The sequence below is a fragment of the Lentibacillus kimchii genome (assembly GCF_055381965.1).
Genome location: NZ_AP043934.1, coordinates 2,652,325 through 2,709,651, shown reverse-complemented (window position 1 = coordinate 2,709,651; position 57,327 = coordinate 2,652,325). Strand labels below are relative to the sequence as shown.

General features: G+C 44.0%; 61 protein-coding genes and 1 pseudogene (1 of these 62 only partly in view). 40 read left to right on the top strand and 22 right to left on the bottom strand.

Going from position 1 to position 57,327, the window contains the following annotated elements; translation table 11 throughout:
* Positions 1-354 precede the first annotated feature (354 nt).
* Both ACZ444_RS14115 and ACZ444_RS14110 read right to left on the bottom strand, forming a co-directional pair.
* A complete protein-coding gene (locus ACZ444_RS14115) occupies positions 355-822 on the bottom strand; it encodes a Z-ring associated ZapG family protein (protein WP_382358438.1) in 468 nt (155 codons plus the stop codon).
* Positions 823-835: 13 nt separating this feature from the next.
* A complete protein-coding gene (locus ACZ444_RS14110) occupies positions 836-1,642 on the bottom strand; it encodes a hypothetical protein (RefSeq protein WP_382358439.1) in 807 nt (268 codons plus the stop codon).
* A 129-nt stretch (positions 1,643-1,771) separates the two neighbouring features.
* On the opposite strand from ACZ444_RS14110, the gene ACZ444_RS14105 reads away from it, so the two are divergent.
* The 3 genes from ACZ444_RS14105 (at position 1,772) to nhaC (ending at position 4,562) form a co-directional block, all read left to right on the top strand.
* Positions 1,772-2,152 (top strand): VOC family protein, encoded by a 381-nt coding sequence (locus ACZ444_RS14105; protein ID WP_382358440.1) that lies wholly within the window; start codon positions 1,772-1,774, stop codon positions 2,150-2,152.
* Positions 2,153-2,212: 60 nt separating this feature from the next.
* Positions 2,213-2,839: a fumarylacetoacetate hydrolase family protein gene (locus ACZ444_RS14100; protein ID WP_382358441.1), complete on the top strand. Its 627-nt coding sequence runs from the start codon at positions 2,213-2,215 to the stop codon at positions 2,837-2,839.
* A gap of 289 nt (positions 2,840-3,128) precedes the next feature.
* Complete coding sequence (gene nhaC, locus ACZ444_RS14095; RefSeq protein ID WP_382358442.1) at positions 3,129-4,562, top strand: Na+/H+ antiporter NhaC; 1,434 nt, start codon at positions 3,129-3,131, stop codon at positions 4,560-4,562.
* A gap of 87 nt (positions 4,563-4,649) precedes the next feature.
* Here the strand turns inward: nhaC and sda are convergent, their stop codons facing one another.
* Positions 4,650-4,820 (bottom strand): sporulation histidine kinase inhibitor Sda, encoded by a 171-nt coding sequence (sda, locus tag ACZ444_RS14090; RefSeq protein WP_382358443.1) that lies wholly within the window; start codon positions 4,818-4,820, stop codon positions 4,650-4,652.
* A 242-nt stretch (positions 4,821-5,062) separates the two neighbouring features.
* On the opposite strand from sda, the gene ACZ444_RS14085 reads away from it, so the two are divergent.
* Together ACZ444_RS14085 and ACZ444_RS14080 are read left to right on the top strand one after the other, a co-directional pair.
* Positions 5,063-6,124 (top strand): AbrB family transcriptional regulator, encoded by a 1,062-nt coding sequence (locus ACZ444_RS14085; protein ID WP_382358444.1) that lies wholly within the window; start codon positions 5,063-5,065, stop codon positions 6,122-6,124.
* A 128-nt stretch (positions 6,125-6,252) separates the two neighbouring features.
* Positions 6,253-6,738 carry a PaaI family thioesterase gene (locus ACZ444_RS14080; RefSeq protein WP_382358445.1) on the top strand — a complete coding sequence of 162 codons (486 nt, stop codon included), beginning with the start codon at positions 6,253-6,255 and terminating at the stop codon, positions 6,736-6,738.
* 161 nt (positions 6,739-6,899) lie between these two features.
* On the opposite strand, the gene ACZ444_RS14075 is transcribed toward ACZ444_RS14080, so the two are convergent.
* From ACZ444_RS14075 to ACZ444_RS14065, 3 genes are all read right to left on the bottom strand, one after another.
* On the bottom strand, positions 6,900-7,961 hold the full coding sequence (locus ACZ444_RS14075) for an NAD(P)/FAD-dependent oxidoreductase (protein WP_382358446.1): 1,062 nt from the start codon (positions 7,959-7,961) through the stop codon (positions 6,900-6,902).
* Between the two features lie 187 nt (positions 7,962-8,148).
* Positions 8,149-8,805, bottom strand: coding sequence for a DUF421 domain-containing protein (locus tag ACZ444_RS14070; protein WP_464433457.1), 657 nt, complete (start codon positions 8,803-8,805; stop codon positions 8,149-8,151).
* A 50-nt stretch (positions 8,806-8,855) separates the two neighbouring features.
* Positions 8,856-9,227, bottom strand: coding sequence for a DUF4363 family protein (locus tag ACZ444_RS14065; protein ID WP_382358448.1), 372 nt, complete (start codon positions 9,225-9,227; stop codon positions 8,856-8,858).
* Between the two features lie 229 nt (positions 9,228-9,456).
* Here ACZ444_RS14065 and ACZ444_RS14060 point away from each other — a divergent pair, with 229 nt between their 5' ends.
* From ACZ444_RS14060 to ACZ444_RS14050, 3 genes are all read left to right on the top strand, one after another.
* Positions 9,457-9,846, top strand: a complete 390-nt coding sequence (locus ACZ444_RS14060) for a hypothetical protein (RefSeq protein ID WP_382358449.1) — start codon at positions 9,457-9,459, stop codon at positions 9,844-9,846.
* 54 nt (positions 9,847-9,900) lie between these two features.
* The gene (locus ACZ444_RS14055; protein ID WP_382358450.1) at positions 9,901-10,164 is read left to right on the top strand and encodes a DUF4190 domain-containing protein; all 264 of its coding nucleotides are present in this window, start codon (positions 9,901-9,903) and stop codon (positions 10,162-10,164) included.
* Between the two features lie 88 nt (positions 10,165-10,252).
* Positions 10,253-10,567 (top strand): hypothetical protein, encoded by a 315-nt coding sequence (locus ACZ444_RS14050; RefSeq protein WP_464433453.1) that lies wholly within the window; start codon positions 10,253-10,255, stop codon positions 10,565-10,567.
* A 229-nt stretch (positions 10,568-10,796) separates the two neighbouring features.
* On the opposite strand, the gene ACZ444_RS14045 is transcribed toward ACZ444_RS14050, so the two are convergent.
* The gene (locus ACZ444_RS14045; protein WP_382358453.1) at positions 10,797-11,252 is read right to left on the bottom strand and encodes a DinB family protein; all 456 of its coding nucleotides are present in this window, start codon (positions 11,250-11,252) and stop codon (positions 10,797-10,799) included.
* Positions 11,253-11,358: 106 nt separating this feature from the next.
* Positions 11,359-12,360, bottom strand: coding sequence for an LLM class flavin-dependent oxidoreductase (locus ACZ444_RS14040; protein WP_382358454.1), 1,002 nt, complete (start codon positions 12,358-12,360; stop codon positions 11,359-11,361).
* A gap of 190 nt (positions 12,361-12,550) precedes the next feature.
* Here ACZ444_RS14040 and rlmN point away from each other — a divergent pair, with 190 nt between their 5' ends.
* Together rlmN and ACZ444_RS14030 are read left to right on the top strand one after the other, a co-directional pair.
* Positions 12,551-13,636 carry a dual-specificity RNA methyltransferase RlmN gene (gene rlmN / locus ACZ444_RS14035; RefSeq protein ID WP_382358455.1) on the top strand — a complete coding sequence of 362 codons (1,086 nt, stop codon included), beginning with the start codon at positions 12,551-12,553 and terminating at the stop codon, positions 13,634-13,636.
* A gap of 123 nt (positions 13,637-13,759) precedes the next feature.
* Positions 13,760-14,413 (top strand): DUF421 domain-containing protein, encoded by a 654-nt coding sequence (locus tag ACZ444_RS14030; RefSeq protein ID WP_382358456.1) that lies wholly within the window; start codon positions 13,760-13,762, stop codon positions 14,411-14,413.
* A gap of 56 nt (positions 14,414-14,469) precedes the next feature.
* Here ACZ444_RS14030 and ACZ444_RS14025 read toward each other — a convergent pair whose 3' ends face one another.
* The gene (locus ACZ444_RS14025) at positions 14,470-16,113 is read right to left on the bottom strand and encodes a BCCT family transporter (protein ID WP_382358457.1); all 1,644 of its coding nucleotides are present in this window, start codon (positions 16,111-16,113) and stop codon (positions 14,470-14,472) included.
* Between the two features lie 175 nt (positions 16,114-16,288).
* On the opposite strand from ACZ444_RS14025, the gene ACZ444_RS14020 reads away from it, so the two are divergent.
* The 5 genes from ACZ444_RS14020 (at position 16,289) to ACZ444_RS14000 (ending at position 18,301) form a co-directional block, all read left to right on the top strand.
* Positions 16,289-16,744, top strand: coding sequence for a nucleoside deaminase (locus ACZ444_RS14020; protein ID WP_382358458.1), 456 nt, complete (start codon positions 16,289-16,291; stop codon positions 16,742-16,744).
* A 170-nt stretch (positions 16,745-16,914) separates the two neighbouring features.
* Positions 16,915-17,103, top strand: coding sequence for a helix-turn-helix transcriptional regulator (locus ACZ444_RS14015; protein ID WP_382358459.1), 189 nt, complete (start codon positions 16,915-16,917; stop codon positions 17,101-17,103).
* A 2-nt stretch (positions 17,104-17,105) separates the two neighbouring features.
* The gene (locus ACZ444_RS14010; RefSeq protein ID WP_382358460.1) at positions 17,106-17,603 is read left to right on the top strand and encodes a DUF3278 domain-containing protein; all 498 of its coding nucleotides are present in this window, start codon (positions 17,106-17,108) and stop codon (positions 17,601-17,603) included.
* A 90-nt stretch (positions 17,604-17,693) separates the two neighbouring features.
* Entirely contained in the window at positions 17,694-18,029 is a 336-nt protein-coding gene (locus ACZ444_RS14005) for a hypothetical protein (protein ID WP_382358461.1), read from the top strand.
* Positions 18,030-18,100: 71 nt separating this feature from the next.
* The gene (locus ACZ444_RS14000; protein ID WP_382358462.1) at positions 18,101-18,301 is read left to right on the top strand and encodes a hypothetical protein; all 201 of its coding nucleotides are present in this window, start codon (positions 18,101-18,103) and stop codon (positions 18,299-18,301) included.
* A gap of 905 nt (positions 18,302-19,206) precedes the next feature.
* On the opposite strand, the gene ACZ444_RS13995 is transcribed toward ACZ444_RS14000, so the two are convergent.
* Both ACZ444_RS13995 and ACZ444_RS13990 read right to left on the bottom strand, forming a co-directional pair.
* A complete protein-coding gene (locus ACZ444_RS13995; protein ID WP_382358463.1) occupies positions 19,207-19,626 on the bottom strand; it encodes a universal stress protein in 420 nt (139 codons plus the stop codon).
* Positions 19,627-19,667: 41 nt separating this feature from the next.
* Positions 19,668-21,107 (bottom strand): SulP family inorganic anion transporter, encoded by a 1,440-nt coding sequence (locus ACZ444_RS13990; protein ID WP_382358464.1) that lies wholly within the window; start codon positions 21,105-21,107, stop codon positions 19,668-19,670.
* 152 nt (positions 21,108-21,259) lie between these two features.
* Here ACZ444_RS13990 and ACZ444_RS13985 point away from each other — a divergent pair, with 152 nt between their 5' ends.
* The 5 genes from ACZ444_RS13985 to ACZ444_RS13965 all read left to right on the top strand — a co-directional run bounded on the left by ACZ444_RS13985 (position 21,260) and on the right by ACZ444_RS13965 (position 26,312).
* A complete protein-coding gene (locus ACZ444_RS13985) occupies positions 21,260-21,802 on the top strand; it encodes a recombinase family protein (protein WP_382358475.1) in 543 nt (180 codons plus the stop codon).
* A 69-nt stretch (positions 21,803-21,871) separates the two neighbouring features.
* The gene (locus tag ACZ444_RS13980) at positions 21,872-22,186 is read left to right on the top strand and encodes a TIGR04104 family putative zinc finger protein (RefSeq protein ID WP_382358465.1); all 315 of its coding nucleotides are present in this window, start codon (positions 21,872-21,874) and stop codon (positions 22,184-22,186) included.
* Between the two features lie 460 nt (positions 22,187-22,646).
* Positions 22,647-24,857: a ribonucleoside-diphosphate reductase subunit alpha gene (locus ACZ444_RS13975; RefSeq protein ID WP_382358467.1), complete on the top strand. Its 2,211-nt coding sequence runs from the start codon at positions 22,647-22,649 to the stop codon at positions 24,855-24,857.
* On the top strand, positions 24,854-25,288 hold the full coding sequence (locus ACZ444_RS13970) for a flavodoxin (protein WP_382358468.1): 435 nt from the start codon (positions 24,854-24,856) through the stop codon (positions 25,286-25,288). The genes ACZ444_RS13975 and ACZ444_RS13970 overlap by 4 nt, the downstream gene beginning before the upstream one ends.
* A complete protein-coding gene (locus tag ACZ444_RS13965; RefSeq protein WP_382358469.1) occupies positions 25,269-26,312 on the top strand; it encodes a ribonucleotide-diphosphate reductase subunit beta in 1,044 nt (347 codons plus the stop codon). Before ACZ444_RS13970 ends, ACZ444_RS13965 begins: the two co-directional genes overlap by 20 nt.
* Positions 26,313-26,571: 259 nt before the next feature.
* On the opposite strand, the gene ACZ444_RS13960 is transcribed toward ACZ444_RS13965, so the two are convergent.
* Positions 26,572-27,846 (bottom strand): hypothetical protein, encoded by a 1,275-nt coding sequence (locus tag ACZ444_RS13960; RefSeq protein ID WP_464433445.1) that lies wholly within the window; start codon positions 27,844-27,846, stop codon positions 26,572-26,574.
* A gap of 693 nt (positions 27,847-28,539) precedes the next feature.
* The gene (locus ACZ444_RS13955; protein ID WP_464433219.1) at positions 28,540-29,733 is read right to left on the bottom strand and encodes an IS256 family transposase; all 1,194 of its coding nucleotides are present in this window, start codon (positions 29,731-29,733) and stop codon (positions 28,540-28,542) included.
* 517 nt (positions 29,734-30,250) lie between these two features.
* Between ACZ444_RS13955 and ACZ444_RS13950 the strand changes: the two are divergent.
* The 4 genes and pseudogenes from ACZ444_RS13950 to ACZ444_RS13935 form a co-directional block, all read left to right on the top strand.
* Positions 30,251-30,352: pseudogene (locus ACZ444_RS13950) on the top strand (integrase); the annotation flags it as partial.
* Between the two features lie 143 nt (positions 30,353-30,495).
* Positions 30,496-30,666: a hypothetical protein gene (locus ACZ444_RS13945; protein WP_382360565.1), complete on the top strand. Its 171-nt coding sequence runs from the start codon at positions 30,496-30,498 to the stop codon at positions 30,664-30,666.
* The gene (locus ACZ444_RS13940) at positions 30,656-30,814 is read left to right on the top strand and encodes a type II toxin-antitoxin system PemK/MazF family toxin (protein ID WP_382360562.1); all 159 of its coding nucleotides are present in this window, start codon (positions 30,656-30,658) and stop codon (positions 30,812-30,814) included. Before ACZ444_RS13945 ends, ACZ444_RS13940 begins: the two co-directional genes overlap by 11 nt.
* A gap of 177 nt (positions 30,815-30,991) precedes the next feature.
* Positions 30,992-31,309: a hypothetical protein gene (locus ACZ444_RS13935; protein ID WP_382360583.1), complete on the top strand. Its 318-nt coding sequence runs from the start codon at positions 30,992-30,994 to the stop codon at positions 31,307-31,309.
* A 213-nt stretch (positions 31,310-31,522) separates the two neighbouring features.
* Here the strand turns inward: ACZ444_RS13935 and ACZ444_RS13930 are convergent, their stop codons facing one another.
* Positions 31,523-32,431 (bottom strand): N-acetylmuramoyl-L-alanine amidase, encoded by a 909-nt coding sequence (locus ACZ444_RS13930; protein ID WP_382360559.1) that lies wholly within the window; start codon positions 32,429-32,431, stop codon positions 31,523-31,525.
* A gap of 130 nt (positions 32,432-32,561) precedes the next feature.
* Positions 32,562-32,960: a DUF3889 domain-containing protein gene (locus ACZ444_RS13925; protein ID WP_464433443.1), complete on the bottom strand. Its 399-nt coding sequence runs from the start codon at positions 32,958-32,960 to the stop codon at positions 32,562-32,564.
* A gap of 166 nt (positions 32,961-33,126) precedes the next feature.
* Here ACZ444_RS13925 and ACZ444_RS13920 point away from each other — a divergent pair, with 166 nt between their 5' ends.
* Positions 33,127-33,288, top strand: coding sequence for a hypothetical protein (locus ACZ444_RS13920; protein ID WP_382360553.1), 162 nt, complete (start codon positions 33,127-33,129; stop codon positions 33,286-33,288).
* Between the two features lie 148 nt (positions 33,289-33,436).
* On the opposite strand, the gene ACZ444_RS13915 is transcribed toward ACZ444_RS13920, so the two are convergent.
* Both ACZ444_RS13915 and ACZ444_RS13910 read right to left on the bottom strand, forming a co-directional pair.
* Positions 33,437-34,672, bottom strand: a complete 1,236-nt coding sequence (locus tag ACZ444_RS13915; protein WP_382360550.1) for an ABC transporter permease — start codon at positions 34,670-34,672, stop codon at positions 33,437-33,439.
* The gene (locus tag ACZ444_RS13910) at positions 34,665-35,591 is read right to left on the bottom strand and encodes an ABC transporter ATP-binding protein (RefSeq protein WP_382360547.1); all 927 of its coding nucleotides are present in this window, start codon (positions 35,589-35,591) and stop codon (positions 34,665-34,667) included. The genes ACZ444_RS13915 and ACZ444_RS13910 overlap by 8 nt, the downstream gene beginning before the upstream one ends.
* Before the next feature lie 286 nt (positions 35,592-35,877).
* Between ACZ444_RS13910 and ACZ444_RS13905 the strand changes: the two genes are divergently transcribed.
* The gene (locus ACZ444_RS13905; protein WP_382360545.1) at positions 35,878-36,096 is read left to right on the top strand and encodes a hypothetical protein; all 219 of its coding nucleotides are present in this window, start codon (positions 35,878-35,880) and stop codon (positions 36,094-36,096) included.
* Between the two features lie 127 nt (positions 36,097-36,223).
* Here ACZ444_RS13905 and ACZ444_RS13900 read toward each other — a convergent pair whose 3' ends face one another.
* Complete coding sequence (locus tag ACZ444_RS13900) at positions 36,224-36,826, bottom strand: YusW family protein (RefSeq protein WP_382360542.1); 603 nt, start codon at positions 36,824-36,826, stop codon at positions 36,224-36,226.
* A gap of 143 nt (positions 36,827-36,969) precedes the next feature.
* On the opposite strand from ACZ444_RS13900, the gene ACZ444_RS13895 reads away from it, so the two are divergent.
* The 9 genes from ACZ444_RS13895 to ACZ444_RS13855 all read left to right on the top strand — a co-directional run bounded on the left by ACZ444_RS13895 (position 36,970) and on the right by ACZ444_RS13855 (position 47,929).
* Complete coding sequence (locus tag ACZ444_RS13895) at positions 36,970-37,197, top strand: DUF1659 domain-containing protein (protein ID WP_382360539.1); 228 nt, start codon at positions 36,970-36,972, stop codon at positions 37,195-37,197.
* A gap of 67 nt (positions 37,198-37,264) precedes the next feature.
* On the top strand, positions 37,265-37,399 hold the full coding sequence (locus tag ACZ444_RS13890; RefSeq protein WP_382360536.1) for a YvrJ family protein: 135 nt from the start codon (positions 37,265-37,267) through the stop codon (positions 37,397-37,399).
* Positions 37,400-37,590: 191 nt separating this feature from the next.
* Positions 37,591-40,749 carry a DEAD/DEAH box helicase gene (locus ACZ444_RS13885; RefSeq protein WP_382360533.1) on the top strand — a complete coding sequence of 1,053 codons (3,159 nt, stop codon included), beginning with the start codon at positions 37,591-37,593 and terminating at the stop codon, positions 40,747-40,749.
* A gap of 302 nt (positions 40,750-41,051) precedes the next feature.
* A complete protein-coding gene (locus ACZ444_RS13880; protein ID WP_382360530.1) occupies positions 41,052-42,164 on the top strand; it encodes a hypothetical protein in 1,113 nt (370 codons plus the stop codon).
* A gap of 181 nt (positions 42,165-42,345) precedes the next feature.
* Positions 42,346-42,795 carry a DUF2269 family protein gene (locus ACZ444_RS13875; protein ID WP_382360527.1) on the top strand — a complete coding sequence of 150 codons (450 nt, stop codon included), beginning with the start codon at positions 42,346-42,348 and terminating at the stop codon, positions 42,793-42,795.
* A gap of 250 nt (positions 42,796-43,045) precedes the next feature.
* Positions 43,046-44,080, top strand: a complete 1,035-nt coding sequence (locus ACZ444_RS13870; RefSeq protein ID WP_382360524.1) for a TAXI family TRAP transporter solute-binding subunit — start codon at positions 43,046-43,048, stop codon at positions 44,078-44,080.
* Complete coding sequence (locus ACZ444_RS13865) at positions 44,080-44,643, top strand: DUF1850 domain-containing protein (protein WP_382360521.1); 564 nt, start codon at positions 44,080-44,082, stop codon at positions 44,641-44,643. The genes ACZ444_RS13870 and ACZ444_RS13865 overlap by 1 nt, the downstream gene beginning before the upstream one ends.
* Positions 44,636-46,822, top strand: a complete 2,187-nt coding sequence (locus tag ACZ444_RS13860; protein WP_382360518.1) for a TRAP transporter permease — start codon at positions 44,636-44,638, stop codon at positions 46,820-46,822. The genes ACZ444_RS13865 and ACZ444_RS13860 overlap by 8 nt, the downstream gene beginning before the upstream one ends.
* A 72-nt stretch (positions 46,823-46,894) precedes the next feature.
* Entirely contained in the window at positions 46,895-47,929 is a 1,035-nt protein-coding gene (locus ACZ444_RS13855) for an NAD(P)H-dependent flavin oxidoreductase (RefSeq protein WP_382360515.1), read from the top strand.
* 291 nt (positions 47,930-48,220) lie between these two features.
* Here ACZ444_RS13855 and ACZ444_RS13850 read toward each other — a convergent pair whose 3' ends face one another.
* Positions 48,221-49,834, bottom strand: a complete 1,614-nt coding sequence (locus ACZ444_RS13850) for a long-chain fatty acid--CoA ligase (RefSeq protein ID WP_382360512.1) — start codon at positions 49,832-49,834, stop codon at positions 48,221-48,223.
* 189 nt (positions 49,835-50,023) lie between these two features.
* Between ACZ444_RS13850 and ACZ444_RS13845 the strand changes: the two genes are divergently transcribed.
* Together ACZ444_RS13845 and ACZ444_RS13840 are read left to right on the top strand one after the other, a co-directional pair.
* Positions 50,024-50,641: a lysozyme family protein gene (locus ACZ444_RS13845; protein ID WP_382360509.1), complete on the top strand. Its 618-nt coding sequence runs from the start codon at positions 50,024-50,026 to the stop codon at positions 50,639-50,641.
* A 55-nt stretch (positions 50,642-50,696) separates the two neighbouring features.
* Positions 50,697-51,077, top strand: coding sequence for a RidA family protein (locus ACZ444_RS13840; protein WP_382360506.1), 381 nt, complete (start codon positions 50,697-50,699; stop codon positions 51,075-51,077).
* 24 nt (positions 51,078-51,101) lie between these two features.
* Here ACZ444_RS13840 and ACZ444_RS13835 read toward each other — a convergent pair whose 3' ends face one another.
* Positions 51,102-51,347, bottom strand: coding sequence for a YuzB family protein (locus ACZ444_RS13835; RefSeq protein ID WP_382360503.1), 246 nt, complete (start codon positions 51,345-51,347; stop codon positions 51,102-51,104).
* A 121-nt stretch (positions 51,348-51,468) separates the two neighbouring features.
* Complete coding sequence (locus tag ACZ444_RS13830; protein WP_382360500.1) at positions 51,469-52,674, bottom strand: MFS transporter; 1,206 nt, start codon at positions 52,672-52,674, stop codon at positions 51,469-51,471.
* A 284-nt stretch (positions 52,675-52,958) separates the two neighbouring features.
* On the opposite strand from ACZ444_RS13830, the gene ACZ444_RS13825 reads away from it, so the two are divergent.
* Complete coding sequence (locus ACZ444_RS13825; RefSeq protein ID WP_382360497.1) at positions 52,959-53,858, top strand: DUF1002 domain-containing protein; 900 nt, start codon at positions 52,959-52,961, stop codon at positions 53,856-53,858.
* A gap of 180 nt (positions 53,859-54,038) precedes the next feature.
* On the opposite strand, the gene ACZ444_RS13820 is transcribed toward ACZ444_RS13825, so the two are convergent.
* A complete protein-coding gene (locus tag ACZ444_RS13820) occupies positions 54,039-54,404 on the bottom strand; it encodes a DUF3899 domain-containing protein (RefSeq protein ID WP_382360494.1) in 366 nt (121 codons plus the stop codon).
* Positions 54,405-54,629: 225 nt separating this feature from the next.
* Between ACZ444_RS13820 and ACZ444_RS13815 the strand changes: the two genes are divergently transcribed.
* Together ACZ444_RS13815 and opp3b are read left to right on the top strand one after the other, a co-directional pair.
* On the top strand, positions 54,630-56,306 hold the full coding sequence (locus tag ACZ444_RS13815) for a peptide ABC transporter substrate-binding protein (RefSeq protein WP_382360491.1): 1,677 nt from the start codon (positions 54,630-54,632) through the stop codon (positions 56,304-56,306).
* A gap of 138 nt (positions 56,307-56,444) precedes the next feature.
* On the top strand, positions 56,445-57,327 hold the 5' portion of the coding sequence (opp3b, locus tag ACZ444_RS13810; RefSeq protein WP_382360489.1) for an oligopeptide ABC transporter permease. The gene runs 47 nt beyond the window's last position; the window shows 883 of its 930 coding nt (coding positions 1-883); the start codon lies at positions 56,445-56,447; its stop codon lies beyond the right edge, outside the window.

Here is a 57,327-nt window from a genome sequence, read left to right as displayed (position 1 = left end):
TTGTTTTAGAGGCGGCATCTACGTAGTCTAAAGGGTAAAGGCCCCGAAATGCAAAGGAAGAGAGCATTTAGTTGTTTGCCGGCCTGAAGCAAATTAATTTTCTTTTTAAGTGACATCATCATCTTACGCTATACAGCCTGTTGAGAGTGTCATTCCAGGGTCACTTATATTAGCATTTATTCTCTCGATTATGGCTCCTTTTAAAGATAGATTGTTGTCAGAGCAGCTAGTCCTTTTAAATTAACCCCTTTGCCAAAGTAACCGTACAAGTCCAGCCAGAGATTAAGGATGTTATCAGCTATAAGACCAAACGCAAGGGCCAAGCAGGATGTGACATACAGCATAACGGCCAGTTTAAGACCTGTGGCTGATATCGTCCATTTTGGCAATACCCAGCGCAAAATTATCCCAGAGAATGTCTTCAATTATGTCAACCTGCTCGCTTTTACAATAGACAATAAGAATGAGCTCAGATGCCTTCCCGCTCAGCTTTAACGTGTGCTTTTGTTTCTTCCTGTTCATAAACAGCTTGATCAAAAATCCTGCCGCAGCGCCAACCACAGCTCCTATTAGACCCCAAATGATTGGTCCCCACGTCAGTTGAAAGCCAGCACTTGCACCGATGACGGAAAATGCAGTGGCGAGGGCAGCTGCAATATCAAACATACTAAAGCCGTCTGAACGATAGATTGTATCAAACAGTTTTCTTTCCTCTGTACGATTGTCTAAGGGAACAGCCAGGATGTCTTCGTTGGGGACACCCTTCATTTCAATAGCTGACAGCGCTAATTCCACGTATAATGACTGATCAAAGGTAGCCATCACATACATGCTCTCACTCGTTTCGTTTTTTAAGATTAAGGGGTAATACAAAATTCGGGTTCTGATATCTGCGTCTTAAAAAGTTTTTTTGTTCCGTTTCAAATAATTTGTTGTTTTCCACAGTATTGATATAGGCATCATAAATGGCAAAGAAATAGAGGGAGGGGAGAAACAACAGCCATTCGCCATCAAGGATTGCTGTCGCTTGCGTCAAGTCACCTGAAACAAGCAAGTGAATACCTTCAAGAAAACGGGAAAAATAAACGACAGTAATCAGCCAGATGATAATAAAAAAAGCCGTTGCGATCCGATGAATGTAAAGCTGTCCGGCTCCGGGCATGAAAACTGACCACATCACAGATATCCAGGGTTTTCGTTTATCTAAGTAATTGATTTCCAGCCCTGTAATCTGGAAATTTATAAACTCAGCGTTTTCCCGGTCAGCCAGAATAAATAACTTGTTCAGATCGACTGATGTGCGGTAGCTGTCCCATATGGCATAAATGTAAATCGGGATGTAGAGCAGCATCCACCGCGGTTCCAAAGCCATTTTTGCGAGTTCGAATTGACCGGTAAACGAATAGATCATCGCTTCATTGATGTGGGCATTAATGTTGATGAAAAATTCCCACAGCACTAATAAATAGCCCCGAATGTATTTGGAAAGAAGCAAGTGTCCGAAGCCCGGGAAGGCAGCAGACCACCATGCGATAATGAATGGATTCCGCAAATGAATCTGTGTGGTGCCTAATATACTTACATAAGCTCTGAATCGTCTCGCTCTATCTGAATTGTGCAACGTTATCCCTCGGTTCGCCATATGTATTGCGCTTAAGCTATAGTATTAGACAATGGTTGTCTGGATATGCATAAGGACGTCAACATGAAATCATTGTGTGTTAAAATTTAAACGAGATCCTTGATTAAGGGGCGCAGGGGGTGATTCATTATGGCGATTAAGCTCGATCATGCCGTGATATATGCTGAAGACCATGATCAGGCAGCGCGTGAATTTGCCTGGGTGATGGATTTGCCGCTGGGAAGAGTAGCAGGGGAAGGCTATGAATTTTCGGCGGTACGTATTCATTCGGAGCTGGCGATTTATTTTATGAACAGAGATGAAGGCAGCTTAGAGCAGCATATGGCATTCCATGTTGACGGACGTACCTTTGATAAAATGGTCAAGCGGCTTAAAAAAGATGGAATGGCTTTTGGCAACAGTCCTTTTGATACAGCGAATCAGCGAACAGATCACGATTTCATGCCCCGCGGTTTGTTCTGGACGAACCGGGATGGCTGTCTCTTTGAAATCATAACGGATGCGTTATAATCGTGTGCCGCGTTTTAGCAACTAGTACTTTAAAATACATTCGAAAGACGGTGATGATATATGGCTATTCGTAATATCTTTTGTGTTGGACGGAATTACGCTGATCATGCGACGGAACTCGGTGATACCGTGCCAGGTGAGCCAATGATTTTTTCCAAGCCGACGAACGCACTTGTTCATGCGGATGACAGGACGGTTCGTTACCCAGAGAATCAGGGTGCAGTTCATCATGAGCTGGAAGTCGTTTTGTATGTCGGGAAGGATGTTCTCAGTGATGATTTTGCGGTAGATGATGTCGTGTCGAAAATGGCACTTGGGGTCGATATGACGCTGCGTGATGTGCAGGAAGAGTTAAAGCAGGAGGGGAAGCCATGGCTTTTAGCGAAAGGGTTTAAGAACGCAGCTGTTGTGACGGAATTTTGGGATTTCCCGGGAGAGGCGGCCTGCCGGGAAGCGTATTTTAAGTTAACGCGTGATGGTGAGGTTGTCCAAACGGGAAACATTAACGATATGATTTTCTCATTTCATGACATTATGACCTATATTCAGGCTCATTTTGGATTGCGGGAAGGGGATATCATTTATACGGGCACCCCTGAAGGTGTTGGTCCGGTCTCTGACGGTGAAACATATGAATTATGGTGGGGCGACACGCTGCAAGGGCAATTTGGCGTGTCTATGGCATAACAGGTGGCAGCAATTGAAGGAATAAAATGACAATGATTTGAAGGATAAGCTCTCATGTGGCTTCATTTGTAAGAATAAGCGTCTTTTTGACCGCTTCAGTCTGCATATCGCGGTCTCATCGGGTAAAATGGTCTGTTAGCTCGTTTCCTAATTAATTGATAATTTGCTAAAATATAAATTGTTATATGCATATCAGACGATTCAAATTAGGGAAAATTGTTCGAACAATTAATGGAGCGCTCCTTAACAGTCCCTTATTTTAAAGGGCAATTTTTGAAGGAGTGTTTAGATGGCTGACGAAACAAAGAAACCGACGTTCTTATATGCGCTGACCATTTTATTAGTCGTGGTGGCGATTATTGCAACAGGGATGATTGTTTTTGGCGCTGCCATCCAGATTATGATGTTCACGGCTTTACTGGCTGTGATTCCGTTTATCATGAGGCTTGGCTACTCATTTAAAGAGGTGGAACAGAATATTTATGAGTCCATGCTGAAGGCGCTTCAGCCGGGCATGATCATCCTGACAGTCGGTATTCTGATCGGAGCCTGGATGGCTTCCGGTACGGTACCGTCGATTATTTACTACGGTATTGAAGCCATTTCGCCTCAGTTCTTCCTGGTGACGGCCCTTATATTATGTTCGGTTGTTTCGATGGCGACAGGGGCATCCTGGGCAACACTTGGAACAGCGGGTGTAGCCATGATGGGTGTCGGTCACAGTCTTGGCATGCCTGTGGGAATGACGGCTGGTGCGGTTGTCAGCGGAGCGTTTTTTGGTGATAAAATGTCCCCGTTATCAGATAGCACGAATTTATCCGCAGCTATTGTTGGAGCCGACGTCCTTGACCATATTAAACATATGCTTTTGACCACGGGGCCCGCCTATATCATCAGTGCGATTATTTTCACCATTCTCGGCTGGGTCTATGGCGGTTCAGCCATTAATTCGACGGATGTCGATACGCTTACCGGTTATTTGGCTGAGAATTTTCATCTGGGACTGATTCCGTTGATTCCGCCTGCCATTGTGATTGTGCTTTTGGTGATGAAAAAGCCTCCCGTCACGTCCATTTTTATTGGTGCTCTGGCTGGTGCCGCTGTAGCCGTCTTAGATCAAGGGGCGACCATGAGTCAGGTCACCCATATATTTTATGAAGGCTATACGGACAGTTCCGGGATTGATATTGTGGATAGTCTGCTGCAGCAGGGTGGTCTGACAAGTATGCTGCCACTGATAGGTCTGTACTTGTTTGCACTCGGCTTAGGCGGTGCTTTGTATAACTTTGGTGTGCTTGAAGCGATGCTGCAGGCAGTAGCAGCCCATATCAAAGGCAGAGGTGTTCTCGTTGGTCTGTCGATGGCCACAGGTTATGCAATGCTTGGAATTGGCGGTTCTTTCTCGTTTTCCGGAGTCATGACGGGTACATTGCTGCGGCCTTTATTTGAAAGGTTCAAGCTTAGTCCGCTTAACCTATCCAGAATTATTGAAGACACCGCTACGCAAACGGCACCATTACTGCCGTGGACGGCAGGCGGCTTATTCACGATAGGAGCCCTTGGCATATCACCGCTTGTCTATATTCCATTCTGCTTTCTGGCGCTGATCACGCCGGTATTTACGCTTTTATATGGCATCACAGGTATTGGTATGAAAGAGACGAAGGATGTACGGTCAAAACCTTCTATAAAAAGAAAATCAGTGTCCGCAGATCTTAGGTGATGGTTCGGAAACAGCAGCTTAGGGCTCGCTTTTTGGGTACCTGGGCTGTTTTCTTAAAGGAGATAATGGAGGGTCTGGTGAAGGATCTTAGCGACGCGGTTTGTCTGATTTAGCAGTATCTTTAGTTGAGGATCGGGTGACGAGAATCGATCGTTGTTTTAGTGTTTCTTCAATCATGTCGATGAAGTCACTGTCCAACTGCATAGCTCTGGCCTGACAATAAACTTCAATAAGCAATTGATTAGATAGCTTGTCCATGAAAATTTAAAACATTCCTTCCTATAAAAATATTCGAAAACCAATTCCTTAGTATAGTAATCAATTAACGAATTAGCAAGACTAAAGTGTGTATGGCAGCATGCAGCAAAATTCCCTGAGATGTGCCTCCTAAGCGGTATGCCTTTCGCAAATGCCTTCTTTCCTCTATAATGAGCGTGGGCCATCATCGCGATGGTTCCTTTTTTTGCAATATTAGATAGCTGCAGAGGAGATGACAACTGTTGCCTAAGGTTTTTGCTTTCCTGGAGACACTGGCAGTTGCGCTTGCCGGTGTTGCCTTGTTCTCAATGATACATATTCCGCTGCCGTGGCTGATTGGCTCACTTGTCGCGGTGGCTGCCTGGCGTATCCTGCTGCAGCGGGAACTATTCTGGCTCTCGTCATTTCAGAAAATCGCGATGGTTTTGCTCGGTTATTTGACCGGGACCTCCTTTACGAAAGAGACGCTTGTACAAATGGGGGATCATATCCCGTCTATGATAGCTGTGACACTTCTGACGATTGGTTTCAGCCTGCTGCTTGGGTGGTTTTTTTCCAAATTGACTGGGCTGGATTTGGCCAGTTGTATGATTGGTGCGATACCAGGCGGCTTGTCACAGATTATGGTCCTGCTGGATGAGATAAAAGGGTTGAATCCCACGATTATTATGTTTTTGCAGAGTATGCGCGTGATGATGATTGTGATTGTTGTGCCGATTACGGCGGTGTATCTGTTCGGCGGGGGTGCTGGAACCGCTCCCGGGGCAGAGGCAGACACGATTAGCTGGCTGGCGATGCCATGGTATACGTATCTGCTGTATCCCCTTTTGCTGGTCGCTGCTGCGTGGCTGTTTTCCCGGTTGCGGGTGCCCGCTCCTATGCTGCTCGGGCCGATGGTGCTGACGATTGCACTGACGTTTACCAGTCTCCCGGTACCTGACCTTCCAACTGGCCTTGTCGGGCTCGCACAGCTTTTTATCGGTGTTCATATTGGTCTGCAGATGCAGCCCAGAGATCTGCCGGGCTGGAAACGCATTATGGCCTATACCATCATAATGATCATTGTCATTGTGCTGTTTGGCTTTGTTCTTGGCACGGGGCTCGCGCTTATATATGATGTTCCTTATACCACAGCGCTGTTAAGCACGACTCCGGGCGGCATGGTTGAAATGGGGCTGACAGCAGCAGGAATCGGTGCTGATATATCAGTGGTCACCAGCTACCAGCTGTTTCGTCTCTTGCTGATTATGGTGTTTGTCCCGTTCTTCTTCAGGTGGCTTGGAAAACGACGGGCCGGTCAATAAGGCAGTCATGTTGTCCGGTCCTGACGTTTTTGCAGAATATTTCTGTGGAAAATTCTGATTAATCGTCTATTTTCCCTCTTCAGAGAAACCGCTTTCGTGATATACTGATCTAAAAGGGGGAGTTAGATATGACTGAGGAAATGACCTATGCAATTCAGGATGATTATCCGAATGATTTAGCCTATTGTTACGGATGCGGCCGGCTGAATAAAGAGGGCCATCTGTTCCGGACTGGCTGGGACGGGGATCAAACGGTGACCTGGCATACGCCGGACGACGTTTATACAGCTATCCCCGGCTTTGTATATGGCGGTTTAATCGCCTCTATGGTCGACTGTCACGGAACAGGGTCAGCTTCTTTGGCGCTGCACCGGAAAAATGGGTATGAGCCTGGGGAAGGTAAGGAAGCATCGCGTTTTGTAACGGCCTCATTAAATGTGGACTACATCAAGCCAACACCACAGAACACGCCATTAAAAGCGATTGGCAAACCGGAGGAAGTGCACCCGAAAAAATTCAAGGTGCATACCGAAGTTTACGCCGGTGATGAGTTATGTGCGAAGGCTGTGGTAACGGCCGCCGTTATGCCGGATACATTTACACAGCCGACATAATTCACAGACAAGCTTGCTGCGTACAAGGAACTGGGACATAACTGATGCAGCTGCAATCTGCGAGGAGCGTGAGAAGGTTCACCAGCTGCCCGCGTTTTGTTAATAAAAATTACTTTTGTCCCGGCTCCTTAAAATACCAGTCAGCCATTCGTAAGCTATTATTAATGCCGCTTGTTCAGCCAGAGCACACCTGATTTAGCCAGACGTGGAATGAAACCGGTCATAGGCTGTGTCATCATTTCGCCGAAGCCGTCTGCGCTGCCGAGTGCACCGAGTGTGCCTTTCAGCTTGATCGGGCCGGGTTTCTTAGGTTCCTTTCCTTTAAGAACGGCCGCGAGCACTTCGGCAATCTGCTCGCCTTGCTGCCGGGCCAGCTGCGCACTTGGTGAATGCTCAGACACGGCACAGTCACCAACGGCATATATATGCGGCTGTTCTGGTACTTGATAGAAATCATTGATTATGATTTTTTCCTGTTCATTCAGTTCTAATGGCAGTTCACGGACGAGGTAACTTGGGCGCACGCCAGCTGTCCAGATGGTAACGTCGTTAACATAGCAAATGCCATTGTTGCAGACACCATCCTTTTCCACGTATTCGACGTTGGCATTATGAATGACGTCCACATCATTTTTCATAAACCAGTCTTCTACATAATTTTGAATTTTGGTATCAAAGGCTTTCAAAACAGTCTCGCCGCGGTCCAGCAGACGAATGTTTAAATCTGGACGGCTCTCACGGATTTCGGCAGCTACTTCAATGCCACTCAGGCCCGCACCGACAATGGTAGCTTTGCCATAGGCAGGCAGATTACCGATCGCAACACCCGCGCGACGTGCTTTATAGAATGTTTGAATGCTCTCGGAAAACGCAGCTGCTCCGTCGACCCCGTGGTAATTATCTTCACAGCCGAGCGCAAGCACCAGATAATCATAAGCAACTGAATCGCTGCGGTTCTGCAGCTGAATTTGCTGGTTCGCTGTATCGATTTGACTGATTTCCGCGTAGACATAATTGACTTTGGGATGCTCTGGGAAGTCCATGCGTACGTCTTTATCAGCAGATGTACCGGCAGCAATTGTGTAAAATTCTGTTTTAACCGAATGGTACGGATTGCGGTCGATAAGCGTTATATAGACATCTTCAGGCAGGTTGCGCTCAATCAGATTTTGCATAATATTGATACCGCCATAGCCACCCCCGACGATCACTAAATGTGTCATGTTAAAACCCCTTGTTCATGAAAAAGTCTTTCTTATTAAGATTATCAAATGTTGTATCGGAAAACTAGGGGTAGCCACGGAAATGTCAGCTTTAAGAAAGGGTATAGAGAGGATTCATAAAACTGTGCATATTCAGTTGCAGCTCAGGCGGAAGGTAATAACCATAAACGTCATGATCACCGCCTGATCAAAAGATATTTGGGGTTTGCAGATCTTTACTTTTGTTGATCACATATAACTGACCCTGGCTGTCTATCTGGGCCAGGAGTACATCGTTTATATCGTTGATGGAAAATGTCATTAACCGCTGCATCAGCCATTCTTCGTCTTTTTGAAAGAAGGAGAGATTTTCATCATTAATCTGACCATCAATGACCAGCGGGAAGCTTAAGAAAACAGGAAATGGCTGTATGGCTATGTCACTTGGCTGAACCGGCCTCGCTTCAGGCGCTGGAACAACGGAAAGCTTGCCATTGGGCTCAATAATGGCATACTTGACGTCTGCTATATTTTGATACCCCTTCAGTCTCAGTTCGGATAACAATAACGGGATGTTCATGTTGCCCTTTCTTAATTCTTTTTCTTGAACATGGCCGCCGGAAATAACAATCGTCGGTTTCGAGTCCATATTATAGAAGCGTGTTCTCAGCGATAAAGTTCCGAGTAACACAATGATAATGACAATAACAGCTGCCCCAACGGAAGCTTTGGAGGGAACTTTATAAACTAATGGCTCAGCTGTCACCGTTGTAAGCAGCATAATACCCGCAAAGTCATAACTGGTCATGTTGGAAATGGATTTCTTTCCGATTAATCTGATCGCCGTCCACGTAACCAACAGCATTATGATACAGCGAATGATATAAGCAATAGCATCCATCGTTATCCCCCCCCTTATGGACCAGGAACAATTTTATTTAAGTTTTTCCAGAATCGTTTTGCATTTTCGGCATTGGCAAGAACAGTCGGTAAGTCTTTTACATCGCTTCCTGCTACTAAGGCATTTAACGCTTCATCGAATAGCGAGTGTTCTGATTCGGCGTAGTTTATATTGATGATCAGTTTGTACCTTTCCCAGTCTTTTTGAACTTCTTTCGCGAGGGAATATGCTTTTTGCCAATCATCTTGTTTCGCATAGGTTTCTACTTGGGCAATGGATTCAGTGAGATTTATATGTGTCCGGACAATTTCTTTTATACCAAAATAAGCTGTAAACAATACAAGAACGATTATTGCCAGCGTATAAGTGATGGTTTTATTTTTCATCCCGCCACCTCTGAAAAAGCATATTTTGCCTAGTATGGTTTTTAGAATGGCTGGCTATTCGCTGATTAGAAAAGCCAGTGGAGTAATTCTTCAGACCTTCTGATGTTAAAATTATCATTATTTTGTGTTACTTTGGTTTAAGAAAAGAATTTATATCAGGAAGGCATAGGAAGCGTTGAGGTTAGCTGGAAGGATGATCGTAAAGTGTCTGTCATTAGGGGGATTTCTATTGAAAAAGGCATCCATATTGTGCGCTTTACTGATGTTTGTTTTATTAACTAGCTGTTCCAATGCTGCAAAAGATGAATCGAAACCTCCGAAGCATTTATATTCTGATGAAGAAGATTATTATGCCTTACTGATCATAACATCTCAAGATGCTGATGAAACAGACTGGTTTAAATGGGCGGATAACAATAATATTCGAAATGTCAATAAAATGACGATGACTCAGGAATCCTCTTCAAATAAAGCTAAAAAACAATACGACTATTTAGAGTTGGAGGAACTTCCAAGTTTTGTTGTTTTTGACAGGAAAGGTGTGGCCCTTCAGACCAACAATGAGGAAAAAATGATTACGTTTTTGAAGAGCCAAGTACCAGAGTCATGGAACCATTAATTCACAGTTAAATTGGGAATTTAAAGATGGTTCCTTAAATCGAGGTGGATTTAAATGGCAAATACGGAAGTAGCGACACCACGATTCAATTATGCTGGCATATCTTTGGCATTAGGGATTGTAGGTATTTTTATCCCCGTTTTAGGTTTGGTATTTGGTGTTGCCGGTACAGTAACATCCAATAAAACAATAAAAGCCTTAAAAAATGCCAATGAAAAAGGGTATAAGACAGCAGTTGCCGGACTTGTTTGCAGTATCGCTGCAATTGTGATTCAGATATTTGCAATCATCGGTCTTTGGACTTTTTACCAAATTTAGATCTTATGGGGTTAATGAAATTAAATACAGGATAAATAGATAATGCCAGGTAATAGTTTTAAATTTTTATTCAATTTAAGTGAGAGTGATGGAAATGAGAATTTTTGGTTACATTTTGCTTGTTTCAGGAACAATTTTATTTGGCATCATGCATCTCGCAATTGCTTTATATTTACCTGATTTGGGAGGTTGGGGTGATCCGCCTGGTCTGATTGCGACTGTTTTGTCTGACATTGCTGGATGGATTCCCTATATTTTAAGCATTGTTTTTATGGTTACAGGTATCATTCTTATTGCTTATGATTTTATTTCAAACTCTAAGTGGGGGCAAAAACAGAAGGACGAAATGAAAGCCAGGAATAGGGAATTCAACACATCCAGGGAGGAAAATAGGAAAAGATAGTTGCATAAAATAGCGAGGCACTTGCAGGATGTAACCATATAAACGAATAATTGACAGGGATGATCATGACGGTCAAATTAAAAGGTGACCAGTTTTACAATAACGTCGTTGATAAAGAAGGTCTAAACAAAATAGATAGCGGCCTATAAGGTCTTAAGGTAATGAATAAAAAGAAACAGCCCGGGTCGCGACACCTGAGCTGTTTTCATTAGAGTGGTTTCATGCTGTCTTATTTTTTCAGAACTTTTTTCATGGCGTTGACCCGGCCGGCATGGTTGCCTTCATGGAAGGCGGCGACGGTTATCAATTCGCCATATGTCTGGGCGCCTAGAACAGCTTGTGGCAGTTTTTCCGATAGTTTTTCTTCCGGAATTTGCTTAATCCGTTCCAGCTGATCGGCGAGCTGCTCTTTAAGCTCGTCAACACTTGGGACGTCCTCAGGCCAGTCCGCTGGTTTGGTCCCATTGCTGAATAGGTCATGATAGTGTTTCGGAAGATGGTCGGTATTATCAGGGAAACTGAACAGAAGTGATTCACTGATGGTGAGCACATGGCCGATATGCCAGTGGATCGTGTTGTTGAATCCTTCAGGCTGTGTGTCCAGCGTAGCCTCGTCCAAGTCTTTAATTTCACCCATGAAGCCGTTGTGAGTTGTTTCGAATTGTGAATAAATAAGCTCCGTCATAAGTAACCCTCACTTTCATGATACTAATTCCATTATATCAAGTTTAAAAGGCATCTCAAAACCGCAGCCCGTTATCAGGCACTGCGGTTTTTGCCTGGCCATTCCATTAGTCCATCAGTTCGCTGACAATTTCATAAGAATGGATGCGGGCGTCGATGTCATAGATTGATGAATTGATAATCATCTCGTCGGCACCGGTTGACTCAAGCAGTTCCTCGAGCTTTTTACGTACAGTTTCTTTAGTGCCGATAACTGTATACGGCGAATTGGACGACTGCTCAATAATGGCTTTATCCATTTGTGAGAAGGCTTCGTCAGGATTTTCAATTGGCGGCTGCAGTTTACCCGGCTGTCCGCGGTGCATATTGAGCACTTGCTGCTGCTGGGTCGTGTTCAAGTAGCGTGCTTCCTCTTCTGTATCAGCAGCGATGACGTTGACACCGATCATGGCATGCGGTTCAGCCAACGCCTCAGATGGTGTGAAGTAAGTACGGTACAAGTCCAGTGCAGCTACTGTGTTATCCGGTGCGAAATGGCTCGCAAATGAGTAAGGCAATCCTTTTTGTGCTGCCATTTTAGCGCTGAAACCGCTGGATCCGAGCAGCCAGATCGGAACATTGAGGCCTTCTCCGGGAACACTTTGCACTGCTGCAGTCCCGGCAAAGTAGTCCTCGAGTTCTTCAACTTGCCGCGGATAGTCCTCGGGATGCTGATCCAGCTTGCCTCTTATGGCAAAAACTGTCTGCTGATCTGTTCCTGGTGCCCGGCCGAGACCAAGATCAATACGATCCGGATACATGCTTTCGAGTGTTCCAAATTGTTCGGCGACGATAAGTGACGAATGGTTTGGCAGCATCACACCGCCTGACCCGACGCGCATCGTATTCGTAGCACCGGCAATATGACCGATCAGCACTGGTGTTGCGGAGCTGGCAATACCTGGAATATTATGGTGCTCAGCCATCCAGTAACGGTTGAAGCCTAATTTTTCCACGTTTTGCGCTAATTTAACACTGTTTTGAAATGATTCTTTCGGTGTGCTGCCTTCCAGAACCGGTGCGAGGTCCAGAACCGACAGCGGGATATTGTTAAACGTTTTAGAACTCATAAATCTCACTCCTTTAGATAAAGGATACGATCTTCTGTTCAGGACTTCCAATATCCTGCTCAATGTGCCATTGGTCCATACCCCTGGAGCTTAATGTCTCGAATGTAGCCTGTTCTATTTGCCATATAAGATCTGATGTGATAGTATATTGCGATAGACATTTGGAACGTTTGTGAAATGAGGGATACGTATGAGCGAACAATCAATTTACGCTTTGACATATGAACAGCTGGAAAACTTTCTCACAGAAAATGGCCAGCGCCGCTTCCGCACGGATCAGGTCTGGAACTGGCTGTATGTCAAACGTGTTAGTGCGTTTAATGAAATGAAAAATATCAATAAGGAAACCATCGAGCTGCTTGAAGAAAACTTTGTTCTTCATACAATGGAAGAAGGGCTCAGGCAGGAATCCGAAGACGGCACGGTTAAATATTTGTTCCGGCTGTCAGATGGCAATCTGATTGAAACGGTTTTGATGCGTTTTAATTATGGCCTGTCGGTTTGTGTTACGACCCAGGTGGGCTGCAGAGTCGGCTGTTCCTTCTGTGCAAGCGGACTGCTGCGGAAAAACCGTGATCTCGACGCCGGTGAAATTGTTGAACAGATTATGAATGTCCAGAAAGATGTCGATAAGAAAGACGAGGATGAACGCGTCAGCCATATTGTCGTCATGGGCATCGGCGAACCATTTGATAATTTCAATAACCTGATGGACTTTATTAATGTCGTGAACCATGATGCCGGCCTTAATATTGGCGCACGTCACATTACGGTTTCGACGAGCGGTCTTGCTCATAAAATTTACAAATGGGCAGATACCGGCACGCAAGTAAATCTGGCTATTTCTCTGCATGCGCCAAATAATGAGCTGAGATCATCGATCATGCAGATTAACAAGGCTTTCCCGATTGAAAAACTGATGGATGCTGTTGACTATTATCTGGAGCGTGTCAATCGCCGTGTCACGTATGAATACATCATGCTCAAGGATGTCAATGATCATAAAGAAGATGCTGAAGAGCTGGTGGAACTGCTTGCTAATAAACGTCATCTGACTTATGTGAATTTGATTCCATACAACACGGTAAGCGAGCTTGATCAGTATGAACGCAGTGATTCACCAACGATTAAGGCCTTTTTTGAGACGCTGCAGGAAAATGGCATCAACTGCGGTGTCCGCTGGGAAAACGGTGCCGATATTGACGCGGCATGCGGCCAGTTGCGAAGCAGGCAAGTGAATAAAGAGAATGCAGCGAGAAAAGAAATACCATCATAAGCTTCAGCCCCCGGATCAGTTAAACTATCTGATTCCGGGGGTTTTGTCTATTTAAGACGCGCTCATTTTCTGCATAAGATGCCGGTTTTTCATTAAACTAAAAGCAGAAAGGAGTCTGATATCGTGACGTTTGATTGGATATGGAAGGCGATCCTGATCATCATTGCCGGGACGTTTCTGCTGCGGATAGCCGGACGGAAATCCATCTCGCAGATGACACTCCCGCAAACGGTGATCATGATTGGAATTGGTACGCTGCTGATTCAGCCTGTTACCGGTAAGAATATCTGGTTAACATTAGCTGTGGGATTGCTCTTAGTTGGCGCATTATGCCTTATTGAATATGCACAGATTAAGTGGAATATCTTTGAAAAGATTTTCACTGGCAAATCAAAGCTTTTAATTGAAAATGGAAAGCTGCAGGAAGGCACCATTAAAAAAATGCGCATGACGGTTGATCAATTGGAAATGAACCTTCGCATCAAAAACGTTCAGCATATTGATGATGTGGAATGGGCTACATTGGAGCCGAACGGTCAGATTGGCTTTCGTTTAAAGACAGATGCTCAGACGGTTACGAAGAAGGAATTTAACCAGCTGTCATCGGATGTGCAGCAAATTCTAAGCCAGATGTCGGCCGATTCGCAGATGAATCAGCTTCAGAAACAATTGAATGATTTGAATAACCAGATCGCGCAAATGCAATCACAGCGTCATCTATTTAAAGAAACATCTGACCAGGAACAACAAAACCCCTCGCCGGACCACTTGCAGTAAGGCGGGGGTCTTTTTTTGCTTTTTGGTTTGCTTGTTTGTGATGCAAATTAATACCTTCAGCGGTCAGAATCATCGGTGTCTTGATCTGCTGATTCCATAGCAGAACGACGCTTTTCCCGGTTTTTCACATGCTGCATAATTTCACGCCGGTTAATATGAATGGTTGGCGGTTCGTACTCTTTGGATGCGCGGAGATCCTCACTGGACGCTTTCATGAATGACCAGGCGAGCAGTACCATGATGAACAGCACCGGGAACCCGGCTACGATACTTGCGGTCTGCAATGTCTGCAGATCTCCGATAAACATGAGCACCAGCGGCATCAGACATAAGGTGAACGCCCAGAACAGTCTGTTCCATCTTAATGGCTCGGACTGGACTTCTTTTTGCACGACTGATGACAAAATAAAGGATGAGGAATCAAAGGTGGTTGCGAGAAAAATAATCGCCAGGACGGTAAACACCACAACCATGAATCCGGCTAGCGGAAGCTGATTAATAATCGCGATAATCGCAGCTGGTGCGCCGTTTTCGTTCATGAAACCAACCACATCAAAACTGCCGGTCAGCTGCAGATGCAGTCCGAAGTTGCCCATGATTCCAAAGAACAGGATACTGCCCAGCGTACCGTACACGATGGTGCCAAAAGCCATCTCCTGAATGGTCCGTCCGCGTGATATGCGAGCGACGAACAATCCAACAAACGGCGCATACACCACCCACCAGGCCCAGTAAAACACCGTCCAGGCTTCAGGAAATCTTGTGCTGCGAAAGCCTTCAATGCCAGCGAACGGTTCCAGCCACGTCGCCATTTTAAAGAAATTATTTAAAATACGGCCGAGACTCGTAAACGTCGTTTCACTAATAAATAATGTCGGCCCGAGCACAAACGTAAAGGCTAACAAAAAGACTGCCAGCCATAGATTAACATCACTCAGCATCTTAATCCCGCGGCGCAGCCCCGAATAAGCACTGATTGCAAAAATGACGGTGCACAACAGCATAATAACTGCTTTCATCGTCATGGTCACCGGCAAGCCTGTAATATCGTGCACGCCTTGAGCAATCATCGGCGTTCCCAGTGCCAGTGTCGTTCCAGCACCACCCATAAGCCCGAACATAAACAGAATGTCCACAATATTCCCAAGTGGTGAATCAACCAATTTGCCAAGCACTGGCCTGACCGCCTCACTGATCTTTAAAACAGGTTTTTTGCGGACATAATAGAAATAGGCGATAGGGAGTGCCGGTAATGTATAAATGGCCCATGCTATTGGACCCCAATGGAAAATGCCATAAGAAGCTGCCCATTGAATGGCCGCATTTGATTCGCCTTGAAGGTCAAATGGCGGTCCTTGATAATAACTGGCCCATTCGATCATGGCCCAGTACAGGATACTTGAACCAATTCCAGCAGAAAACAGCATGGCTGCCCAGGAAAATGTGCCAAATTCTCTTTCTTCATTTTTGTCACCAAGTTTAATGTGACCATTTTTACTAAAGCCGACATAGATCAGAAAGGCGAAAGCAGCCAGTCCGAAGATAAGATATAAAACACCAAAATTGCCAGTCATAAAGTCATTAGCCACATTAACCACTGCCTTGCCTGCTTCCGGAAAAACCGCAAGAGGAACCGAAACGGCAAGCAGAAGAACTAAAGCCCCGATAAATGTGGGCCAATCGATTAAATTCTTGTTCATCGTCATCACCCTTTCTGTGTCTAGCGTTTAGTGTTAGGTGATATTAGCGATTTATACACGCTAGAGGCGTGTTTGCACGTGGCAGCAGCGGCAGATTGGAATATACGGCGTTCAGTGAGATATACTATAGCAGTACTGTACAGAACAGCCTTATTCAGTAAGATGGAGGGTTCATATGAATCAATTTATGGAACGAGCTGTTAAACTGGCCGAGGAAAATGTTCGAGAGGGGCAAATACCGTTTGGAGCAGTGCTTGTTAAAGACGGCGAGATCGTGACAGAGGCTGCGGCAGGTGAGCAGGAGAATCCTGATGTCACAGGTCATGCAGAAATCAATGCCATCCGGAAGGCTCAAAAACAATTACAGACAAGTGATCTGTCCGATTATACAATCTATACAAGCGGCGAGCCTTGCTCAATGTGCATGACCGCTATCTATGCAGCAGACATTGAAACTGTTTACTTTTATAATGGCCTTGAGCAAATGACTGAGGTCGGAATGGGCGAAGGGGAGAAGATTTATGAGGAACTGTCGAAGCCTAATGAAGAACGGTCGATTACGATTAAGCACTTCTCCGATCAGACTGATCAAACAGATCCCATGCAGCTCTGGTATGATAAACAGTCGTAACGTTCAGCGGCATAGTTGTCAGCAGATGATTTTGCGGTGGAGCGAGCATGTTTTTGGGAGTATTTCTAAAAACATGCTCTTTTTTGTTGTTGCGGTGTGTCATATATAATTGACATAGCCTTATAATGTCACATATAATGTACACACGGTTGCAGAAAGGGATGTCTGATGTGAACAGAGTCAAAGAGCACAGAGTGTTTATGCAATTGACGCAAATTGACCTAGCGAGAAAAGTGGGGGCCGCAAGACAAACGATTAATCTGATCGAGAATAATAAATATAATCCCTCTTTGTCTTTGTGTATTGCTTTGGCCAAGGAACTGGACACAGATCTTAATACGTTGTTTTGGGAGGAGTAGCCGTGAGAGATAAATTGCTTAATCGTTTTATAGGCACTATGGATGACCGGGATGAATATCAGAGGCACGAAATACATAAAATGTTAGCTTCTTCAGGTGCTCTGCTGTGGATTGTAACCATGCTGTTAATGCTCTTCTCACTTATTATGGATACCATTCATAATAAGATGTCATTTATAACACCAGCGCTTTTTATTATCAATATGGCATATGCGTTCAATATCACTGTGCGATTGCGCAAAAATCGTTTGGATGATACAGACTGTGCTTCTCCGGAAGAATACAGGGTTAAGAAAAGACAGCTTATCAAATCGTCAGCGTTATCAGGTCTGCTTTGGGGGTTTTTAATGTTATTCATGATGGAATACCTGTTTCCATATTTAGAAACTGGTGACCTAGCGATGAGCTGGTCCAATACGTTGATATGGGTTGTCGCCGGAATCATATTCGGCTTAATCATGTACCTGTTTGGGAAGTCGAAATTAAACAAGCCATTTTAAGATTGTCCTGGCAGTGTTTAGTTAATTTTATCACACCGATGACACCATTAACTGAATTGTGTTACATTTAAATAAACAGGGAGTGAGTTAATGGCTGAACAATGTGACTACCCGGTAGCCGATAATGCTGAAGAACTGCTGGCTGCGTTAAAGAGAAAAAACGACTATATTTTAGTCAAAGGCGGTTTCAAGAAGGAACTTGAAGAAAACACGCAGTTCCCGCTTACAGAGAAAGAACAAATGGGATTCAATATTGGCTTTCGCGGGTTTGCGGGCATCTTCGGGGAAGTATTTTATCAAATTGGTAACTTATTCAGTGATAAAAGTAAGCAGCAAAAGACGATAGAGAGCAAACTTCGCAAATACAAACTAACGTATTTAAATGACAATGAATTGCTGCTGCACCTCAGACAATTGGATTATTAAATAGCGATGAGGGTCGTGTAGCAATCAGATGGATAACCAGGAGAATAACCATTAATTAAGGATGAGACACCATGACAAAGAAAATCCGTATTTATCATATTTTATTAACGAACGGTGAATGGCTTAAAAATATCCGGATTAAAGACCGCCCGCTCGAATTGAAGTTTAATGGTATCGGACAAAATTTTATTTCTGTGGAAGATGGTGATGGTAAGACGGTTGTGCTTAGTAAATACCAGATTGTTAAAGCAGAACTGGTTAGCATTGAATAAAAGAATCATGCATGGTCAGGGAGTGTCGAGGATTGAACGAAAAAGGCTAATAACAGCATTAATAATACACTAATCAGCATATCTTCCAGCACGATATTTATTGTGTTATGCAACAAACGCGTCCGTTTGCATGATTTTTCACGTTTTCTTGTATTTGTTTTTTATTGAGTCGAATAGCTTATTAAGCAATAGAATAGAAATAGTTAGAATCCCGATAAAAATATACAGTTTCTTGGATAAATCGAAAATAAAAACAGGGGTAGCAAAAATAATAAAAAATAAAATCGCTGTTATATACTCTCTTTTACTTGTCACGTCTCTATTTTTGAATGGAAAAAATATCTCCATAAAAATGAAAAAAAGAGCAAACACAATGGTATCCACAGGATCCGGTTTAGGCAAATTAAGAATAAATAATAAGAGAATTGCGATTAAAATTATTATACCTGATTTAAGATATTCGAGTGCTTTTGCAGACATATTATTCCTCACTTATTAAATAAAATGGCCCTATTCCTGAATATTTTGTACATCGAGCCCCTCCCTAGTCCTCCTTATGCGTAATAACACGATATTATCATACTATTCTGCAAAAATCTGGCCCATTTGCTTTATAATACTTACTATTTATTCTAACATAAATGTTTCAGCAGCTTCGAAAACACCATAATACATGTCGCTAAATTTATGTACTTCTGCTAAACACGATGCTAATTTCCGACGTAAAGTAATATAAGCACCGTCATAATTGCAAAAAAAGATGCTTAATCATATGTGATTTGCACCTCTAATTTGTATATTGCTTCTTGTTATCTCGCCTGAAACTGACCCCCGTTAAAATTAACCCTGTACTTTTTGTGTGTTATTTATGAGGTTGATCTATCACAATTAGGCGAGTATTTTCGTTACTTAACTATAAGTACAGGACAATCGACTCTTTTTACGACTTTATGACTGACACTGCCCAGCACCATTTCCTGCAATGTATTCAATCCACGGCTGCCGATGATTGCTAAATCATAGTCTCCCTCATTTGCATGCTGGATAATGGCTGGACCGGGTTCGCCATGAAGTACATTTACGTCATAGGAAAGATTGTTGCTTTCCAATTTGTCTTCCACGTGAAATAGTTTCTTTTTGCGTGAAATTTTCAGCTCTTCCTTCCCCTGAGAATGAAGGACCTCATTTTTAGCTTTAGAAAAATCGGCAACTAAAATAACATCAATAAAACTTTTCTTTGTTAGAGTGGCTATTTTCACGGCTTCGTCTGTTGCTCTAAGGGAATGTTCCGAACCATCGACGGCTATGAGTATCCGATTATACATGTAAACACTCCTTGATATATCGTCCTTAACTAGTGTATTCATTATAGGTCATGGACCGCTAATTTACCAATCATCTTTTGGCTGGCGGGATTTAAGCCGGTCAGTGCTACTTGGTTATTATGTTCCTGGTATTTCAATACGACTTTGTCGATTGCCCCAACCGCGGATTCATCCCATATTTGTGCATTGGAAAAATCGATCGAGATGTCTGTATCCCAGGTATTGAAATCAAAAGCGTTAATAAAGCTTTCTGTAGAGGCGAAAAACAATTGCCCTTGCACATGGACATTTAATTTTTCGTTTTCCTGTTGTTTAGTAACATTTATTTTCGATATCTTGGCAACAAAGAAGACCGCACTTAGTATGACGCCAGCGATGACGCCTTTGGACAAGTCGTTTGTTGCGACGACAATAATGACAGTGATAAGCATGACTGCAGCGTCGCTTTTCGGTGCTTTTATGATATAACGGAATGAGGACCAGTCAAATGTCCCGATCGAAACCATGATCATAATTCCTACGAGAGCAGGCATTGGAATCTGCACGACTAAATCACCAAGCACAATAATTAAAAAGATAAGGAATGAACCTGCTACGAATGCAGATAGCCTGCCTCGCCCTCCTGATTTGACGTTGATAACAGATTGGCCGATCATGGCACACCCAGCCATACCACCAAAAAATCCGGTAATCGTATTGGCAATTCCCTGGCCTCTGGCTTCTTTATTTTTCTTGCTTTCTGTCCCGGTCATATCATCAACGATCGTAGAAGTCAGTAAGGATTCCAGTAATCCGACAATTGCTAGCGCAAAGGAATACGGGAAAATAATAGCCAATGTTTCAAAGGTGAACGGAACATCGGGTATGAAGAATGATGGCAAGGAGCTTGTAATAGAGCCTAAATCACCAACAGTTCGCACATCTGCACTTGTATAAATGGAAACAATTGTTAATAATATGATTGCGATCAAGGGTGCAGGAATAATTTTTACAAATCGCGGTACAACATAAACAATAACAAGTGTAATTGCTACAAATAAGTAAGTCATATTGGAGATACCTAAAAAATGCGGCACTTGTGCCATGAATATTAAAATGGCCAGAGCATTAACAAAACCAATCATGACGGCGTTTGGGATAAACTTCATTAATTTAGCTACTTTAAATACACCGAATAAAATTTGAATGATACCGGCTAGTATTGTTGCTGCAAGTAAATAATCCAGTCCATGGTCACGTATTAATGGCCCCATTAACAGTGCCATGGACCCTGTTGCGGCAGAAATCATAGCAGGACGCCCGCCGACAAATGAGATAACGACAGCGATCACAAAGGATGCGTACAGCCCAACCATGGGATCAACGCCAGCTATAATAGAAAAGGCTATGGCTTCAGGGATTAAAGCAAGTGCAACGACAATACCGGCAAGGATATCACCTCTAATATTAGAAAACCATTCGTTTTTTATTTTACTTCCCATGACACTCGTACTCCTTTATCCTATATAATATAACTAACTATCATTTATTCTGTAATGCAATAAAGTAGTTTAACATCATTCGTTTCAAAAAGGAACCCTATTAGGACTTTAGTGAAATGAAATATAGCTTTTCTCAAGCAAGGAGCGTTTTCATGCTTATAGGATACATGCGACCAGATCAGGAAGATCCAAACTGTGAGTGGCAGCTTCAAATGTTAAGCGATAAAAATTGTAATGAGATTATCACGGAGACACATTCATTCGCCAAAAGAAGAGATCGATTAGAAAATTTATTTCATAATATCGGAAGAGGCGATAAGGTCATTGTTACCAAACTCTATGCAATTGCAGATTCCACACGTCATCTTGTTGAGTTACTTGATAAACTTGCAGAGAAAGAAGCCCATTTGCAATCATTGAGAGAAGATATTGATACGAGTAAGACAGGCGGTTATTCATTTACAGTTATTGTGAAGCATCTTGCGGCATTTCAAAGTGACGTCATAAGCAACCAGACGAAAAAAGGAATGACAAACGCGAAGCAAAAAGGGGTGGCTGCTGGCAGACCGAGGAAGCCTGATAAGAATGTAAAGCGTGCTATCACTATGTATGAAAGCAAAAAATACAGCTTGGCTGACATTAAATCTGAAACAGGTATAAGTAAATCAACATTATACAGGTATATGGAAAGCTAATTACAGATTAATCATTCACTAGATACTTTCCTTTTGCTAGAATAGAAATATAGGATTTTGATCTAAAGGGTGATATCATTGCCGACTTGTGCAAACTGCCATCACAGATGGAGCTGGGGGCAGACAATTAAAAAAACAAACGCAATAGATCCTGCTATGACATGCCCTTACTGCGGAGAAAAACAATACGAAACCCAAAAATCGCGCAAGAAAAACAGTGTTTTAAATCTGGTGATTCTGCTGCCGCTTCTTATACAAGCGTTTTTTGATATTCCAGCAGTTGTCTTAATCGCTTTCATCATTATTATATTTGTTGCCGTTATATTGCTTCATCCGCTTTGGATGGAGATAAGCAGCCGGGAAGAGCCGCCACTGGACCTCTAGATTATGAAACCTCTAAATATAAGTATAGCGAATCGAACATTTGTTTGTCAAATGCTGTTTGGCTAATTTAAATTAGTTGACAAAGGAAAATATGATAGATAGATTATAAAAAGTTCCTTAGCCGGGAACTTTCTTTTTGCGGTAGAATAGGGCTTGTAGAGACTTCCTTTAAAAGTCTATTGAACCCTTTGCTATTCTATGCTAAGCTATTTATACAAAATATACTACATAGTAATTACAAAGCACACTACATGTAGTATACGACAGCTATGATAATATATTTATTTTAAAAGAAAACATGGGGATAAACCGGACTTGTTCCTGCAAATGTAAACTGTGTACGACTGGATTAATCACTGTATATTGATCATGGCATGAGACATTAGAAAAAATACATCGATAGGAGATAAAGCATCGGTGAATTCGTACGGTGCTTTTTAATATTCAAGGAGGCGTATATATGACAACGTTCGTAGAAAATGACCTGACGCGTTTAGTTGATCAGGCCACTGAAGGTCTTGCTGTGGATAAACAGGCATTTCTTGAAAAAATCCAGAAAACAGGGGATACGCCAACATGGGATAACATGATTAAACGTGCCCTGGAAAACATAGATGAAGCCAATCCGGACTGGACCTATGTTGCGAGCCGTCTGTATTTAAAGACTTTATACGAAAAAGCCGCTGCCAATCGGGGCTATGAGGCAGCTGAAGGCTATGGCAGTTTTTACGAATTGATTCAGATACTGATTGATAAAGGCATCTATACGCCGCAATTGCTTGAAACCTATTCCAAAGATGATATTGATTATTTTGCCGGCATGATGGAACCTTCACGCGACTGGCTGTTTAATTATCTCGGTTTATATACGATGGCTACGCGTTATATGGCTGTTGATCATGATCAGAATACGCATGAATTGCCTCAGGAGCGCTGGATGATTATTGCGATGCATCTGATGCAGCAGGAAGACCCGTCAGAGCGCCGCGAGTATGTTAAAGAAGCATACTGGGCGTTAAGCAATTTATATATGACGGTTGCAACACCTACCCTTACAAACGCAGGCAAAACACATGGCCAGCTGTCCAGCTGCTTTATTGATACGGTTGATGACAGTCTGCAGTCGATTTACGACAGTAATACGGATATCGCCAATCTGTCGAAAAATGGCGGCGGTATCGGCGTCTATATGGGTAAAATTCGCGGCCGCGGCAGTTCGATTAAAGGCTTTAAAGGCATGTCGAGCGGTGTTGTGCCATGGATTAAACAGCTGAATAATACGGCTGTCAGTGTTGATCAGCTCGGTACCCGCAAAGGGGCGATTGCTGTCTATCTCGACGTTTGGCATTCTGATATTGAAGCGTTTCTTGATTTGAAACTGAATAACGGTGATGAACGATTGCGCGCCCATGACGTATTCACAGGTGTCACATTGCCGGACTATTTTATGGAACAAGTCGAGAACCGCGGTGACTGGTATTTGTTTGATCCACATGAAGTGCGTGAGGTCATGGGCTATTCGCTCGAAGATTTCTATGATGAAGAGAAAGGTGCCGGATCATGGCGCGAGCGCTACCTGGAATGTGTTAATTCGGATAAACTGACAAAACGTGCGGTGCCGGCGATTGATATTATGAAACGGATCATGAAATCACAGCTCGAATCTGGTACGCCGTTTATGTTTTACCGCGATGAAGTGAACCGGCAGAACAGCAATGCGCATCAAGGCATGATCTATTGCTCCAATCTGTGCACGGAGATTACACAAAATCAGTCACCGACCGAATTTCTGGAGGAAATGACGGAAGCGGACGGGACGCTGGTGAAAAAATACAAACCCGGCGATTACGTTGTGTGCAATCTGAGTTCGATTAATCTTGGCCGTGCCGTACCTGAAGGCGTGCTGGAACGATTGATTCCTATCCAGGTACGCATGCTGGATAATGTGATTGATATTAATACACTGCCGCTGACACAAACGACAATGACGAATCACAAGTACCGTGCTATTGGCCTGGGAACATTTGGCTGGCACCATTTGCTCGCCAAGGAAAATATTCCGTGGGAGACCGATGAATCGGTTGATTATGCTGATCAGCTCTATGAAAAAATAGCCTACCTTACGATCAGGACCAGTATGGAACTGAGCAAGGAAAAAGGCAGCTATCCCGTGTTTGCCGGCAGCAAATGGGATACAGGCGAGTACTTCACAATTAAAGGCTATACGAGTGACGCATGGATACAGCTGAAGCAGGAAGTAGCTGAAAACGGCATGCGCAACGGCTACTTGATGGCCGTGGCGCCGAATTCATCAACATCGATGATTGCAGGTTCGACCGCCAGCATAGACCCTGTTTTCTCACCGTTTTACTTTGAAGAGAAGAAGGATTTCAAGATCCCAGTTACGGCACCGGAGTTAAATCATCAGACATATGATATTTATCGCCGGTCAGCCTATATCGTCGACCAGCGCTGGTCGGTTAAACAAAATGCCGCCCGGCAGAAACATATTGATCAGAGTGTGTCGTTTAATATTTATGTGCCGCACACCATCAAAGCATCCGTTCTGCTTGATGTGCATCTGCAGGCATGGCGTCAGGGCCTGAAAACAACCTATTATATTCGTTCAACAGCCAACGATATTGAAGAATGTGAGTGGTGTGAAAGTTGAAGGCACTGATTGCTTATTTGTCCTATAGCGGCAATACACAGGAGACAGCTGAATTGATTGCGGATCATCTGGCTGCAGACGGGGTGAATGCTAATGTCCATGAAATTGGCCTTGACCCCCCGGTTGATGCGTCCAGCTACGATGTGATTTTTCTGGGCACGTTCACCTGGGAAATTGGAAGGACGCCTGATGAAGTGAAAGATTTCGTTCTGGAAGTCGGCTATAAACCGGACAATGTAGCGGTGTTCGGCACTGGTGATACGCAATTTGGCGGTGATGATTTATTTTGCCTGGCAGTTGATAAACTGGTCACATTTTATAACAGCAGATGGTCTGGTTTAAAAATTGAGCAGTCACCGCGCGGCTCACAGGAAATAGTGATTAGGAATTGGCTGGAAGGAGTGCTGCATGATGTCAAAAGTCTTGCTTGATAAGGCGAAAACGCTTGAACCGAGGAATCCGAATAAGTCGACAGCCGTATTCGGCGGCGAGTCAAGTGGTATATTGAACTGGAATGATATTAAATATCCGCATTGGTATCAGATGTATAAGCGGCTTATCGGCAATTATTGGCAGGCGGACGAAATTAATATGGCCGATGATCTGCGCCAGTTTGGCTCCTTGACGGATAATGAGCGGGATACGTATTTGAAAGTCATTGGTCTGTTATCAACACTGGATGGCCCACAGACCCGGACGGCGCTGCTTTTGTCGCTGTACGCGACCGATCCGTCTGTACAGTCGATTATGGCGGTAATTGCCCAGCAGGAAGCTGTGCATAATGAGAGCTATTCGTATGTTCTGTCATCCGTCGTATCACTCGATGAACAGAATGAATCATTTCAGCTCGGGCGCAAAGACCCTATCCTGCTGAAGCGGAATGAAGCGATCATCCAGCAATACAATGCGTTTGTTGAGGAACCGACGATTGAAAATATCCTGAAAACGATGGTCTATACGGCGCTTTTGGAAGGCATGTTTTTCTACTCTGGTTTTGCGTTTTTCTATCATCTTGCACGGGAGAATAAAATGGTCGGCACCTCAACGATGATTAGCTACATTAACAGGGATGAACTCGAGCATGGCCGTTTTATCGCGGAGCTGTTCCGGGCGACTCTGTATGAAAATCCGGAGCAGAATACGGCTGAACTGACAGAGTGGGTTTACAATCATTTCCGGGAGTCGGTTGACCGGGAAATTGAATGGTCGAACTATGTACTCGCAGAGATTGAAGGTATTGATCTTGAGGAAATGGCTGGCTATATTAAATACCGCGCGAATAAAATGCTTCGCATGATGGGACTGAGCGAATTGTATCCGGAGCATACAGAAAACCCGATGAAATGGATCCGTGCCTATGCGGACAACTTCGACGGAACCAAAACGGACTTTTTCGAGCAAAAATCACGCCAGTATACAAAAACAAGCAACTTGAACGGATTTGATGATTTGTAATCGTGTCAAAAGGGGTCACGATAAAGGTATTTTTATCAATTAAAGCGCGAACCGCTGGAATATATAGTTAGAGCAATAAGTCCACTCCGGAAATATACGCCTTCTCCGCGGGCAGCTGGTGAGCCTCCTCGTGTTGACACACTCTGGGGTCTCACCTATGCTTTTTCTCCCGCAGGAGTCTGCGTATATTTCCTCCGCTAAGTCTGAACTTATTTGTTTTTATAGTTGATAATTAAAGTTATGCCCAACCCAGCCCTCTCTAAACATCTGTCAGGTCCATGAGTTCGCCTGTCACAGCATTGACGCCATAGGCACAATTGATCTTGGCGTACTTGAAATAACGGTTCTTGCCTGAGTCATGTACATACACGGGTCTGACTTCCAGGTGTTCACGTAACGTGTTAAAAGCCTCTGTTTGGGAGACTTCGGGGTGTCTGGTTTCTGTAAATGTTTGGAACATCCCAGCGAATAACCGGTTCTGATCAATGTAATTCAGTGCTGTTAATGTATCTCTGTTAATGATCAGTTTAATCTTCGGATTGAGCACGTTTTGCACAGTCGTTACCGCACTTATTTCGGCAATGATTAAGTTATTATCCAAATAAATGCCAGTAAGCCGCCACTTGCCGCTGTCGTCCGGATAAACAAGCCGCATAAAACGCAGCACTTCTTGTTCACATGCTGCAACTTCAGCCTCAGTTAATGGATAGGCATCCGGATGGGCCTTATTGGCGAGAGCTGTTTCAAGTGTCACTACCGAAGACCTATTGATAGCTTGTGTGGTGAATTCCCCATTCAACGGTGCGCTCCACGTCAAAATCATATCTTCCTCTACATACGAACTTAAATTTTTATTTTCATATGGGACTGTTTGTTTCCCGTCATTTGTTAGATAAAATTCTTCAATGCCGTATACGAATACCCATGCTTCCTTAGCCTGGTCGGGCAGGGTCAGCAGCTTGCAAGCCGCTTGAGCCACAGATTCGTATTGCGGTAATGTCAGGGCAAATGGTTCTGATGCGATCTGATCTTCATTTGGAAATACACCATTTATGTCAAACACAGTCAGTATACCGTCGTCATTGACTTTGATTAGGATATTACCGCCTGGATAAACCGGTGTATGTTCCACCGCAGCCATAAATCGCTGCTTATGTTCTTCGTCTGTGTCATTCTCACGTATAAAATGACGATCATACGTTAGCCCGGTCATCGTTTCAATCCATTTGATCATCGCTTTCTTGTTTTCTAGTTTGGGATATATGCTGGTGTCTGCCGTGTTGACATTCTCTACGAAAGTTATGTTTCGTATTTCTTTTGTAAACAAATTTATCTCTACGGAGGCTGTGCCTGCAGGGTTTAAGTCTTCATCAACAATTACCGCGTCGTTCGGGAACCATTCCATACTTAACAGATAGTATGTTTCGCACCAGGCATTTATTTCCCGGAAAATATTGTGGCGCTTCAACGTGTGATTATTGAGCCCGAGTGTTTTCCGGGTTTGTCCTATCAATTCCTGCAATTGTTCGTTCATGCTCATCACGGCCTTTTTTAGCAATTAAGGGCAGTATAACATAAATTTTAAATAAACTAATATTTCGTTTTTTAGTCTCCTCGCCAAATCCAAGGTTAATATTAATGAATAAATATGACACAAGACTAGCGAGCGGAGGAAAAACACGAAGACTCCTGCGGGAAAGCGACGTGTTTTTCCGCAGCGGACACTATAATCCACGGTAGTTTGTGATATTTCATTAAAAAAGCTGCCCCTGTCAAACTAACAAGTTTAGTTTCAGGGGAGAAAACATTAAATAAAACACAATTTAGAGATGCAAATCACATATGATTTAGCATCTCTTTTTTCTGTGTTGACAGTATTTATAGTGTTTTATACGGGAAATAACTAACAAATTAACATAGTCAATAACAGGCGCACATAAATTATTGTACTTTTGTTATTTTATACTCTGTTTTCAAAATACTTGTGATTCATACTGTTTCTTGGCTTTTAATTTTAAAATAATTAAAATTTATCAAGAAATTTTCGAAGGAAAATCAATAATATACATAATCATTGATATAGTACTTCTATTGTTACTTTGGATTGTTTTAGATATTATAGGAATAAGCGTATCATATGTTGTTCCACCTTTAATAGGGGGGCGTCAATAATTTTGTGTAAATGACCCTATCCCTTTTGAATTTAGTTAGCCAGTGTTTTAGTCGTTTAAACTTGTTCCTCCAGCGATTCAAACATCTGCAGTAATTCAGGCTTTGCTTTTTTGAAGCCTCTGTGGCACCGCATACCGAACTTATGGTTATAATCTAAAAACTGGGTCACCAGGAAACGTTCCAGGGCATCTTCATTTGGAAATTGTTCTTTGCGTTTGACGTAGCGTTTGATTTCCTTGTTAAATCCTTCGATGAGGTTTGTTGTATAGATGCTGGATCGGATGGATGCCGGAAAATCATAAAACGTTAATAAGCGATCCTGTTTCATCACGGCATCGACAGCACGTGGATACGTCTTATGCCATTTGTTTTGAAATTGTTCCAGGGCATTTAAAGCATCCTGGCGGCTTTCAGCCTCATAGACAGCCCTGAAATCATCCAGAATGACGGCACGATCTTTCACACGTACTTTGTTAGCGATGTTGCGGGAAACATGAACGCAGCACACCTGATGTTTAGCCTTGGGATAGACACGATGCAGCGCATCCGTCATGCCGTTCAAGCCGTCCGAAATGAAAAGAAGGACGTGTTCAACACCGCGATCATATAAGCGCTGAACGAGCTCCTCCCACACCTCGGCGGATTCCGTTGGGGCGATGGTGAAGTCGAGCACTTCTTTGCCGCCATCTTCCGCAATGCCAATGGCGATATAGACCGATTCCTTTTCAACGCTTTGACGCCGGATTGGAATTTGCGTGGCATCCAGATAAATGCAGACATAACGCTGTTCCAGCGTTCGCTCATGAAAAGCCTTAACATCTTCTGACACAAGCTGTGTCAGGTTGGATACAGTTTGTTTGGAATAGTGCTGACCATACATTTTTTCGATCAAATCGGCGATTTCATCCGTTGTGATGCCCTTTTCGTACAGGTGGATGATAAACTGTTCCAGTGTGTCGTTGGAACGTTTATAGGGTGCCAGGGTTTGTTGCTGAAAGGCACCGTTGCGATCTCTGGGAATATGCAGCTCAAGGTTGCCGTATTCTGTCTTAAACGTACGGCCATAAAATCCGTTACGGGAATTACCAGAGTTAACGCCAGCCTGCTCATAAGGCTCATAGTCCAGAAAAGCTGTTAATTCGTGTTTTAAAAGCTGATTGATCGCTGTTTCCAAGTGATGGCGAAAAACTTCTTCAATATCCTGTTTTTGGGCTAGTGATTCAAGCAAATCTGTAGTAAGATGGCTCATAGGGAAGACCTCCTGTGGGTGTGTTTTGGCTAACTCTATTCTACAGGAAAGGGTCTTCCTTTTTCTATGACCATTATTGAGTCATTGCGATTTACACAAACTATTTTACGCTCTCTTTAATAGAATGGGCAACCAAATTTATTCTACCTTGGATATTACTATATTGGTTTATAAGACTTATTAAAAGCCTGGAGAAGAGATGAGTTGTATTCTTCCGTTAAAGGGCGCAGTTGCGGCATAAATCATTGCGCCCTTTATGGCATATAAGAGCCAAGATAGCTTGATGAAAGGGGTGGATAATGGGAATTAAAAAAAGAGTGGTACTAGCAATTATTTTCTTGGCAGTTGCATTAACCTTAATTTTTACTTTTTTTAAACCTGGTACAATGCAGTTATTGTTAAATACACTTACTTTAATTTGTACAATCTTAATTATGACTTACAAAAGACAAGATAATTAGCTATACAATTATCGAGCGCTATTCCTGAATAACTGTACAGCCTAATCCATCAAAACGCGTTTATTTTAAAAAATCCGGCAGCAAAATTAAAAGAACCCAAGATGGGCAAGCGAATTCCAAAGTTTCTTTCTGAACATGAAATTGAACATCTTCTAGAATATATGCGCATCTTAGCGGGAAATTAAGGTATGACTTTTACAACAAATATTTTGATAAATCACTTAAGTTTAAAATATATGAGCATTTATGTTATTAAGATAATAATGTATAATAAGTGTACAGCATAATGGAGGTGTGACATATGTCCATTCCCGAGAAAATTATAAAAGAAATTGATATGTTGAGTGAACAAGAAAGGCAAAAGGTACTTGATAAGATTAAGGAAAAATATATGGCTCCCGATGTAATTTTGTTGGGGGAAAACTACTCCTGGTGGGATAACAAGGAGGATGACATATACAATGAGCAATAAAATGAGGCAGGGTGAGGTTTGGTTGGCAGATGTTCGTTTTAAAGGAACACATCAAACCAAACAACGCCCTGTTATTATTGTTGGTAATGAGTTGGCGTTAGATGTAGATGTCATTATTGCACCAGTTACCAGTCAGACGTACTTCTAAAATCACTTCTATACACGGTTCGGAATTGACACGTCATTTAGGTAATTTACATAATCATGACCTTAAAAGCGTTTTAAATATGTGCAAAAGATTATTTTAAGAAGAAACTTATTAGTTCTGCAAACGGGCCATTTACTAATAAACTATATTAAAATTGAAAAAAGAAGGGTGTATGATATGGGTTTGCCCTTAGAAATTTTGCGTATTGTACTGCCAGTTATAATAGTGGGTGGGATTGTATTATTTGTAATGCTAAGGATGAAACATAAGTATGAGAAAGGGACTCTGGGTAAGAAGAAAACAAAAAGTGCCCAAGATTTCTTAGACAGCTTAATACCACTCGGGATTCTGATTGGTTTTGCTGTTGCTGTACTTTTAAGTTTATTTTCTCCAATTTCCTTACTATCTTCAATTGCCTGGGGAACTGGAATAGGTATGTTATTTGGCTATGTTGCTTATGAAATTTATAGCAAAAAGGAAGAGAGTTATTCGTAATATCAATCTTCCAGAATTGGATGTGATTGTTTAATAACACAACAAGTTATTACATTAAAACGCACAGAATTATTTTCTGTGCGTTTTTGTATGCTATTTATACGATTAAAATCTTGCTGGAATATATACTAACCAGTGTACTATTTATGCTGTTATTAGCATTTATCTCCGCCAATACTGACCACGTTACCGTTAAACGGGACAGCTTATAGTTTATTCTTCAAAATGACGTTTGAGGCCGTTCACAATACCTTCGCCGACTTTTTTCTGATGTGCATCTGTTTTGATAGCCTTCGTATCAGAGGGACTGGTCAAGAAGCCTAATTCGATCAGCACGGCCAGGTCTTGATTGTCATCTAAAACATGATAGCCATTTTGTTTAATGCCGCGGCTGTCCAGATCCATTGTCTGTTTTAAAGCTGATTGCATGTCAGCAGCTAATGCCTTATCAGCACCATCTGTATCATAATGGGTGCTGAAACCGTGAACATTCTCAACCGGATAAGCGTTATAGTGCAGGCTGATAAACGCATCTGTGTTGTGTTTATTGCTGATGCGTACGCGTTTTTCAAGGGAGACATAACTATCGTCTGAACGGGTCAGAATAACGTTTGCTCCTGCGTCGCGCAATTTTTTTGCAGCATAGTCCGCTGTTGTCATTGTGAGGTCTTTCTCCAGTGTCCCGTCAATACCGGCTGCACCTGGGTCTGCTCCGCCATGACCTGGATCAAGGACAACCGTATAATCCTCGAGTGCTCCCGCTAATGGCTGCTTGATGCTGTGATACTCGCCGATTTTAGATTTCCCGCTTGCGAATGCAGCGATAGCATCGTCTGCCGTGTTCTGTTCCAGAGAACTCAGGTAATGTGTCGAGACCCAGCCGGCTTCACCTTCATAATAGGTTTGGGCCCATCCATCTTGTTTCTGAAAGACGGTCACTTTATCATTCTTTTTAAGCACGCCGATAATATCAGCGTTGGCTGATGGTGCGGACCGAATATTTAATGCCTCAGCATCGGCCACTTTGTAGGTATTACCATCATCCGCTTGCACGATCGATAGGAACGTGATACATAACAGCAGCAAACTGGCTGCTGTTATGGCTAAACGAAGCTTCCCCATGAAATAACCCTCTCCTTAATTTCTGATTTGTGCATCGTGTTAGCCGATTATTAGTGTTATCACCAGCATGTCCAATCAGCAGTCTTTTAAAACATGATTCAAAAAGTTTAGAAAAATGGAGGGGAGGGTTTTAATGTGTCGTTTCTTCAAATGTAATCGCGTGCACTTTTTCTGTATCACTGTCAAACACGATAGTGATGAAAACGCCGAATTCTCTATCGTCTTCCTGGAGCCATAATTTAAATTTTTCCGTTATCTCGTTGCCCTGTTCTTCACGTCCTCTGTGCAAGTAATCGATAATGTCAGCATCTGGATAACGGGAACTTGTTTTCTCCATAGCGAGCTGTCCCCATTTGGCATAAGACGGGTTATCCTGCTGCAGCTGTTGGGTGATGGTCCCGTCTGCTTCGATTCCTGGGCTGATTGTCAAAAGTACCAGAACACTCATAAGCATAATGGCAAAGCGCGGCACATGCGTCAGCTCCTTTGTGATTAGCTTGGCATGCCGGCCTGTCCCGTATGCAGACAAAATGCAGCTGTTAAGACCGCCCAGCTAACGTTTTTATGAGACCAAAATCGGGTATACTATAATATTGTTATAAGTTTTAAAGGGTTGATGAAAGTAGCCATTGTCGGATAAGCTGGGAATGGATCTCTGCTGTTAGATAGTCGTTTTTTGAAAGGCGGTGTTAAGAATGCAAAAAGCATTGATAACGTTTGTGGTACTGGCAATTATCCTAATTGTTTTCTTTGTTGTCCTCGAATATGCCGGGGGTGGTTCGGCTGCTTCGGCAAACTTTGGTGACGTCAAGGCCATGGCAGAAACGACAGCTGATTTTCTGAAACCGGCTGCCTGAAACATCAATAGCATAGGTACATGTGAACAGTAATAATAAAAGTTTAGGCAAGACATTCTGGCAGCAGAGCGTCAAGCCATGATACGTATACTTAACGCATTAAAAATAAAAGGGAGTGCCCGTTAAAGGCGCTCCCTTTTAGTGATGCTTAAGCCCGAATCCATTTCCAGATCTCGCCCAGTGACGCATTTTTCCCGTACATGAGAATGCCGGTTTTGAATATCTTCCCAGCCAGTTTCGTAAAAAGCCAGATGCTTACGACGAGAATGGCAAGGGCGATGATGATTTCTGTCCATGGCCAGTCTTCCAGGACAATCAGCCGCATTAAGAGCACACCAGGTGTGGTGATGGGCACGTAGGTACCAATCTGGGCAACCAGGCCGTTTGGATCACTGAAGATCGGTGCCGCAAGTATAAACGGCAGGAGCGGCAGCATCATAATGATACCCTGGAAATTACTCGCTGATGACGTATCCGCAAGCGTCGCTCCCAGGCCAATAAACAAAGCAGCAAACAGGAAATAGCCAAGAATGGCAATGGCGATCATCAGCAGCAACTCCGGTGTGAGCAAGTAATCCATAATCGGCAGATCCAGTTTCCATATAGCCATCGGCAGTACAAACAGGAGGAAAACACCAGCCTGGACCATACCGAGGACAAAGTAGCCGATGATTTTACCCTGCATTAATTCACTTGGTGTCACAGATGATAAAATGATCTCGGCGATTTTATCTTTCTTCTCACTGGAGGCACTCTGGAAAATATACATCCCCGATATAATAATCGATAACAGTATAATAGCTGCAAAAGCTCCAGGAATGACGCGTTCAAACGGGTCCTCGCCAAGGAACGGGCTTTCGGACGCCTCGCCACTGGACTCGGCCAGTTCGTCTGCGGTTGTCTCCTTAAATTGCATATTCATCGACACAGCGGCAAGTTCGTTATCGGACAAATCGAGCTGCTGCAACTGGCGCGTTTTAAGCGGATTCGCTAACACTTGTACTTGCTCCATAAACGATGAATCGACAGCGTCACCAGTGTAAACGGGAATGACGCCGTCTTCTAAAGCGCGGTCATCCAGGAACAGATAAGCGGTATTAGCCTGGTCGTCCAGTTCACCCTCCACATCGCTTTCACTCACATCGGTTGTGGCCATGTCCCAGTTTACGTCCGCATTATCAACCGCTGCTTCCAGTCCATTATAGGCGTCCAGCTCATCATGGACCAAAACCTGTGTTGTCTCGTCGTCAGAATCACCGATCAGACTGCCTAAAAATCCGAAACCCAAAACTAAAAGAGGCGTCAGAAACAAACCGAATAAGAATGTTTTATTTTTAAGATTGCGTTTAATTTCCCATTTGGCCACTTTAAAAGCGTTACGCATGGACAGCACCCTCCTTTTCTGGAGATACCCTGCCTGCTGCTATATCCAGGAAAATTTCGTGCAGGGATATGCGGTCGAGTGATAATTCCAGAAGATTTAACTGCTCTGGCAGCTGCTTCAGCCAGTTCACCGGCTGAACATCCTGCATTAGATAGAGAACGGACGTGTCACCGTTCTGATCGACTCGTTCAACTTGCGGGAGGCTTTCCAGCTGCTCGCGGTCATTTTTCCCGTGCAGCGTGCATTTGAAATTGGCATAGCGCTTCTTAACGTCATCGATATCCCCATAAATAATGCGCTCACCCTGATGCATCATGAATAAACGGTCGCACATTTCCTCGACCAGGTTCATCTGATGGGAGGACAAAAGGATGGCTGTGCCATTCTCTGCCAGATTGCGGATTTCTTCTTTAAACAGTTCCTGGCTGACTGGGTCCAGTCCGGAAAATGGCTCATCCAGAATCAGCAGCTCCGGCTCATGGATGATTGCAGAGATGAACTGCACTTTTTGCGCCATTCCTTTTGACAGCTCTTCAATCGAACTGTTCTCCTGTCCTTCAAGGTCAAACATTTTCAAATACTGATGCGCGCGCTCCCGTGCCTTCTGCAGCGGATAATCCTTCAAATCCGCCAAATAGAGCAAAATATCCATAACCTTGACATTCTGGTACAAACCGCGTTCTTCCGGCAGATAGCCTATGCGATGCCGCGGGATAGTCTCATGGCCGGAAAACGAAATGGTGCCACTGTCTGGATACATAATACCCATAATATTGCGGATTGTTGTTGATTTCCCCGCACCATTCGGACCCAAGATGGCCATAATTTCGCCTTTGCGCACGTCAAAGGAGACATCACTGATGGCCTGTTTGTCTTTAAAAGCTTTACCTAAATGGTCGACGGTCAGCTTTGTTTCCATTGAATCACCTCGATTAGTTGTAAAAATTTCCACGGCAAATCTTCTAATAGTTTATCACACTATCCTAATACTCGAAAGTTTTAATTTGTTTATAATTTCTGTTAATTATGGTTATAAAAACTGACACTGTCCTAATATCTGAATAAGATGGTGTGGGTTATATGGCATCTGGAAAAAACAGAGAAAAAGTGTAAAATGGGGGACGTCAGAAGTTATGCTGTGATCCGGAACCACAGCCTGATGCTGGATCCACGCTGCAAAATCTGTATAAGAGAAGGTGATTTTAATGGGATGGCTGCTGGCTATTGTCGTTGTCGCCATATACATATTAGCCGTTTATTTACTGGATAGGATGCCAAATGTCAGCCTGATACTGGCCATTATTATACCATTTGGGCTCTTTTGGGCACTCGGACGGTTTGGCGGCGAAGTGATCTTTACAATTTTTGCCTCGATTGTATTGATCGTGATGAATGTGCTGAGCCGCAGCAGGCTCGATGACTAGTGGCTGACAGGGGTGCCTGGCAATGGACAGGCACCTTTTCTGTCTAAAAATAGTCTTGAGTCTTTTCCTCTGTAAGTTAAAGGGTATGGTCTTTGGAGTTGGTGACTTTCGTTTTGTCCCAGCCGGGTTATTTATCCTCAAATGCTAGTTTTGTGCCGTCCTGGAAGGTTATTTCCATTTCAAATTCCTTATAATCTGAATCCAGGCTGAATGCTTTTAATGTTTCGTCAATGGCATCCTGTTTGGATGTATCGCGATCAATGGTCAGCTTTTTGACATTCGGATAAATCTTGTCAAAAGCCTCCTGCCCCATGGTATCAACGTTATCGTTCACTTCATCTTCAAGGTCTGATTCAATCATATTCTTATTTTTATCCTGCTCAATCTCCGCTGCGTATTCGTTATTGTTACCATAGTCGGCTTCCATTTCAAATTCGGCGTAGTCTAGTTTACCCATTTTGTCTATCATATTCTGGTCGGAATTGGTTTGATTATTATCAGTGGTGTTATTGGCATTGTCCGATGTATTATCGTTCGTGTTATTCATATCGCCATCGTTTGTATCACTGTCATCTGTATCGTCGTCACCGTTATCCGCCATCTCTTCCTGATCGCTATTGTCTTGACTGTTATCATCTGCGTTATTATCGTCTGCATTATTCCCGCCGCATGCTGTCAGGAACAAAGCCAGTAAAAGTACTGAAAATAACTGTGTGAGGCGCTTTGTCATATCGATTCATCTCCTTCAATTGGTTTTATTTCCCTTTTCAGTATGACTTAATCATCTCTCTCTTATTCTAAAATAGTTTAATTTGATAAGGCTGTCCCGACTATCGTTTGCCGTTCGATTGTAACAGTGAGAGGAGGTGGACTATGGCTATAGCTGAGAGAGTCGATTCGCGTCTGAAACTGACACTGGACGACGGGGACGATATGATGACAGGCAAAACGATTTATAAGACAAAAAGTTTTAACAACGTAAAGCCGGAAGCTACAGCAGATCAGTTGTATACGATTGCAACAGCTGTTGCAGGTCTCCAGGAACGCTTGCTTTATATCATTGAGCGGCAGGACGGCTCCGAAATCAGTGACACTGTTTAGAGAAAAGGGGATGAACAAAAAAGGTCTAAAACGTCTGAGTCATCACGCTTAAAAGGAGGTCATGTCCGTGGAAGCCTGGATATCGTTTGTGACTGAAGTTGGCTTTCCGATCGTTGTCACATTTTATTTGCTGCATCGAATCGAAGGCAAACTGAACGATCTGATCGCATCCATTCACACACTGCCAGACAAAATGAGTTAACCGACATGTGAAGCTCCGGCAAACGCCGGGGTTTTTATAATTGACTCTCGCTGAATTAGCTTTTCCAGTAAATGAGGGACGAGCTTGTTTTGGGGCTTTTTTTATATCGTGCGTAGTCTTTCATTTAAAAATGATGTTCAGTGATATACAATAATGGATAAAGAGATGGCAGAAGGTAGGGTAAATGCGCTTTGGCTATACATGAAAATGATATCAAACGTAATTTTTCAGCTGATGTTTATCAGCGCGGCTTACAATATTATAATCAAGACCGTGTCTACAACCTTGTATATGATCGGAATTTCCAAATGTGGTCTGCCTTTGTGGAGGGCTCGGAAGACTACTATGTTGAAGTCAGCACGTCTGATCTTGCAGAGGGCAGGTTTGATATTCAATGCAGTTGTCCCGCCTTTGCCAAGTTCGGTCCGTGTAAACATATTGCAGCGGTATTACTGGCTATCAACGCAAGCGGGTTTGACAGTCCGGTTAAAATGGCAAAAGATTATCAGACGACCAATCGGCTGATGAATGCCATAGCCTCATTAACGAGCTATCAGCCGGCTTCTGAGATAACACTGCAGAAAGTGCCGCTGAAAGTCGAGTATTATTGCCGGTGGAATTTTGAAGATAACTTGCTGCTGGAACTGAAAGTCGGAGAAGGCCGTCCACTTGTTGTTAAAAAGATTGAGGATTTTCTGGAGGATGTTTTCAGCGGCCGTGACCATTATTTTACGAAAACGTTCACCTATAATCCGGACAATCATTACTTTGATGAGCAGGACTGGTCTATTTTTGAGCGGCTGTATGCCATTTTAAACAATGAGAAGATCTATTATGACCGGAGTATTTACCGGTTTATGAACACCTCTGATCGCTCAGTCGTCATACCGCCGCTAGCTGCAGAACAGCTGCTGTCAAAGCTGGCTGAGCGTGATTTCACAGTTAAAGCACCAGAGGCGTCATATCAGAATATCGAGGTTATTGAAAATGACCTGCCATTTTCGTTTGATCTTGCTAAAACAGACAGCGGTGAATTGTCGCTGCAAATGGAAGGCATTCAGGATGTGACGTATCTGCAGCCGTATGAAATGCTGTTCGTTGCGGGGACGTTTTACTTTCCGGCAAAAGATCAGCTGCCAATTGTTGATCAGATCGCAACAGCTGCTCAGCAAGGCAGTGAGCTTCCCGTTGCCAAAGAACAGGCGGATGATTTTATCTCACAGGTCGTGCCGTCACTCGAAAAAATTGGTGATGTGCACATGGCGGACAATATAGCTGAGGATATTGTCCAGCTGCCGCTTGAGGCCAAAATGTATTTGAAATTACAGGATAGCTGGATGATCGGTGAGCTAACCTACCACTATGGTGACTATGAGATCAGCCCGTTCACCGGCCGTGAGCAGGATGATGTGATCGTTATCCGTGATGTGGAAAAGGAACAGCAGATCATGCAGCTGATTGAGCACGCCAATTTTCATTACAATGGCAAAGAACTCTATATTTCGGTTGATGAAGATACGCTGTATGACTTTCTGTTTAATGTGCTGCCGGTGCTCGATAAGTATCTCGACTTGTACATGACGGACGAGATTCGCTCGCTTATCATGGATAGTCAGCCGTCACCGCAGACGAATGTCCAGCTGGAATCATCATCGAATTTGCTTGATATTGGTTTCAGTATCGAGGGGATTAATGATGAGGAAGTGACACAGGTTTTGAATGCCGTTATGGAGAAAAAACGCTATTACCGGCTTCAGGACGGGTCATTTCTTTCTCTTGAGGGGGAAGAATTCACCTCGATGAAGCAGCTGTTCGATGACCTGAACATTGCACAAGAGGATCTTCAGGACGGCAATGTGCAAATGCCAGTCTACCGGGGGACGCAGGTTGATGAACTGATCGACACACCGACGCATTACGATAAAGCATTCAAAGAGCTTCTGCAGCAATTGCGTTCACCGGAAACACAGACGTACCCGCTCCCAGAGGGTCTGAATGCCGATCTAAGGGATTATCAGAAGACTGGCTATCAGTGGTTTAAATCACTCAGTCACTATTATCTTGGCGGCATTCTTGCGGACGATATGGGTCTTGGCAAGACGCTGCAGAGCATCGCTTATATTCTGTCCGAACCCGGTGACAGCCCACACTTAGTAGTCGCACCGTCATCGGTTCTGTACAACTGGAAAAGGGAATTTGATAAGTTTGCTCCTGAGCTGGAAGCAGCCATTCTAACCGGTACACCCACTGAACGGAAGAAGAAAATTGAGACGTACGGTAATCAGGATGTCTGGATCACTTCGTATGCGACATTGCGCCAGGATATTGAGTCTTACCGGGAAATGACATTCCAGACGCTTTTTCTTGATGAAGCGCAGTATATAAAAAACTATGCTACAAAAACATCCAAAGCGATACGCCAGCTGCGAGCGACCAGACGATTTGCTTTGAGCGGGACACCAATTGAAAATTCCATTGATGAACTGTGGGCTATCTTTCAAGTCATTTTACCAGGCTTGATGCCGAACCAGCAGACGTTTAAACAGTTGTCGCATGACAAAATTGCCTCGATGACCCGGCCGTTTATTATGCGCCGTGTGAAGCAGGATGTTTTAACTGAACTGCCGGATAAAATCGAAACGGTTCATGTCTCCGAATTGACGAAAGAACAGAAGGAGTTGTATGTCGGCTATTGGCGCCAACTGCAGCAGGAAGCAGCGCAATCGATGCAGGAGAGCGGTTTTCAGCAAAACCGAATGAAAATATTAGCCGGGCTGACACGCCTGCGTCAGATTTGCTGTCACCCGTCCATGTTTGTGGAAAATTATGAGGGCGGTTCCGGCAAGCTGAATCAGCTGATGGAGACGGTTAACCATGCGGTGGCTAATGGCAAACGCCTGTTGATTTTCTCGCAGTTTACAAGCATGCATGAAATTATTATTGAGAAACTTAAGGAAGCAGGCATTGACTACTTTTATCTGCATGGTCAAACGGGTTCAGAAGAACGGGTTGAAATGAGTGAACGGTTCAATGGCGGCGAGAAAAGCGTCTTTCTCGTGTCCCTGAAAGCAGGCGGCACTGGCTTAAATCTGACGGGTGCCGACACGGTTATTCTGTATGATCTGTGGTGGAATCCGGCGGTTGAGGACCAGGCGACAGGAAGGGCTCACCGTTTCGGCCAGAAAAACGTTGTCCAGGTGATCCGTCTCGTGACAGAAGGGACGATTGAGGAAAAAATTTATGAACTGCAGCAGAAAAAGCGTGAACTGATTGATCAGGTTATCCAGCCGGGTGAAGCGATGCTGTCCAGCTTAAGTGAGGACGATGTCCGCGAACTGCTGAACATTTAGTGAGACTTAGTTTTTAACAAATTTGTGACGATGTTTTATAAGGGTGCCAATCGCAAAACGGTTAGCACCTTTATTTTTATATAACCATAAGCTTCTTCTTAATCAAGAAAATGGCACATTTAACCTGTATACAATCGCTGGAATAGGTGCTATATTTTAACAAGAGATGGTATAATAAACCAGACAGATCATAAGAAGGGCAATGCTTGGCATAAGTAGCGTCCATAAGGCGGAATACTGGACTGTGCGGGATGTCCTCTTTGATTAGACTATACTTTTTATGGCATATGGGGGAAGTATCATTGAAGAAGCTGTTAGCCTGGTTGTCGCCTTTGCTCCTTGCTATGCTGATCGTCGGATGTTCAGATCAATCAGCCGCAGGTGCAACGAAGGACGATGACCAATCATCCGGGAAAAAACAGGCAGACAACGCCAAGACAATCGAGTATAAGATAACACCAAAGTCGAAGTCGATTTTAACACCGTATCAGGCGATTGAGCCGCCGGAAGATGCGAAGCCTTTTAAAGAAAGGTATTCAGAAAAAGTGAGAAAGAAAATGCCGCATGCCGAGGCACATGGCGGCGATCCAGACCGGACGGTTCCGCTTGGTCAAACGCTGCTCAAAGGCAAAGAAGATAAAACGAATGGTCCTTTAAAGGATCATCGCTTGGTTGCTTACTATGGGACGCCCAATTCTGAACATATGGGTGTATTAGGTGAGATGCCTCCTGAAGAAATGATGGAGGAGCTGAAGGAAAAAACAAGAGCCTATTCGAAGGCGGATCCCTCACACCCGGCGGTTCCAATGATTGAACTTATCTCGACAGTGGCGCAGCGGAAACCGGGCGAGAGTGGTGATTACATAACAGATACCCCTGATGAGGATATCGAACGCTACGCGAAGCTGGCTAAAGAACATGGTGCCCTGCTGCTTCTGGATGTCCAGCTCGGGCGCGCTCCGGTGATGAAAGAGGTCAAAAAACTGAAACCGTACTTAAAATTACCTTACGTTCATTTAGCGATTGATACAGAATACAGTGTGGACGAAGGTGAGATTCCAGGAGAAGATCTTGGTCAGGTTGACGGTTCCGAAATTCAAAAAGCGGTTGAATACGTCAATGACCTCGTTGAAGAAAATCATTTGCCAGACAAGATGGTCCTTGTTCATCAGTTTGGCAATGGCGTTGTGCAAAATAAAGATAAAATTAATCCAACTGAGCACGTGGAAGTTCCGCTGAATTATGACGGTTTCGGTGACCCGGCTATCAAAATGTCAGCCTACGGGAAACTGGTCAGAAAGCAGGGCATGCAATACGGGGGATTTAAGCTTTTCTACCAAAATGATGACCCGCTGCTGAAACCGAAACAAGTGCTTAAACTGGACCCAGCTCCTGCTGTGATTAATTATCAGTAAGAATGAGGGTGTGCTTTTGCAGTGAGCACACCCTCGTTTATTGATAATATATTTTGAATTTTACAACATGTGTTAAGATTAAATGACTGGCATGCGTGTATTGATAACGTGTAAAATCGCGATAATCTTAAGGACCGTCGCGCGCAAGCTGGGAATAAATGTTTGTGAAGGTGCTGGTGACATGTCGTTTTTAGTGTTTATACATATTACGGCGGCTATTATTTTTGTCGGCAATATTATCACCGCTGCCTTTTGGAAGGTAAAAGCGGCGTTTTCCAAAGATGAAACGCACATTCATTTAACGGCTAAAAATATCATGACTGCTGATCATGTGTTCACATTGCCTGGCATTATCGTCTTGCTTATTTCTGGATTTATATTAGCAGCTGATAGCTCTTATACGCTGCATGCCATCAATTGGCTATCGGTATCCCTGGCTCTGTTTGCCCTGACTGGGGTGATATGGGCAGCCATATTGCTGCCGCTGCAGCGAAAGATGATCCACTATAGCGGTGAACCATTCAATCAAGCGTCCTACCAAAAAGCCTCGAGGATCTGGGATGTTGTCGGGAGTCTGTCCACTATTATCCCTTTGATCATCCTCTATTTAATGATTGCCAAGCCATTTTAGCGTGTTGACTCTCCTGTGCTAACGTTAGGCGTCAGTCTCGTATGTTAATCTGCAGGCTCATTTACCGGCACCTTGTATCAATCAGCTGCGGCCGCCAAGAGTGATTTTGGTGGTGAAATCGTACCTGAAAATGGCAGTATCCGTGGAACTAAAAATCTGACTTATCAACTAATTCCAATGCTTGACATAAATTGTGAAAACGTTTTAAATAATATGTAATTAAGTATCAATACAAAGGGGGATTTTTTCCGTGAAAAAATTGAAGATTGCAGGTTTTCTGTTGATTATTATGCTGTTGGCGCTTGCAGGCTGTGGAAGTGCACAGGATGATGATGCTGATGCAGACAGCGGTAATGATAATGGCGGCGATAAAGATTCGGCCGAAGAAGTGCGTGTGACACTCGGAACCGGGGGGACGAGTGGTACATACTATCCGCTGGGGGTAGCCATGACGGAACAGATCTTTTCCGATGTGGACGGTGTGTCACAGTCCAGGGCAGTTTCTACCGGCGCATCGGTAACCAACGCCCAGGAATTGTCTGAAGGAAAATATGATGCTGTTCTAATTCAGAATGATATAGCCTATTACGCTGTGAATGGTGGAACGCTTGATGACTTTAATGACGAAACGGTAGATAATATGGCTGGCATGACATCGCTTTATCCAGAAGATATTCAAGTAGTGACAACGGCTGACAGTGATATTAAGTCACTCGATGACCTGAATGGCAAAAACGTAGCTGTCGGTGATCAGGGAAGCGGCGCTGAAGCGAATGCCAACCAGATTCTCGAGGCTGCGGGTATCACGTATGATGATATCACGCCGCAGTATATGGGCTTCGGTGATGCTTCGCAAGGATTGCAGAATGGGACCATTGATGCTGCCTTTATTACGGCAGGTGCCCCGACAAGCGCGATTCAGGAATTGGGTGCGAACCAGGACGTTAACGTGCTGTCCCTTTCTGATGAAGTGATTGATAATCTGATTTCAAAATACTCGTATTATACGGAGCGGACGATTTCCGGTGACACATATGCGGACTACGGTCAGGAAGAAGATATTAATACGGTAGCGGTCATGGCCATTATGGTCGTGGACAGTGAACTGCCGGAGGACACTGTTTATAATATGACAAAAGCTCTGTTTGAAAACCGTGATGAACTTGAAGCAGCCCATGATCGCGGAACGGATATTACATTAGATGGAGCACGGAATGGCATGTCCATTGATCTCCATCCCGGTGCGGAAAAGTACTATGATGAGGAAGGCATTTCCGCGGACTAATGTATGAGTCAGCACGAAAACGGCACAGCCTGCGTGGACGCAGGCTTGCCGGGCTGCTTTTTGGTATTTTTCTGCTTATCGGCGGTTTTGTTCTGCTGTCTTCTGTACATGTCATGCTAGGGGAGGCAGACAACGGGGATGTCTTATTGGCTCAACGTGTCAACACAGATACACAGTGGTCATCCCGCTACATTCATTCCGTTGAGAAATGTCCAATTATCGAGAAATATGAAATAGATGACCAGTACAAGATGGTGCTTATGGAAAGCTGGAACTGCAGCTTCGGGGCCGGTATTGCAACACAGTCACCGCCTGGAGCTACAGACAGGCTGGAGGATGGCTATTATGTGATTGATGACATTGATAAGCCGTTCGATGATGTTCTTTTTCACCCCGTCAGTATTGCGGAACAGGAACTGACGATCGATGGCGAGACGTGGCAGATATCGCGTCAGCCCTTTGAGGGCAGGACATTTTCACTTAAAATTGAAAAAGAAACAAGAATGACCTATTTATGGCAACGCTTATTCGCAGCAGGACAGGAAGGGGAGTCTTATGGCTAATCCAAACTTAGATCAAGCCGCCAATCAGGACGACACGGATAACGATCTGGATGAGCTTCAAGGCAGTGATCGGACGCTGTTTGGCTGGATGGCAGCCATTGTGCTGGTGGTAGCCGTCGTTTTTTCGTTGTTTCAGTTATATACAGCTGGTATAAAGATGCTGCCGCATATGCAGCAGAATGCTATGCATCTGGCGTTTGCTTTAGCTCTTATATTTTTAATCTACCCGCATAAGAAGAATCTTGGCCAAAGAAAAATTCCCTGGTACGATCTGGTTCTAGCCATCCTTGGGATCTCAACCGGCGTTTATATCATGATGGTTTCCGATCAACTGGTCGGCAAGGTCGGCGATCCGAATATGCTGGATACCACCATGTCTTTTATAGCTTTGCTGCTCGTTTTGGAGGCTACACGACGTGTCGTCGGCAAGCCCCTTGTCATTTTAGCAACCGTCTTCATGCTTTATGCATGGCTCGGAGATACATACTTGCCGGATTTTCTCGGTGCACGGGCGGTCTTGCCTGATGCGCTGAACCATTTTGGCTTTTCATTACGTGAAATTGCTGAGTTTATGTTTTTATCTAATGAAGGGATTTTCGGAACACCGCTGACGGTTTCAGCGCAGTATGTTTTTATTTTTATTTTATTTGGGGCTTTTTTAGAAGTAACCGGAGCAGGGAAAATGTTTATCGATCTGGCTATGTCGGCTGTTGGGTCATTAAAAGGTGGGCCAGCTAAGGCATCTGTCATATCATCCGGTTTAATGGGGTCCATTTCCGGCAGCTCAGTGGCTAATGCAGTCACAACTGGTACATTTACTATTCCACTTATGAAGCAGACCGGATTCAGACCTAAAGTCGCTGGTGGCATTGAGGTGGCTGCGTCCTCCAGTGGACAGCTGCTGCCGCCTGTTATGGGAGCCGCTGCTTTCATCATGGCGGATTTCACTGGTGTTCCGTATCTGGACATTGTTAAATCGGCTGCCATTCCAGCATTGCTCAGTTATACGGCGATTTTGTTCATGGTCCATCTGGAGGCAAGCAAACATAACCTTGTGGGCATTCCCAGAAAAGAATTGACATCACCATTGACTATTTTTGCCGGTCGCGGTTATTTACTGTTGCCGATTGCTGCTATTATTACCTTGCTGATTTTACGTTTGACACCGATTCTTGCGTCATTTATGGCGATTGTCGGGACGATTACGATTGCTTTATTTTCCTATCGTTTGCAAAAAAGTTTTGGTTCCGGCTTTCTTGTTGCCTTGCTGTTCACGGGTATAGCGTATGCCGCGCATCTATTGTTCGGCCTGAACGAGTATATTACGTATGTATCGATTGGCAGTCTGGTGTTTGCGCTGATCTGGTATGTTCTAGGTAAAAAGGCAGGTGCCGGCGAGGCACGTATAAAATTTGGCTGGAAAGAATTTTTCACGGCTTTGGAGCTTGGGGCGAAAAATGCCTTGAGTGTGGTAATTGCCTGTGCAACTGCCGGCATCTTAACTGGTGTCGTGACGATGACCGGATTGGGGCCAATCTTTTCCGGTCTGATTCTTGATTTAGCTAATAATCAGGTGTTTCTTGTTCTTCTGTTCACCATGGTAGCCTGTATTGTCATGGGGCTCGGCCTTCCGACAACGGCTACGTATATTGTGCTTGCTGCCGTGATGGCACCGGCGCTGGTTCAGCTGGACATTCCTGTATTGGCAGCACATCTCTTCGTCTTTTACTTTGGTATTCTGGCTGACGATACGCCGCCAATTAATTTGCCGGCCTATGCGACATCAGGCATTGCCAAGTCAGATCCGTTGAAAACTGGTGTGCAGGGATTTAAATTTGATATGGGGGCACTTTTGCTGCCATTTGCCTTTGTGCTGAATCCGATACTGATTTTACAGGATGATACCGCAACATGGCTGCAAATCCTGCTAAGCATTACAACAGCCTTTATCGGTATTCTTGCGTGGTCAACCTTTATTCAGAGCTATCTGTTTACAAAATTCGGCTGGCTGGAACGTATTTTGGCGGTGGCAGCGGCCGTTGTTCTGCTCAACAACAGTCTCTGGACAGATTTAGCCGGAGTAGGCTTATTCGCGGTTATTGTCGTTTATCAGTGGTGGAAGAAGAATCGTCACGATAATGATTCGCGAATGGAGACGGCGGAAAACAGTGTTCAATAATGAATAGGGGCTATTATGCAGATTATTTCTGTAGAATAGCCTCTTCATGTTTAATGAAAAGGAGGTAGTAACATGCAGAACTTTCTAGACATGTGTGAAATCGATAAACCTGTTGTTCAAGCCGGGATGGCTGGCGGAATCACAACCCCGGAAATGGTTGCAGCGGTGGCTGAGACAGGAGCGCTGGGCACGATTGGTGCAGGCTATATGAACGGCCCTGATTTAAAAAACATAATTCATTCAACGAAAGAACTTACGAACAAGCCATTTGCCGTCAATGTATTTGCGGTTAATTTGGAGGCCTGGTCTGATGATGCCGGCGCAATGCAGACATTTTTGGAGACGTATCGGAAAACGCTGGGTATTGCGCCTGGCGAACGATCTGTTAAAATACAGGACTATTTGGCGGAAAAAATAGATGTGATCATTGAGGAAGCGATTCCGATTGTCACAACAGCTTTTGGTGTATTGCCGCCGGAGATGATTGCCCGGCTAAAAAGGCATGATGTGGTGCTGATCGGGATGGCGACGACACTCGGTGAAGCCTCTGAACTGGAAGAAGCGGGCTATGATGCCATTGTTGCACAAGGTGTTGAAGCAGGTGGTCACCGGGGAACATTTGATGTAAATACGTATTCATTTGGCAGTCAAATCAGCTTGCATGTCCTGCTGCAGGAATTGCTTAATACCGTGAATGTGCCGGTTATTGCTGCAGGAGGCATTTATCATAAGAGCCAGGTTGAGGCTCTGTTAACGATGGGGGCTTCCGCTGTGCAAATTGGCACACGGTTTTTAATGGCCGCAGAGGCTGGAACCAACACCGCCTATCGCCAGGCACTGATTCGGGCGGATACGCATGATACAGTGATCACGAAAGTCTTTTCCGGGAGGCCTGCACGTGCGATTCGCAACCAGTTTGTCGATGAAGTGGAGGCAAGCGGTATAGCACCATTGCCATTCCCTATCCAAAACCAGCTGACCAAACCGATTCGTTCTGTCGGTAAAACAAAAGGAATCCCGGATATGCAGTCGTTATGGGCCGGCCAGGGTGTTGGAGCGATCAGACAAGAAGAGCGCGCGGCAGAGATCGTCCAGTCACTTGTATAGGACGTTTATGCACCTTAATAAAACTGGAATAAAAGAACGGGTCATAGTGACCGCTTAACCAACGTGTGTGGGTAAACCACTCCGGAAATAGATATCTTCTCCGCGGGCGGCTGGTGAGCCTCATCAAGCTGGCACGCTCTGGGGTCTCACCTATCCCTTGCTCCCGCTGGTCCGTTTTTTCCCTCCTTATATCGATTATCTCGAATAGGCTCCCGTTCATGTTGATATCAAGTCTGATCGAATGTTCATATGATCACTCTTTTTATCCCAGCCTCTTTTTACCTATTAGTATTAGACCTTATAATGGTCCTTCACATGATCGCGCAGCTGCCGCTTCATAAATTTGCCGACGGATGTCTTCGGAATTTCATCAAAGAACAGGACGTCATCCGGCAATGACCATTTGGCAAATTTCGGTCGAATAAATTGGAGCAGCTCATCCTTGCTGACGGTTTCGTTTAAATCCTCTTGCAGGACGACACAAGCAATCGGACGTTCCTGCCATTCCGCATCAGGCATTCCAACAACGCTTGCCTCAGCCACCTTATCATGCGCCATGATAGCGTTTTCAAGTTCGACTGAAGAAATCCATTCGCCACCGCTCTTAATCAAATCCTTCGTGCGGTCAACTATTTGAATGTTGCCTTCTTCATCGACTGTTATGACATCACCGGTGTGAAACCAGCCATCGTGAAAAGCTTCCTCTGTTCTGTCATCCTTATAATATTCACTGGCAATCCACGGGCCGCGCAGCAACAGTTCACCCATATCCTCACCATTCCAGGCTGCCTCACCGTTACTGCCGATCACTTTCATTTCAATTCCTGGTACCAGAGCTCCCTGTTTAGCACGTTCGTTAATTTTATCCTCCTCACTCAAGTTTTGCTGATAGCTTTTCAGCCGGGAATACGTAACAAGCGGAGTTGTTTCAGTTGCGCCATACGCATGGGCAAATGGAACACCCAGTTTCTGTTCAAATGCCTGAATCAGTCCTTTTGGAGCTGCAGCGCCACCGCAGAGAACACCGCGTAAGCTTGATGTATCATAGCTTCCCTGTTCCAGTTCACGCAGAAGTCCGATCCAGATGGTCGGTACACCTGCCGTAACGGTCACACGGTAACGTTCAATAAAGTCAGCAAGCCGTTTTGCGGTGAAATGCGGACCCGGCATGACGAGCGTTGATCCGAACCAGGTGCCGGCAAATGGCATCCCCCAGGCGTTGACATGGAATTGCGGCACGACGGGCATTAACACGTCCGACTCCGATACAGCAGCCGTGTTGGCAAGTCCCAGTGCCATGGTGTGCAGTACAATGCCGCGATGAGAGTACATAACACCCTTAGGTTTGCCAGTTGTTGCAGATGTGTAGCACATGCCGGCTGGATCATTTTCATCCATATCTGTTACAAAAGCCTGCTGTGGATCGCCGATCTCAAGTAATTTTTCATAAGAATAAAAAGGGGTGAGACTGGATTCGGGCAACGTATCTTTATCGGTCATGACAACAAATGCTTTGACGGTTTTGAGCTGATCCTGGATCGATTCAATCAAAGGAAGTACATCTTCATCAATAAATAAAATTTGATCTTCTGCATGGTTAATAATGTAGGCGATGTGCTCTGGCGATAAGCGAATATTAATCGTATGGAGCACAGCATTCATTCCTGGCGCAGCAAAATAGATTTCCAAATGTCGGTGGTGATTCCAGGCAAGTGTCCCGACACGGTCCCCCTTTTCGATGCCAAGCTGATTCAGGGCACTCATCAGGCGACGCGTTCTTTCGCCAACATCAGCATAAGTCAGTCGATGCAGCTGATCATGTGTCTGTGATATGACTTCTTTTTTAGCAAAAAATTTTTCCGCGTGTTCAAGCATTGAGCCAACGGTGAGTGGTGTTTGCATCATGATACTCATCTCCTTTAAGTGTGGTATGACGTTATCATCATAATACCATATTATTTTAATTATGCAAAAATTGAACATATTGTATTTAGCAGATAGAGACTGTCCATGCTATAATAGCAGAGAGATAGATTTGCGATTGGCTGAATGACGTGATAGGCCGTTTAGCACAGCACGAGATAGAGGGATATGATGAAACGAACACTAAAACGAAAAATGAAAAGGCTTGTAATATCTGCGCTGGTGCTCGGTGGGTTAGCATTTCTTTTTGTGATTATGGCCACCGATTGGCAGCCTGATGAGATTAATTGGAACACAACGACTGTCAGTAATCAAGTGCTGGATTATCAGCCGCTGATTAGAAAATATGCAAACAAGTATGGTGTTGCGGAACATATTAATGTTCTGATGGCGATGATGATGCAGGAATCCGGCGGCCGTGGTGATGATCCGATGCAGTCCTCGGAAAGCCTTTGCGGTTCACGTGGCTGTATTGATGATCCGGAGAAATCTGTTCAACAGGGCGTGCATTATTTTGCTGAGGCGCTGGATAAAGCCGATGGGGACCTCAAGCTAGCTGTTCAGTCGTATAACTTTGGCCAGGGCTTCATCGATTATGTGAATGCCCACTCAGGAACATTTACACAAGAAGCGGCGGTTGACTTTTCTCAGGAAATGTATGCAGATGCCGATAACCAGTCGAACTACCGCTGCTCACGCAGAGGGACAGCGAAGATTGAAGCCTGCTATGGTGATATTTATTACGCGCGTGATGTGATGACCTATACCGAATCGGTGGCGAAAAAGTAGTTTTGCCAGCAGGGTGATGATATGCTTGCCTTATAATGACTAGGGAGGAATGATGATGCGACAAGCGATTCAGACTGATAAAGCACCTGCTTCGATTGGACCGTACTCACAGGCGGTTAAAGTAAACGGTGTTGTGTATATTTCCGGTCAGATCGGGCTCAATCCAGAGACAGGCGCTCTGGCTGAGGGAATTGAAAATCAGACACACCAGGTGATGCATAATCTGCAGGCGATTTTAACGGAAGCTGATGCGTTCTTTTCCCAAGTGGTGAAGTTCACGATCTATCTGGCATCGATGGATCATTTTGCAACAGTTAATGATATCTACGGCAGTTACTTAACAGAGCCCTATCCGGCGCGGGCTGCATTTGAAGTGAGCCAGCTGCCGAAGGGTGCACTCATCGAGATTGAAGCGATCGTCTATACGAACGCCTGAGGCTTATAAAAAAACTGGCCGTTATTATTGATAAACGGCCAGTTCTTCTTTGATGGCTTGACGTATATTATCTAAACATTCCTCAGGTGTGTTGCCGTGAACACGGCGATTGTTCACCATAGCATAGGGACGGACCCTGCATAAGCCGCAAAAAGCTAAGCATTCATTGTTTAAAACGGCTACCTCAGGAAATTCCTTTTCGATAATGCCTTCTATATCTAAAGAAGTGATCACATTTGCGTCACAGATCTCAACAACAATTGCGCCCATAGCTATCACTTACTTTCTAATAAAATTGCTATAGTTTTAAGTCTAACATAGTGCCATTTAACATATCACATTTTCTGCTTAGACGAAAGCCAGTGGGGCAACACAGAGGAGCGGGTTAGCCTTAGTGGGTCGACACTGGCTGGGTGCGTTTTCGGTTTTTCCCGCCGCCCTGTTGTTTACGCCATGTGAGCAGCATAATCACACCACTTGCCACTAAAAGCGCACTGGTGACGAAAAACACAGCTGAAAAGCCAAAAAATCCGGACAGCATCCCGCCAAAAGCTGGCCCGATGAGGTTGCCCAGGAACCTGAGACTCGTGTTATAACCAAGTACTTCGCCTTGCATGGAAAGTGGCGCTTCTTGCCTTAGATAGGCAATCCGGACGGGGATAATACCGCCGATGGCAATACCCAGGAAGAACCGCAAAATCATGAGCTGCCAGATACTGGTGACAAATGCACCAGGGAAATAAACAATGCCGGCAAGGAATAACAGGAAAATTAATATCTTAATATAGCCGATCCGGTCACCTAAGCGTCCCCAGCGCCGGGCCATCAGCAAATTGCCCAGACCTGCTGCAGAAAAAGCCATACCAGAAAAGAAGGCGATGCTGTTTGGGCCATGAATGGCTGCTACATATAGCGACAGGATAGGCTGTATGCTGAAGTGGGCAATCTGCACAAGTGCTGAGATTAGCATGACGGCCAGCAAAACAGGGTGGCCAGCAATATGCAGCAGCACCTGTTTGCTCGTGTAAGAGGTTGTTTCTTCCTCATCGTCACCACTGTACAGTACTTCCCGCACCCCTAACAATACGAGCAGGCCGGACAGAAAAATTGTCAGCGAAACCCATTTAAATGTCGCCGAATAGCCGAAAGCATCAGCCAGAACACCACCCAGCAGCGGCCCCATCAGATTGCCGGTGACACTGCCCGTCTGGAGTGTCCCGAGCACTCGTCCAGCAATCGCTTTGGGTGTCTGGGTTGATATGAGTGCCTGTGACATGGGGACGAACCCCGTGAAAATGCCCATAAACATTCGCAGGAAAAAGAGTTCCCAGACTGAGTCAGCATATCCCATCAGTAAAACGGACAATCCCATACCGAGTGCAGACAGGATCAATATTTTCCTCCGTCCAAATTTATCACCAATACGTCCCCATATCGGTGAGAACAGGAATGCCGTGCCAAATGTGACGCCAAATACCAGCCCTGACCAGTTTTGCACATAGGCCTCTGAGAAATTTCCAAATTCCTCGATATATAAGGACATAAAGGGCAGGACCATGGTAAGACTGCCGCCAACAAAGAAATTGGCAACCCACATAATAGCTACATTTCGTTTAACATGCTTCGTGTCTTCAGCAATTGTCGGTCCCTTCCTTCCTAATTATTTCGCTAATGCAAATATATACAAAAATTAGAAAAATTGAAAGCTTAATGCTTATGGTTCTGTATAAACGTCTTAATGAGTATCTGTCTTGAGGTCATTCAGCCAGACCATTGCATTTATTGACGGAACGAAAGGCTATTAAATTGACGTCTAAAACGTTATAATAAAGCTTAACTATAGACAAATAAACTTATTTGCAAAAGGAGCGATTGGTAACGATGTCACGATTCCTGAAATCAGCATTGACGTTTCTGATACTGGCCTGTTTCGCTGTCACGTTTACTGCCCCTGTCCAGGCAGCCGAGAATGACAATACGGAAAAATCTGATGCTCCCATTGTCGTATATGGTGATGCTCTGTCTGACGCTCAAAAGCAGAACACAACGAAACTTCTGGAAATCAAGGACCCTGAGGCTGTGGAGGCGTACACAGTAACAGGTGAGGACATTGCGAATTATATTGATGGCAATCCAAATTCGAATATGTTTTCGTCGGTTAAGATAACCCGTGAAGACGAGGGTAAGGGGATTGATATCAATATTGTGACGCCGGAGAATATTACGGAGGTTTCCAATGAAATGTATGCTAATGCGCTTCTGACAGCTGGTGTGGAAAATGCAAGCGTCGATGTAGCATCTCCAGCACAAGTGACGGGGACATCGGCGCTCACTGGCATTTATAAGGCATACGATGCGAAAGGTGAAGAGCTTGATAAGGAGCGCATGGAGCTGGCCAATGATGAGCTGGATGTTGCAACTGATCTGGCAGACAAGGAAGGGATGAACAAGGAAAAAGTAACCGAGTTGCTGACAGATATTAAACAGGAAATCGCTGATAAGAATCCAGCAACGAAAGAGGAAGTCCAGGAGATTGTTGATCAGAAACTGGATGATCTGGAAATCTCGCTGAGCGACGAGGACCGGCAACTGTTGATTGACTTAATTAATAAAATGCGTGATCTGAATATTGATTTCGATAAGATTGAAGATCAGCTTGGCGATATTGCTAATAAGGTTAAGGATCTGGTCAATGATGATGGATTCTGGAATCGTGTGCAGACTTTCTTCAGCAATATGCTTGATAAAATTACGGGCTTCTTTGGGGCGGCACTTTATTGAGTGACGATGTTAGAGACTGGGACATAGCAAATCTTATCAATCCACAAGACGACTGAATCAGACTGCGGGCCCAATTGAAGTGATTGGGTCCGTTTAATATATCGGCTGATTTGTATAATGAGCTATGATAGATAAAAGCTGGGTTTTTGAGGTGTCAGTCATAGTCGATTTCCATCAACGTTAGCTGCCGTTGTAGATAATTAATAAGCTAACGAGCACCCCAAGCAGCGACAAACACTGAAACCACATAGCCTTATAGAAGATGTGATTAATTTTTTCGGATGGACGTGGTTTTTCGCGCGATTCGTCTTGTGATTCTTTATGCTTGGAAATGACATGGCGGGACCGGCGAAGGCCAAATGCTATACCGTCATAGAACCCTCCTTTGATCGTGTATGCTGCTAGCGAAATAAGCAGATAGACCATCGAAACGTAAAATGTCGTATTTAGAAATTGGCGCAGCGTAAATCCCGGGGAAGTCCAATAGACCAATAGAGAAATAATAAACATATTTATAGCGAAAAATGGCACGTTTCTTTTTAGCATATACGAACGTCCTGCTTTCCTTCTGATTTCATGGGTCATTATAGCATAGTTCCAGAAACGAATTACATAAATAAATAGGCGGGATTTTAGTGTTTTTATGAATTAAAACAATAAATATAATTTTTTAATAAATAACTCTTTACAAATTTGTTAGAAAAATAGTATTATTATTTACAAGCAGTTATTGCTTATACTTAGAAGGGCTTAAAAAGGGGGCATATAGAGATGACGTTTAAAAAGGCATGGCTTATGGCTTTAGCTTTATTTCTTGGAATATTCTTGGCGGCATGCTCAGGAGGAGATGATTCTGAGTCATCAGATGGTGACAGCGGTGACGAAGCAGAGGCAGAATCCGGTGGTGAAGACGTTCTTCATCTTACGAAAAGTGATTCGATTCCGGAGATGGATCCCAACATGACGACGGATGAATACGGTATACAATTTACAGGTGCTACAATGGAAGGCCTTTATCGTATGAAAGATGGGGAGGCCGCACCCGGAATTGCAACAGATCACGAAGTAAGTGATGATGGTTTAACATGGACTTTTAACCTTCGTGAAGATGCCAAATGGTCAAACGGTGACCCTGTTACAGCAGGGGATTTCGTGTATTCATGGCGCCGTGCGGTGGACCCTGAAACAGGTTCTGAGTATGGCCCCTATATGATGGGTGATGTTGTTAAAAATGCGACAGCTGTCAATGAAGGTGAAGCTGACCTTGAGGAATTGGGTGTCGAAGCACCTGATGATTATACGCTGAAAGTCACCTTAGAGCATCCGGTTCCATACTTTGAGTCACTCGCAGCATTCCCGACATATTTTCCATTGAATAAGGATTTTGTTGAAAAGCAAGGTGACGATTTTGCAACCAGCAGTGATACATTGTTATTTAATGGACCTTTTACCTTGGAAAAATGGGAAAGCACGTCGGACTCCTGGGAACTTCATAAAAATAAAGACTACTGGGATGCGGATACAGTAGAAATGGATAAACTGACTTACAAAGTTGTCAAAGACCCGCAAACGTCAGTCGATCTTTATGAATCAGGGAAAATTGATCGAGCTTCACTATCCTCGGATCTCGTCGATAAATATAAAACACATGATGATTATGAGACCGTGCCTGAATCAACGCTCTCTTATCTGAAGATGAATCAGACACAAAGTGAAGCCCTGGCAAATAAGAAGATGCGCCGTGCCATATCGATGGCAATCAATAAAGAAGATTTGGTCAATCAAATCCTGAATAACGGATCGGTTGTTTCAACTGGATATGTACCTAAAGGCCTGGCAAACACGCCTGATGGTGAGGATTTCCGTGAAGCAAATGGTGATCTGGTAACATATAATCCTGAAAAAGCCAAAAAACTTTGGAAAGAAGGTCTCGAGGAAATCGGCAAAGACTCTGTTGAGCTTGAATTACTCGGTGGTGACACTGAAACCGCTAAGACAAGTGATGAGTATATGATCAATCAACTGTCGGAGCATCTCCCGGGACTGGAGGTAACGCTTAAGTCAGTACCGTTTGAACAGCGTTTAGACCTTGATAAGAAAATGGATTATCAGTTGCAGACGTTCTTATGGGGAGCTGATTATTTAGACCCATACACATTCTTGAACTTGTGGCTTACTGATGGCGAAAATAATCATATGGGCTTCTCCAATGATAAATACGATAAACTGCTTAATGAAACGACAGATGAGCTGGCTCAGGATCCAGAGGCACGTTATGATAACTTCAAGGAAGCAGAAAAGATTCTGGCGGATGAGGGTGCTGTTGCCCCACTTTATCAGCGGACAAAAGCTAAATTGATTCGTCCGAAAATCCAGGATGTCTATGTTAACCTCTTTGGTCCTAAATTTGAGTATAAATGGGCAAGTCTTGACGAATCAAAAGAATAACCTGACTTAATGCCAGTAATAAGAATGTGACTATTGAAGGGAGTATGTGCTTTTAAAGCATGTACTCTCTTCTATCCTGTATTAAAAGATTTTGATAATACAAAATAGTTAAAAAATGCAGAATCAGGAGGCACATGCATGGCTCGCTACATATTACGCCGGCTTGTTTTTATGATTATTACACTGTTTATCATTGCTACTCTAACATTCTTTCTCATGAAATTACTTCCTGGAAGTCCGCTGAAGGCAGAGGGTAAGCTGTCGGAGTCGCAACAGGAAATAGTCATGGAAAAGTATGGACTCAATGATCCGATACCAGTTCAGTATATAGACTATATGACGGGCCTTGTACAGGGCGACTTGGGTGTATCTTTTCACTTTGATAATACGCCGGTAACAGATATATTAAAAAATCGGATGGGACCGTCAATGATACTGGGTGGACAGGCACTTGTTTTTGGAACTGTAGCCGGCATTTTGCTTGGTTTGATCGCTGCCATCTACCATAATGGCTGGCTGGATTATTTATCGACTATTGTTGCTGTGTTAGGGACCTCGATTCCATCCTTTATTTTTGCAGGCTTGCTGCAATGGTTTTTAGCAAATGAATGGGACCTGTTCCCCGTAGCCTTATGGGGCAGTTATCAGCATACGATTTTACCTACAATTGCGTTAGCTATTTTTCCTTTGGCAACGGCTGCACGTTTTACCAGAACTGAAATGCTGGATGTTCTCGGTTCTGATTATATTACAACAGCGCGAGCAAAAGGTATCAATGAGCCGTCCATTATCTTTAGACATGGTCTGCGCAACTCACTTATACCCATCATAACTGTTATAGGTCCTATGGCTGTATCGTTAATGACTGGGACACTGGTTATTGAGAAGATTTTTGCTGTTCCAGGGATAGGTGAGCAATTTGTAAGTTCTATTGAGGTGCTTGATTATCCGACAATCATGGGTACAACACTTCTGTTTGCGTTCTTGTTCACCGCTATCGTCCTTATTACGGATATTCTTT

Bases quoted from the DNA above. Each gene is read 5' to 3' on its own strand.
- ACZ444_RS13915 (WP_382360550.1), bottom strand. From the start codon at position 34,672: ATGCGTAACGCTTTTAAAGTGGCCAAATGGGAAATTAAACGCAATCTT.
- ACZ444_RS13850 (WP_382360512.1), bottom strand. From the start codon at position 49,834: ATGATGCAAACACCACTCACCGTTGGCTCAATGCTTGAACACGCGGAA.
- ACZ444_RS13930 (WP_382360559.1), bottom strand. From the start codon at position 32,431: ATGGGGAAGCTTCGTTTAGCCATAACAGCAGCCAGTTTGCTGCTGTTA.
- ACZ444_RS13905 (WP_382360545.1), top strand. From the start codon at position 35,878: ATGGGATGGCTGCTGGCTATTGTCGTTGTCGCCATATACATATTAGCC.
- ACZ444_RS13965 (WP_382358469.1), top strand. From the start codon at position 25,269: ATGTCAAAAGTCTTGCTTGATAAGGCGAAAACGCTTGAACCGAGGAAT.
- ACZ444_RS14075 (WP_382358446.1), bottom strand. From the start codon at position 7,961: ATGACACATTTAGTGATCGTCGGGGGTGGCTATGGCGGTATCAATATT.
- ACZ444_RS14050 (WP_464433453.1), top strand. From the start codon at position 10,253: ATGGAAATGAGAATTTTTGGTTACATTTTGCTTGTTTCAGGAACAATT.
- ACZ444_RS13845 (WP_382360509.1), top strand. From the start codon at position 50,024: ATGAAACGAACACTAAAACGAAAAATGAAAAGGCTTGTAATATCTGCG.
- ACZ444_RS13840 (WP_382360506.1), top strand. From the start codon at position 50,697: ATGCGACAAGCGATTCAGACTGATAAAGCACCTGCTTCGATTGGACCG.
- ACZ444_RS13835 (WP_382360503.1), bottom strand. From the start codon at position 51,347: ATGGGCGCAATTGTTGTTGAGATCTGTGACGCAAATGTGATCACTTCT.
- ACZ444_RS14020 (WP_382358458.1), top strand. From the start codon at position 16,289: ATGAATCAATTTATGGAACGAGCTGTTAAACTGGCCGAGGAAAATGTT.
- ACZ444_RS14080 (WP_382358445.1), top strand. From the start codon at position 6,253: ATGACTGAGGAAATGACCTATGCAATTCAGGATGATTATCCGAATGAT.
- ACZ444_RS14070 (WP_464433457.1), bottom strand. From the start codon at position 8,805: ATGCTGTTGGTTACGTGGACGGCGATCAGATTAATCGGAAAGAAATCC.
- ACZ444_RS13935 (WP_382360583.1), top strand. From the start codon at position 30,992: ATGGGTTTGCCCTTAGAAATTTTGCGTATTGTACTGCCAGTTATAATA.
- ACZ444_RS14025 (WP_382358457.1), bottom strand. From the start codon at position 16,113: ATGAACAAGAATTTAATCGATTGGCCCACATTTATCGGGGCTTTAGTT.
- ACZ444_RS13955 (WP_464433219.1), bottom strand. From the start codon at position 29,733: ATGAGCCATCTTACTACAGATTTGCTTGAATCACTAGCCCAAAAACAG.
- ACZ444_RS14115 (WP_382358438.1), bottom strand. From the start codon at position 822: ATGGCTACCTTTGATCAGTCATTATACGTGGAATTAGCGCTGTCAGCT.
- ACZ444_RS14040 (WP_382358454.1), bottom strand. From the start codon at position 12,360: ATGAGTTCTAAAACGTTTAACAATATCCCGCTGTCGGTTCTGGACCTC.
- rlmN (WP_382358455.1), top strand. From the start codon at position 12,551: ATGAGCGAACAATCAATTTACGCTTTGACATATGAACAGCTGGAAAAC.
- nhaC (WP_382358442.1), top strand. From the start codon at position 3,129: ATGGCTGACGAAACAAAGAAACCGACGTTCTTATATGCGCTGACCATT.
- ACZ444_RS13900 (WP_382360542.1), bottom strand. From the start codon at position 36,826: ATGACAAAGCGCCTCACACAGTTATTTTCAGTACTTTTACTGGCTTTG.
- ACZ444_RS14045 (WP_382358453.1), bottom strand. From the start codon at position 11,252: ATGACGGAGCTTATTTATTCACAATTCGAAACAACTCACAACGGCTTC.
- ACZ444_RS13865 (WP_382360521.1), top strand. From the start codon at position 44,080: ATGTATGAGTCAGCACGAAAACGGCACAGCCTGCGTGGACGCAGGCTT.
- ACZ444_RS13855 (WP_382360515.1), top strand. From the start codon at position 46,895: ATGCAGAACTTTCTAGACATGTGTGAAATCGATAAACCTGTTGTTCAA.
- ACZ444_RS13945 (WP_382360565.1), top strand. From the start codon at position 30,496: ATGTCCATTCCCGAGAAAATTATAAAAGAAATTGATATGTTGAGTGAA.
- ACZ444_RS14100 (WP_382358441.1), top strand. From the start codon at position 2,213: ATGGCTATTCGTAATATCTTTTGTGTTGGACGGAATTACGCTGATCAT.
- ACZ444_RS13830 (WP_382360500.1), bottom strand. From the start codon at position 52,674: ATGTGGGTTGCCAATTTCTTTGTTGGCGGCAGTCTTACCATGGTCCTG.
- ACZ444_RS13985 (WP_382358475.1), top strand. From the start codon at position 21,260: ATGCTTATAGGATACATGCGACCAGATCAGGAAGATCCAAACTGTGAG.
- ACZ444_RS13860 (WP_382360518.1), top strand. From the start codon at position 44,636: ATGGCTAATCCAAACTTAGATCAAGCCGCCAATCAGGACGACACGGAT.
- ACZ444_RS13940 (WP_382360562.1), top strand. From the start codon at position 30,656: ATGAGCAATAAAATGAGGCAGGGTGAGGTTTGGTTGGCAGATGTTCGT.
- ACZ444_RS14110 (WP_382358439.1), bottom strand. From the start codon at position 1,642: ATGGCGAACCGAGGGATAACGTTGCACAATTCAGATAGAGCGAGACGA.
- ACZ444_RS14065 (WP_382358448.1), bottom strand. From the start codon at position 9,227: ATGAAAAATAAAACCATCACTTATACGCTGGCAATAATCGTTCTTGTA.
- ACZ444_RS13920 (WP_382360553.1), top strand. From the start codon at position 33,127: ATGCAAAAAGCATTGATAACGTTTGTGGTACTGGCAATTATCCTAATT.
- sda (WP_382358443.1), bottom strand. From the start codon at position 4,820: ATGGACAAGCTATCTAATCAATTGCTTATTGAAGTTTATTGTCAGGCC.
- ACZ444_RS13960 (WP_464433445.1), bottom strand. From the start codon at position 27,846: ATGAACGAACAATTGCAGGAATTGATAGGACAAACCCGGAAAACACTC.
- ACZ444_RS13910 (WP_382360547.1), bottom strand. From the start codon at position 35,591: ATGGAAACAAAGCTGACCGTCGACCATTTAGGTAAAGCTTTTAAAGAC.
- ACZ444_RS13815 (WP_382360491.1), top strand. From the start codon at position 54,630: ATGACGTTTAAAAAGGCATGGCTTATGGCTTTAGCTTTATTTCTTGGA.
- ACZ444_RS14105 (WP_382358440.1), top strand. From the start codon at position 1,772: ATGGCGATTAAGCTCGATCATGCCGTGATATATGCTGAAGACCATGAT.
- ACZ444_RS13895 (WP_382360539.1), top strand. From the start codon at position 36,970: ATGGCTATAGCTGAGAGAGTCGATTCGCGTCTGAAACTGACACTGGAC.
- ACZ444_RS13820 (WP_382360494.1), bottom strand. From the start codon at position 54,404: ATGCTAAAAAGAAACGTGCCATTTTTCGCTATAAATATGTTTATTATT.
- ACZ444_RS13995 (WP_382358463.1), bottom strand. From the start codon at position 19,626: ATGTATAATCGGATACTCATAGCCGTCGATGGTTCGGAACATTCCCTT.
- ACZ444_RS13875 (WP_382360527.1), top strand. From the start codon at position 42,346: ATGTCGTTTTTAGTGTTTATACATATTACGGCGGCTATTATTTTTGTC.
- ACZ444_RS14055 (WP_382358450.1), top strand. From the start codon at position 9,901: ATGGCAAATACGGAAGTAGCGACACCACGATTCAATTATGCTGGCATA.
- ACZ444_RS13975 (WP_382358467.1), top strand. From the start codon at position 22,647: ATGACAACGTTCGTAGAAAATGACCTGACGCGTTTAGTTGATCAGGCC.
- ACZ444_RS14000 (WP_382358462.1), top strand. From the start codon at position 18,101: ATGACAAAGAAAATCCGTATTTATCATATTTTATTAACGAACGGTGAA.
- ACZ444_RS13825 (WP_382360497.1), top strand. From the start codon at position 52,959: ATGTCACGATTCCTGAAATCAGCATTGACGTTTCTGATACTGGCCTGT.
- ACZ444_RS13990 (WP_382358464.1), bottom strand. From the start codon at position 21,107: ATGGGAAGTAAAATAAAAAACGAATGGTTTTCTAATATTAGAGGTGAT.
- ACZ444_RS14005 (WP_382358461.1), top strand. From the start codon at position 17,694: ATGGCTGAACAATGTGACTACCCGGTAGCCGATAATGCTGAAGAACTG.